Consider the following 42,018-nt stretch of genomic DNA (forward strand, 5'->3'; position numbering starts at 1 on the left):
GTGCCACGGGCGGGGATCGTCACCTTGACGGCTTGCCGGGGGGCGGACGGGCTCGCGCGGTAGACGACCCTTTCGGCGTGTACGGCATTGACGCCGTCGAGTTCCTGAGGTTCGTCGCTGTTGTTGACCAGGGTGAGGTAAAGGCCCAGGTCGTCACCGGCCTTCTGCTGATCCATCGGCGGGGCCAGGATGTGGACGTGCAACAGCTGCATCGCACCAACCCGCCCATCGACCAGGCCCTCCCGGTTCCGGGTGGATTGCGGTAGAGGGGACTCCCGTTGAGCAGGGTTACAGGCTTGGGAGTACTGACAGCAGCCAGATCGACAGCAGGAGGCGAAGCGATGCCCGCCATGCACCAGTCGCCGCGTCCCGATGTGTTGTGCTCATACCGCGCTTCCCTGTGATGTGCGGGGCTGCTCTGGTCAGGCCGTGGTGAGGTCAGTGCCGTGGTCCGGCGAACGCGGCACGCACGGAACGAACCGTGCGCCGCGAAGGCGGCTGCCGAGGGCCGTACCCGAGCCGCCGGTCGGCCCGGCTTCCATGCGTCGTCAATTTTGGTTGACGCCTGGACGATCGTCAACCTAGGATGACGGCGTGGAGCCGACCGCGTCGCAGTGCTCGCCCAGGCAGTGAACGCCGACGACCCGATCGGCTCGCTCGCCGCCGTCGCGAGCTCCGCCATGAGCTGGCGGCGGTGTCGGTCCGCCGGGCGCGGACCGACAGACACCACACCAGACGTCGGCGGTCACGGCTCGACGTTCCGATACGTGCTGCCCGGAAAAGATCCGGACGGCCGGCGAGGAGGACGCTAATGGCGCCGCCATCAGTGACACGAGAAGCTCTCGCAGTCGCGGTGACAGCCAATCTGCCGGTCATCGTCTGGGGTGCGCCGGGTACCGGCAAGACGTCCGCGGTGACCGCGCTCGGCGCGGCCGGCGGTCTGCCGGTCGAGGTGGTGGTCGGCTCGATCCGCGAGCCCAGCGACTTCTCCGGGCTGCCGGTGCTGCGTGAGGGCAGCACCTGGTTCGCGCCGCCGCGATGGGCCGAGCGACTCGCCGCCGAGGGCGGCGGTCTGCTGTTCCTCGACGAGCTGACCACCGCGCCGCCGGCCGTGCAGGCCGCCATGCTGCGGGTGGTGCTGGAGCGCACGGTCGGCGACCTGGTGCTGCCGGACGAGGTGCGGATCGTGGCCGCCGCCAACCCGCCGGAACAGGCCGCCGACGGCTGGGACCTGTCCGCGCCGCTGGCCAACCGGCTCATCCACCTGAACTGGACGGTCACGGCCGAGGATATCGCCGAGGGCTTCGCCGGCGGTTTCCCCGTGCCGGAGTACGACGTGAAGGACACAGCCGGGCCCGCCGCGGCGGCCGGCGCGCGGGCGCTGGTCGGGGCGTTCCTGCGGGTGCGGCCGGAACTCGTGCTGGCGGTGCCCGACAGTCCCGACCGGGCGGGCCGCGGCTGGCCCAGCCCGCGCAGCTGGGAGATCGCCGCACGGGCGATCGCCGCGTGCGAGCACCTGGGCGCCGACGAGCCGGTCCTGGCCGAGCTGGTGCTCGGCGCGGTCGGTGAGGCGGCCGGGTTCGAGCTGCTCTCCTGGCGCCGCAACCTCGACCTGCCCGACCCGGAAACGTTGCTGAACGACCCCCAGGCACGCCTGCCGGAGCGGCTCGACCGGCTGCACGCCCTGCTCGGCGCGGTAGTGGCGTACGTGCAGGCGGACGGCACGACCGACACGTGGGAGCGGGCGTGGGCGGTGGTGGCACGGGTCGCGCGCACGGCACCGGATGTGGCGGCGACCGCGGCCCGGTCGCTGGCCCGCTCCCGGCCCGAGGGCGCGACCCTGCCCGAGACGATGCTCGAACTAGCGCCGGTGCTGCGCTCAGCCGGGCTCATGCGATGAACGCCGACGGCCCCCGTACTCCCGCCTACGAAGAGGCGGTGCGCGTCAGGATCGCCACCGCGCGACTGCGGGCGGCGCACCAGGCGCCGTACCTCGCCTCGGCCGTCTTCGCCCTCAACCCGGTCATCCTGGAACCGGCCCTGGACGAGGACACCGGCGCGCCCGTCGCCGACCCCGGCTTTCGCGCCTTCCCCGCCGACACCCGGTGGAACCTGTACGTGGAGCCGGGGACCGCGCTGGCCGCCCCGGTCGAGGAGGTCGCCTGGTGGATGCTCCACCAGGTGGGTCACCTGGTGCGCGGTCACGCCGCCCGCTCACCGGTGCGGCCGGAGCCGGGCCACGAGGCGGGCCACGCCGCCGGCGACGTCCGCGACGAGGAGGCCCACCGCTGGAACCAGGCCGCCGACGCCGAGATCAACGACGACCTGGAGGCAGAGGACCTGCGCGGCCCGGCGGGCGTGGTGTCGCCCACCGACCTGGGCCTTCCCGCCCATCGCACCGCGGAGGAGTACGTGCCGATGCTCGACGTGCTGGCCGACGCGATGGGCCGCGGCGGGCAGGCGCTGGCCGAGGCGATCGACTGCGGCAGCGCGGTGGACGGGCAGGAGCGCACGTACGCGGACAGCGCCTCCGGAGAAGGGCTCACCCAGCTTGACCGGGAACTGCTCGAACGCTCCATCGCGGCGGGCATCCAGGACCGCATCAGCGCGCGCAGCGAGGTGCCGTCCGGGTGGCGCCGTTGGGCCGAGGAGCGCCTGCGTCCCTCGGTGAACTGGCGGGCCCGCCTGGGCGCGACGATCCGGCGTGGGCTGAGCACGGTGGGCGGGCAGGTCGATTTCAGCTATCACCGCCCGTCGCGCCGCGCCGGCGCGTACGCCGACATCGTGCCGCCGTCGATGGTGCGCGCGGTCCCGGACACGGTGCTGGTGATGGACACCTCCGGCAGCGTCGGGAACGACGTGCTGAACCGGCTGCTTGCCGAGGTGACCGGGATCATCGACGGCGTGGCCGGTCCCAACCGGCGACTGCGGGCGTTCTGCTGCGACGTCCACCCGCACCCCGTCCAGGTGGTGCGCCGGCCGAGCGACGTCGAACTGGTCGGTGGCGGCGGCACCGACATGCGGGCCGGCATCGCCGCGGCGATGGCCCTGCGGCCCCGCCCCGACCTGGTCATCGTGCTGACCGACGGCGAGACGCCGTGGCCCGAGCAGCGCCCTGCGGCGCAGGTGGTGGTCTGCCTGATCGGCGATGGCGGGCATGCGCCCGGCTGGGCGTCCGTGGCCCGCGTCCCGGCGGACGTGCCGTGGCGGGTGCCGGCGAAAGGAGAGTCATGACGACGGGCTACGCCGACGAGCCGAGCCCCGAGCCGCTGCACGAGTGGCGGCGACGCGGTTTCACCATCGCCGAGGCCCGGCGGTGGATCGACGACGGCTTCTCGATCAACGACGCGGAGCGGTGGCGCAAGTCCGGCGTCTACACGCCCGCCGACGCGCGGCCGTGGCGCACCGCCGGAGCCACCCCGTACACCGTGGATCTGTGGCTGCGGGCCGGCATGACGCCGAGGGACGCGGTGCAGTGGCGCGAGCTGGGCTATCCGCCCGAGGAGGCGGCCGACCGGCATCTCGCCGGGGAACGTCCCCACCCGCGGGGCCGGCTGTGGCGGCTGCTGCACCGGGGCGAGAGGCGGGATGGCGCGTTCGCCGACGAGGAACGCTCCGGCGACATGCGGGAGCTGCTGCGGATGGGTGTCCCGCCGGGCCGGGCGCGCGCCTATGTGGAGGCGGGCTGGACGGGCGCCGACGCGGTGGAGTGGGCGAAACGCGGCATCGACGCGGGGCAGGCACGGGTCTTCGCAGCGCTCGGCCTGTCCGCCCGCGAGGCCGAACGAGTGCTCGCGTCGGGGCAGGACGCCATTTCCCTGATGACCGAGTTCTGGCGCGCCGGGGTGCCGATCGACGAGACGGCGGCCTGGCGTGCGGCAGGTTTCACCGGCGAGGAGGCGGCCCGGATGCGGGCCGGGGGCACCGACGTCGAGCAGGCCAAGGTGTTGCGGGCATTGATCGAGGGCGACGGGTCCGGACCGGCAAGGGGAGAAGCATGAGCCGATCCGGAGGCTGGAGGCATCCCCTCACCGGGTAACCCCGGTGTGTCGCTCACCGGGGCCATCTCAGAAGGTCTTCAAGCCGTCACGGCCGGCTCCGACGCGGCGGGTGGGAGGGCAGGCACTACGTGCACCTGTGCGGAGGCGATGTCGAAGTAGAGACCGACCAGCTTCAGCCGTCCGGCTTTGACCTGCTCATCCACCCTGCGGTAGGTCCTCAGGTTCTCCAGTTGTTGCTGGACGTTCAGCCTGCAGAGCGCGTCCAGCGGGTCGTCGAGGTGGCCGTCGGCGAGCCTCGTCAGGCTGGAGTCGCCGTGCTGGAGCCAGCGGTGCAGCTGGGGCAGGTCGGCCGTGGCCGCGGGGGCCCCGAGCAGCGCGGCCATCGCGCCGCAGCCGGAGTGGCCGCAGACCGTGATGGTGTGGACGTTCAGCACGCGCGTGGCGAATTCGATGGCGGCGGCCACCGAGTCGTCGGCCGGGTCGGAGCCGGCGCACGGCACCAGGTTGCCGATGTTGCGCACGGTGAACAGATCGCCGGGGCCGCTGGAGGTGATCAGGCTCGGCATGATCCGGGAGTCGGCGCAGGTGATGAACAGGTGGGTCGGCTGCTGCCTGGTGGCCAGTTCCATGAAGATGGGCCGCACCAGCGGCGCGGTACGCCGGTGGAACTCCTCGGCCCCCCGGGTGAGCTGGCATTCGATGGCGGTCATGGCCGCATCACCGCGGCGGTGGGCCCAGGGCAGCCACCAGCGTCCGGCCGGCTTGGGCGGGCTCTTGGCCGGGGACATGCGGGTGCCGCTGGCGGCCAGGGCGTACCACTCGTCGTGCAGCTCGTCGATGGTGACCGTGCCGCCCAGGCGTTCGTGGTCCAGCCGCCAGGAGTGCAGGGCCTCGAAGGCGGCGTTGTCCATGAAGTCGATGTTCAGGTCGAGGTCCACGGCGGCGCCCGCCGGAATGGCGCGCAACTCCTGGGTGAGGCGGGGCACGCCGAGGAAGGTGAGCGAGCCGGACACGGTGGCGTTCAGGCGGCCGTCCGGCTCCTCGCGCTTGTCGACGGTCACCCGGGTCAGCCGGCGCAGGGCCAGCAGCGCGGCCAGGGCCAGCCCGGCCAGCACGCCCTCGGCCAGGCCGATCAGGATCACGCCGGTCATGGTGACCAGATAGACGGGGACCTCGTTGTGGCCGTGCACCTTCCTGATGTGGCCGAGGCTGATCGTTTTGATGCCGGTGAAGACCAGCAGGGCCGCCAGCGCCTCCATCGGGATGAGCTGGATCGTTCCACCGAGGCAGAGGGCGAACAGCAGGACCCAGACGCCGTGCAGGACGGCCGACCAGCGGCTGCGCGCGCCCGCCCGGACGTTGGTGGTGCTGCGTATGATCACGCCGGCCACCGGAAGCCCGCCGAGGAAGCCGCTCACCACGTTCGCCGCGCCCTGCCCGGACAGTTCGCGGTCGAGGTCGGCGCGGCGGCCGGTGTGCATGCTGTCGGTGGCCACGCAGCACAGCAGCGACTCCGCGCCGGCCAGGAGCGCGATCAGCAGGACGGCCCCGGCGATGTGCTGCCAGTCGCCGTGCGGCAGCTCCGGCGGCGCCCACCCGTCGATCGCGCCGGACAGGTCGATGCGGGTGACGTTCCAGCCGAACACTCCCGCCGTGCCGGCGGCCACGAGCAGCGCCGCCAGCGGGGCCGGGATCGCCCGGACGTGCTTGGGCAGCCGGCCCCAGACCAGCAGGACCGTGACGGTGAGCACGCCGACCATGACCTTGTGGCCGTGCATGGCGATGATCTGGCCGGGGAGCTGGGTCAGGTTCGCCAGCCCGGAGTGCTGCGGACTGCCGCCCAGCACCACGTGCAGCTGGGCGAGCGCGATGATGATGCCGACGCCGGCCAGCATGCCGTGGACGACCGCGGGCGAGATGGCCAGCGCGGCGCGCGCCGCCTTGAACGCGCCCAGCAACAGCTGGACCCCGCCGGCCAGGATGGTGATGAGGCAGGTGGCCCGCCAGCCGTAGGTGTGCACCAGGCCGGCGATCACCACGGTCAGGCTCGCCGTCGGCCCGCTCACCTGGACGGGTGAGCCGCCCAGCAAGCCGGCGACGATGCCGCCTGCTACGGCGGCGATCAGCCCGGACGCGAGCGGCGCTCCGGCGGCCATGGCGATGCCCAGCGACAGGGGGACCGCGACGAGGAAGACCACCAGCGAAGCTGGAAGATCATGGCGTAGCGTGCTAAAGACGCTACTCTCCGTAGTCAGTTTCATGCGGCATACTTTAGTGACGCAAGCCCTGCACCCTCTGGCGCTGCAGGAGTGCCGGACGCTGCCGGCTGGGCCACGGGATCGCTGACGAGGGGCCGCGCCAGCCGCCCCCTCCTGACACCTGCCGGAGCGGAGCCCTGGCTCAAGGTTCGGGCGGCGCCGGGGTGTTGACGAACACGGCGATGTCGCGGTCGAAACAGACGATGACGTGCCCGTCCGCGCTGATTGCCACCCCTCTTACGGGTTTGGGGAAGTGCAGGTCGGATCCGACTTGCCGGCGGGTGGTGAGCTTCCACACGCGTACCGTCTGATGGCTGGTGGTCGCAGCGATGGGTTGACCGTCCACTGTGGCGGCGGCAACCGCTCCTGTGGCCTTGCTGGGAAGGTCGCCGAGGGCGTTGCCCGTGGACAGGTCCCAGATCGTCACGGGGTCCGAGCTGTTGCGGCTGGCGATGACCGCGGCCGGCCGATCGCCGATGGTGGTGACGGCGAGGTCGTGCACGGATTCGGCGTGCTGGTCGGCGGGAGAGGTCGTGGTCGGCGGGTCGGTGGTGAGGTCGAGCACCCTGAGGCCGCCGTCGTGGGCGAGGGTCAGGGCGACCGGTCGGCCGTGGAGGGTGGTGGCGCCGACTGCGCCCGTCCAGCGCCGCCCGTCGGCACGGGATGCATCGATCTCTTCGCCTGTGTTCAGGTTCCACATGCGGATGGTTTCGTCGTAGCTGGCGCGCCGCCGTGACGACAGGCCCACATCCGTACCGTGCGATCGTCGCCGGCGGAGAGGCCACCGGTCGCCCGTCCACCACGGTCGTCGCGATCGCGCGCGGGAGGGAGAGGTGGTCGCAGCCATCGACACCGGTGCGTGACGCTCGGCCGTAACATCGGCAACGAACTCGTCATCGGACGTGCCACGCCGCCATCGGGCAGTCCCTCAACGCCCTGGGCCGGCGAGAAGAAGGGTACGCACACCTGAGAGATGGCCTGGCGATTCTTGAACGGTTGGGTGCGCCAGAAGCAGAGGATGTTCTCACGCTCCTCGCCACGGTGGAATGAAGAGACCCGTCCGCTATCCGGCGGCGGTCAAGTGTCCACTCACTGCCCTGCACTTCCCGCTGTCCACCTTGTCGGCGGGTGTAGTACCGTGACCCGCGTGACTGCCGGGTCGGCCTTGGGCCACGCACCAGAGAGCAGCCCGGCTGACGTTTGATCGCCGGACGGGCCCGCGGCCCGCCGTCTTCTTCTCCATTCAGTACGACACGGCAGACAGCACCAATGGAGAAGAATGGATTTCAACAAGCAGGTCATCGACGAGTTCCGCGCCAACAACGGCCAGGTCGGTGGCTATTTCGAGGGAGCGCGACTGCTCCTGCTCACCACCACGGGCGCCCGCTCGGGCAAGCCGCACACGACCCCGCTCGGCTACCTGCCCGACGGCGGTGAGCGCATGCTGGTCATCGCCTCCGCCGGGGGAGCGCCGAACAACCCGGCCTGGTATCACAACGTGAAGGCCAACCCGCGCGCCACCGTGGAGACTGGCGTTCTCATCTTCGATGTCGAGGCGGAGGTCCTGGAGGGTGCCGAGCGTGACGTGGCGTTCGCCCGCGCGGTGGAAGGCGACCCCGGCTGGGCCGACTACCAGGCCAAGACGACGCGTACCATCCCGGTCGTCGCACTTCGCGTGGTCGGTCCGCCCCGGGGCAGCGCACCGTCGGGCGGTGCGTACCTCACGTTGGTGCACGACGGCTTCCGCCGCGAACTCGCGCTGATCCGCAAGGAGCTGTCCGATGCGGAACGGCCAGGCCTGGGCGTGCAACTTCGCATCAACTGCCTGACCGTCTGCCAGGGGCTGCACCATCACCACACGGGCGAGGACACCATGATGTTCCCCGGCCTGGCCGAGCGGCACCCCTCGCTCGCTCCGGCCCTGGAGCGGCTGGCCGAGGAGCACGAGCGCATCGCTGCGCTCCTGGAAGAGCTGAAGCAGGCCCTTGCTCGAGAGGATCCGCTGAAGGTACGGGCCGAGATCGAGCGGCTCGTCGATGAGCTCGAAGCGCACCTGACGTATGAGGAGGAGCAGCTGATCCCGATTCTCGACCTCGCCTGAAGCTTGAGGGGGAAACGATCCCGAACCTGCCGGGATGCGATCGTCGCCGCCTGACTGAACACCCGGCTCAGCGGCACTCGTGAACACCCCACCGGGAAGATGCGGGTGAGAAGGGTCTTCGGAGCGATCCGAGGGCTCTTTCTCATGTCTGGAAGTCGACGAACACCCTCATCGGCCGTAGCCGGTGCCGGTGGACGGCTTCCGTGACGCCGGCGCCCGGGTGCCCGACGTGATCGGCGATGTGCTCAGGTCAACGACGTTGCACAGCGAGCAACTCCGAGACCGTGACGAATCGGTATCCCTGGTCACGGAGGCCAGTGATCAGGTCTTTGATGGCTTCGCGAGTGTTCTGCCCGCTGCCGTACCAGGGGTGGAGCAGGATGATCGATCCTGGTCTGGTCTGCTCGCGCACGGCCGCGACGATCTCGACGGCGGTCGGGCTCCTGCCCGAGTCCGGCTCCACGTCCCACATCACTGTGCGCCTCCGGTTGCCGGCCAGACACAGCGGTAGCACCAGCAGTTCCTTGCCCGTCGGCGGACGGAACAGGATCTCGCCGCGCTGCCCCGCCTTCCGGATGGCCGCATCGGTGCGTTCGATCTCGCTCGCCACGGTGGCGGGGGAGACGAAGACCATGCGCCGGTGGGTGTAGGTGTGGTTGGCGAGCTGATGGCCTGCGGCGACCGGCGCCTGCGCGTCCTGTGCCCGGGCCTCGACCTGGGCGCCGACGACGAGGAACGTCGCGCGAACGCGCTGCTCGGCGAGGACGTCGATGATCTCGTGGGTGTGCTCGTCAGGGCCGTCGTCGAAGGTCAGGGCCACGACCTTCTCGTCGGTCGTCACGCGGTGGGTCAGTTCTCCCGCCAGCTGGAACGTCCGGGCGTTCATCAGCTGGTACAGGCCCATCGCTCCGACGAGGAGGATGGCGAGAAGGGGCAGGAGGAGCTTGAGCCATCTTCCTCGTACGGTCGTTGCGGCTGCGTCCGTGGGCGATCATGGAATCACGAGCCAGGGCACCCGGACGCCGCGCTCACACAACCGTGGGCGGGAGCCGTCCACGCGACGGAGGCCGGCTGGCATGCTCCTGGCCCCGGAACTGGTCGGGCCCCTCAAGGTGCCGTGCCCGCCCGCTCAATACCCGCGGCGGCGAGGGGCGGCGGTCGGGCGGCGGGAGAGGATGGTCCGGCCCGTGGGCTTGAGGTCGCGCGCCGGGTGTTCGTGCCGGTGCGGCGATCGGGGCCGGTGGTCGGCCCTGGCCTGGTCGATCGAGGCTGGGAGTTTGATATGCATGCCTTCTCCTTGCGGTTCTAGGCCCTGCTGAGCCAGGTGACCTGGGCGCCGTTGTCGAAGGACTCGCGCCGGGCGGGAGTGAACAGGGTGGGGCGGAACGGTCCGGAGAACATGGGGATGCCCGTGCCCGCCACCACGGGATAGCTCTTGAGGATGATCTCGTCGATCTCCGGGAGCAGGGAGGCGGCGAGCTTGCCGCCGCCGCAGAGGTAGATGTCCATGCCGGTGTCCTCGGCCTTCAGCCGCCGGACGAGCTCGATCGGGTCGCCCGTCTCGACCTGCACCATCGGGTCGTCGATCGTCAGCGTGCTGGAGACGACGTACTGGCGCAGGTGGGAGTACGGGCTGGTGGTGGGGACGTCCAGGGCTGGCTCGTAGGTGCCGCGGCCCATCACCAGCGTGTCGAAGACCTTGTTGGGGGCGTCCTCGAGGCCGACAAGCCTGCGGATGTGGGTGGGGAGCGTCTCGGGATAGCGGAGGTTGATCCAAGCGGCCATCTGGTCCGACACGGGGTAGAAGTCGAACTCGGCGTTGGGGCCCGCGATGTAGCCGTCAAGCGAGACGCCGATGTAGTAGACAAGCTTCCGCATACGGTTTGGCTCCTGATGTAGTACTCTGCTTGAAGTGCTTTGAAAGTAGTACTACAACTGGAGTGGTGTCAAGTGCGGAGAAATCCGGAGCGGCGGCAGGCGCTGATCGACGCGGCCATCGAGGTGCTGGCCAGGGAGGGAGCGCGGGGGCTGACCTTCCGGGCCGTCGATGCGGAGGCGGCCGTGCCCACGGGCACGGCGTCCAACTACTTCGCCAACCGCGACGACCTGTTCACGCAGGTCGGCGGACGCATCTATGAGCGGTTGCTGCCCGACGAGGCCGCGATCGCCCGCAGCAGGGAAGGCGTGCAGGACGAAACCCGCTACGCCGAGCTCATGCACGAACTGGTGGATCGGGTCTCCGCCTTCAACTCCGGCTACCTGGCCCTGCTCGAGCTCCGGCTGGAGTCCACGCGGCGTCCCGAGCTGCGCGCCGTGCTGACCAAGCGCATCCGCGAGGACATCGACGCCAACATCGGCTACCACGCCGCTTCTGGCCTGCCCGGCGACTCGACCTCGGTGGTGCTCCTCTACCTCACTCTCAACTGGCTCATCGTGGAGCGGCTGACACTGCCCGACATCTTCAGCGAGCAGGAGATCCACGATCTGGTGGACGCCGCCGTGCGCAGATCGCTGAATGCCTGACGCGTGAGGCCACCGGGCAGATCCGGGAAACGATCACGCCTCTGGCGGGAAGCGATCTTCGGACTGGTCCTGTCCCGCCAGGTCATCCACTCTCGTGAAACCCCCGTCGGGCCGTGTTCACACCGCTCGAGGTGCGCCAGGCCCGGTCGCGGCGTGTAGACGGAGCCGACGACCGGCTGGCCACCGACGGCCGGGACCGCCTCCCGATCCCCGGCCAACGGCCGCGAGGAGCATCGCACGCTGAAGGCGCTGACCGTCGAAGCCGGGCTGCTCACTCCTACGCGACCTCGCCGTCGGCACCCTGCGCCTGCCCGGCGCGACCAACCTCGCCCAGGCCATCCGGCACCTCTCCCGAGCCGCCACCTGCCCGCCGGCTGTCCTCGGGCTCTCGTGATCAGCGGAATTCTCCGGCGTCCTGGGGTCATCGTCAAATGTCCGGTCGATGGCCTGGTTATGGCAGCTCGTATTGACCTAGAGTCCCGGAGAAAGGCGTTCGGCGACAACGGCAAGTAAACGCAAGCGGCCGAATCGCCCGACTCGGTTACCTGACCTGCATGCTGTTCCCGGTCCGAGATGTAGAAAGGGGCCCGATCTGTCATGAGCGTTCTGAAGACTATCGCCGTTGCCGGAAGCCTCGCGGTGCTCACATTGGGCATGTCCGCTCTGCCGGCCGCAGCCACCGCGGAAGCCGTGGGATCGGCGCCGCAGTCGGCACAGGAATGTCTGGCCTACCTCAACAGCCAAGGTTATGCGACGACGCCGGCCAGGACCGACGCCTGTAACTCACTCGTCCATGCCTTCTGTATCGAGATTCTCGAGGACAGCCAGGTGGCCTCGGCCCACGCCGCGATCGCCTGCGATCTCGCCCGAGGCCGCGACTCGCTCGCGAACCGCTCGCGCACTCCGGCGAGCTGAAGCAGTCACCGCGCACAGTGAGACAGAAAGAAGGAGGCAATCGATGATTCGACGGGCCATCGCACTGGCCATGGCCGCCCTGACGGCGTCCATCCTGCTCTTGACCCTGTCCGGCACCGCCCATGCAGCCGAGAAGCTGGAGCGGTTCACAACGAAGTCCGCCTGCATGGACGCCCTGTACGATCTCAAACCCAGCGTGCCCGGTGTGCCGTTGAGCTGCGAGTACGAGCCCTGCTGCGAAGCGGGCTCGGGCGTCTTCCCCTGGGTGTTGTACGCCGGTTACTGATCGGCGCTCCAGACGAACCGCCGGCCGCCCGCTCTCGACATGGTGACGAGAGCGGGAAAGGCCCGGGTGACCTTTCGTTTTCCGGTATTCGGCGTCCGCCGTCGTGCCGTGCGAGCCGGGCCCGGCAAGCTGCCGATCCTTTCTTGAGACGTGGTTTCTTACCGCTCCCCGAGGGTTTGCCTATGTTGAGAATGGCCCTTGTCAATATGCCCTTCGCCGACTGGAATCGGCCTTCGTTCGCGTTGAGCCAGCTTGCCGAGTCGCTCCGGTGTGAATTCGGCTCCGCGATCGAAGTCAGTGTGCACTACCTCAACCAGGATTTCGCCGAGTACTTCGGCGCCAAGCTGTACGAGCAGATCTCGTTGAACCACGACCACGTCGACACCGGCCTGGGCGACTGGTTGTTCCGCGACCTGGCCTTCCCAGGACAGCAGGACAACGCCGACGACTATTTCTCCAGGTTTTATCGGGGCGAAGGCTGGCGGGAATTCCGCGAGAACATCCTGGCGCGCCGCGACGGCCTCGGAACGTTGTGCGCGACGCTGGTCGACGAACACGGCCTGGCTGAGGCGGACGTTGTCGGGTTCAGTTCGATGTTCACCCAGAACGTCCCGAGCATGGCCGCGGCCCGGCTGGTCAAGGATCGTAACCCGGCCGCTCTGACGCTGCTGGGCGGCGCCAACTGCGAATCCCCCATGGGCGCCGTCATCGCCGAGCAGGTCCCCGTCATCGATTACGTCTTCTCCGGGCCGGCCCTCCAGACCCTGCCGAAACTGGTCGAGAACGTCCTGGCGGGGCGTCCGGAGGCGAACTCGCAGATACCGGGGATCCTCACCCGGGCCAACTGCAAGGAACCGAGATTCCGGCGGGCCATCGGCGGCAACAGGGACATCAACGACGTCATCGTGCCTGACTTCAGCGCGTTCTTCGACGCGCTGGACACCCATCCAGAGGTGCGGGAAAACGGTGAGGCGAGCCCCATGCTCTTCTTCGAGACCTCCCGGGGCTGCTGGTGGGGAGAGCGCTCGCACTGTACCTTCTGCGGGCTCAACGGCCAGAGCATGGCCTACCGGTCCATGGACGCCGGCCTCGCGATCGAACAGTTCCAGAGGCTCTTCACCTTCGCCCCCCGGTTCCCCCTGCTCTTCTGTACCGACAACGTCATGCCCCGGCACTACCCGCGCGAGGTCTTCGACCACCTGGAGACGCCGCCCGGTGTCTCGATCTACTACGAGGTCAAGCTGCCGCTGAGTCGCGATGATCTGCGGCGGATGGCCAGGGCCGGCGTCAACATGGTGCAACCGGGGATCGAGGCGCTCTCCAGTTCGACGCTGAAGCTCATGGGCAAGGGAACCACGTCGTTCCACAACCTGCAGTTCCTGAAGCACTGCCGCGAGTTCGACATCTTCCCCGACTGGAATCTGCTGATCGGGTTCCCGGGCGAGGACCCGGAGGTCTTCCCGCACTATGCGAAGCACATGCCGAACCTCTCCCACCTGCCTCCGCCGCACGGCGTGTACATGGTCAGGTTCGACCGATTCAGCCCCTATTTCAACCGGCGTGACGAGTTCGGGCTCGATCTGTGGCCGGTCGACTACTACCCCTTGATCTATCCGTTCGACCAGGAATCGCTGTTCGACCTCGCCTACTTCTTCTCCGATCAGAGCCTCGGGAAATACGCGATCGAGGCCGTCTCGTGGCACGACCGGCTGCGGGAACTCGTCGCCGGGTGGCAGCGGGAGTGGTCGGGGACGGCCGGGCCGGTGGGGGAGCTCCGTCTGGACGGAGATCCCGCCGGAGGCTGGTGGATCGAGGATTCACGGCGGCGGGAGTCGCCCGCCCGGCATCAGGTCGACGAGGACATGGTCCGGCTGCTCCGCCGGCTGGCGTCACCGACCAAGCCCGGGCGGCTGGCGTCGGAGTGGCCCACGGGCCCCGCGGACCTGACCCGCCGGCTGCGCTGGCTGGAGAGCCATCGTATGGTCTTCGAAGAGGGCGGCAAGACGCTCAGCCTGGTGATCGGGGCCCTGGACGACCAGCCCGAGGCCACGCCGGGAGACCCCGGCGGACCGGAGACGGGCGGGCGGACCCTGCTGCCCGTCATCGCCGAGCGGGCCGCCACGTCCAGAGAAGCCGTTCAGCCATGACCGGGCCGGAACTGCCGCTGGTGGTGCAGGCCGACGACGGCGCACCGGCACATGTCACCGAGATCCTCGCCGACCGCGGGCAGGAGCTGCGCGCGGCCCTGCACCGGCACGGTGCGGTGCTGCTACGCGGGTTCGCCGTCCGGGGCGTCGACGGCCTGGACGCCGCCGTCAGGACGTTCTCCGGAGCCCCGCTGACCTATACCGAGCGGTCCTCGCCGCGCAGGGTGATCAAGGGCAACATCTACACCTCGACCGAATATCCCCCCGACGCGGAGATCTTCCTGCACAACGAGAACTCCTACCAGGCCCACTGGCCGGGAGTCCTCTACTTCCTCTGCCTGACCCCGCCCGACTCGGGCGGGGCGACCCCGCTCGCCGACACCAGGCGGGTGTACTCCGAGATCGATGAGTCGGTACGCGAGGAGTTCGAGCGTCGCCGGTGGATGGTCGTCCGCAACTATCACGAGGACGTCGGTCTGCCTTGGCAGGAAGCCTTCGGTACGTCCGATCGAGCAGAGGTGGAGCACCACTGCGCCAGAAACGGGCTCGGCGCCCACTGGATCGGAACCACCGGGCTCCGTACCGAGGCCGTCCGTGATGCGGTGCACAAGCATCCGGCGACGGGCGTGCCGGTGTGGTTCAACCACATCACCGTGTTCCACGTGTCCACCCTGCCGGCAGCCGTCCGGGCCGGCCTCCTCGACATGTACGGAGCGGACCGGCTGCCGAGCAACACCTATTACGGCGACGGCGCGGACATCCCCGTCGAAGTACTGGATCACCTGCGCGCCTGCTACCGGTCGGCCAGCACGCGTTTCGACTATCACCGCGACGACCTGATGATCATCGACAACATGCTGGCCGCGCACGGCCGCGAGCCGTTCACCGGTCCGCGCAAGATCGCGGTCGCGATGGCGGAGCCGGCCGGCCGGCTGTGACCCGAATCGATCCGCGTATGGAAGGGATGGCACGTGGCGGACCACGAGGACGACCGCACGTATGTGGTCGTGATGAACCACGAGGAGCAGTACTCGATCTGGTCGGCGGACATGGACGTCCCGGCCGGCTGGACGCCGGTCGGACACCGCGGTAGCCGCGAGGAGTGCCTGGAGTACATCGAACAGGTGTGGACGGACCTGCGGCCGCTGAGCCTCCGCAGGCAGATGGCGGGAGAAGCCCACTGATGTTCGTCTACTGCCGGGCTTACCGTCTGGGAGAACTGCGGGCCTTCGAGGGCTGGGCGGACAGCGCGGCGTCCGCCCAGCTCTCCGACGACGAGATCGTGTATCTCACCGACGAGTTCACCGTGCTGCGGAGCCCGGTGGTCGCCGATGAGGCGCCCATCCGGGCCGACGACACCCCGGAGTGGCGCGAGTTCTGCGCCTCCGTCGTGAATTTCCAGCCTGACGACCACGACCCCGCCGACGACTTCCACCCTGCCGGGGCGAACGGCGGCTCAGCACGAGCCGATCGGTAGGGACGGGGAGGAGAATGGTGTACGCGGACCAGACGATCACCACATCCGTGGACGGGCTCTTCCGGCACTGGGCGGCGCGGACTCCCGACGCGATCGCGATGCGCTTTCACGACCGGGTCTGGACCTACGCGCGGCTGGACGCCGAATCCGACCGGCTCGCGGCCGCGCTGGCCGAGGTCGGGGTCGGCCGCGACGCGGTGGTGGGCCTGCACGGACGCCGAGGGGCGTCGCTGGTCATCGCCATGCTGGCGGTGCTCAAGGCGGGGGGCGCCTACCTCGTGCTCGATCCCGCCTATCCGGACGAACGGCTGCGCCTGATGGTCACCGACACCCGCGTGGCGGCCGTCGTGTCCGACCGGGTCGATCCGGGGTGGGCGGCCGGGATGCCGGTCGTCCCCTACGCCGCACGCGGCGCGGAGGCAGTCCCGACGCACGGGTCGCATCCCGAAGGCCTGGCCGCGGTGATGTTCACCTCCGGCTCCACCGGGCGCCCCAAGGCGGTCGGCGTTCCGCACGGCGCGATCCTGCGGCTGATCGTCGCCCCCGACTTCGTCGACATCACCCCGGCCGACGTCCAGCTGCACCTCGGTGACCCCTCGTTCGACATCACCACGCTGGAGGTGTGGGGGGCGCTGTGCAACGGCGCCCAGGTCGTGGTGCTGCCCGCGGATCCGCCTGCCGGGCCGGAGGAGGTCATCGCCGCGCTGCGCGAGCACCGGCCCTCGCTGGTGTCGTTGACCGCCAGCCTGTTCAACAGGACGTTCGACAGGGACGCGGGCGTTTTCGCAGAGCTGCGCTACTTGTTCGTGGTCGGCGAACCCATGGATCCGGTCAGGACCCGTGCCCTGCTGCGGGGACGCCCGCCGGCGCACCTGGTGAACGGTTACGGCCCGACGGAGAACACCACGTTCTCGACCTGCCATGACGTCACGGCCCTCGCTGACGACGCGGTCAGGGTGCCGGTCGGCGTCGCCGTCAACGGAACGTCCCTGGTCGTGCTGGATCCTGACATGTCGCCGGTGCCCGTGGGCGAGGTCGGTGAGCTGTGGGTCGGCGGAACGGGACTCGCGCGAGGCTATCTCGGCGACCCCGCGCTCACCGCCGACCGGTTCGTGCCGGACCCCTTCGGCACGCACGGGGGGCGGCTCTACCGCACCGGGGATCTGGTGCGTGAACTTCCCGACGGCGCGCTCGACGTGCTCGGCAGGATCGACCAGCAGGTGAAGATCCGCGGCTACCGGGTCGAGCCCGGTGAGATCGAGGGCGCCGTCCGCACCACGCCCGACGTCGCCGACTGCGTGGTCCTGGCCACCCCGGTGGGCGAGGATCTCCGGCTCGTCGCCTACGTGGAGCCCAGGTCCGGCCACACCGTGGACGTTGCCGGCCTGCTGGCCGGGTTGCGAGCCCGGTTGCCCCGCCACCTGATCCCGAACCACATCGTCGTGCTGGAGTCCTTCCCGCTGACCGGCAGCGGGAAGATCGACAGGAACGCGTTCCCCGGGATCGAGGCCGGCTCCCGCGCCACAGCGGGCGAACGAGTCCCGCCCCGCACGACGATCGAGGCCGACCTGTGGCGGATCTGGTCGGAAGCCCTGCTGATCGGTGACTTCGGCGTGCATGACGACTTCTTCTCACTCGGCGGCCATTCGCTGCTCGCGACCGGGATCGCTCTGGAGATCAGAGAGCGCTTCGGGATCGAGTTGCCCGTGCGAACGGTGTTCGAGCGCCCCACCGTCGCGCGCCTGGCAGAGCGCGTCGCCGAGGCGCGGCGGGCCACGACGGACCGGCTCGACGACATCGTCGACGCGGTCGAAGCCCTGGCCCGCCGGCAGGATTCGGAGATCACGGGCCACGGCGGGAGCGGGTCAGCATGAGCGAACTCACCGCATCGATCCGCGCGCTCAGCCCCGGCGACCGGGCCGAACTGCGGCAGCGGATGTGGACCCGCGGGCTGGGCACCGGGATGCTCGACGACGGAGGAGCCGAGGCCCCGGCATCGCTCTCCCAACGGCGGATCGCCTTCCTGCAGGAGCTCTTCCCGGACAACGCCGCGTACAACAGCCCGATGAGCTGCCGGCTTTCCGGGCCGCTGGACGAGCCGGCGCTCGGCCGCGCGCTCAACAGGCTGCTCGACCGGCATCCGGCCCTGCGGACAGCGCTCCGCAACGATGCGGGAACCGTGATCCAGCTCGTCGCACCGGCAACGGACCGGCCGCTCCCGCTGATCGACCTTTCCTGCCTCGGCCCCGACGCCAGGACGGCCGAGGCCGACCGGCTCGCGAGGACGGCCCAGGAATTCGGTTTCGACCTGGGGAGCGGGCCGCTGGTGAGGTTCTGGCTCGTCCGGCTCGAACCGGAAGAATCGATCTTGTTGCTCACGTTCCACCACGCCGTCTTCGACGGATGGTCGGTCCCCCTCCTTGCCCGCGATCTCACCGAGCTGTACGACGCCGAGATCGAGGGCAGGAAGAACCGGCTGCCCTCCCTGGACGTCGATTACGGCGAGTACGCCCGCTGGCAGGCGGACTGGCTGCGCAGCGCGGAGGCCGAGCGCCAACAGGCCTACTGGACCCGCCAACTGTCCGGCGCGCCCGAGGCCGTCACGCTGCCGTTCGACCGTCCGCGCGCGGAGCGGCCGAGCAACCGCGGCGCCTCACTCCGGTTCGTCGTGCCGGCCGCCGTCCGGGAGCGCCTGGCGCGGCTGGCCGCGTCCGGTGACGCGACGCTCTTCATGGTCCTGCTCGCCGGCTTCTCCGCCGTGCTCAGCCGCTACAGCGGCCAGAACGAGGTGGTCGTCGGGACCCCGGTGGCGAACCGCCCGCATACCGCGCTGCGGGAGCTGATCGGCTTCTTCGCCAACTCCGTGGCCCTCCGCTGCCGGATCCGTCCGGACCGCACGTTCGCCGAGCTCGTCGCCGCCATGCGGGAGACGTGCCTCGACGCGTACGACAACCAGGACCTGCCGCTCGACGTGCTGGCGCAACAGTTGAGTCCCGAGACCGACATCAGCCGCAACCCGATCTACCAGGTCAACCTCACCCTTCACAACACGCCGGAACCGGTGCTGGCCGCGCGCGGGCTGACCATCACCCCCATCGTCCTCGATCTCGACTGGTCACGCTTCGACCTGGACCTGAACATCTGGGAGACCCGCGCCGGCGAGCTCGACTGCCAGCTCGTCTACGCGACGGACCTCTTCGACGCGGCGACGGTGCGGCGGATCGCGGACTCCCTGCTCGCCCTGCTGGCCGGCGCGGCGCCCGGCACGACGGTACGCGCGCTGACGCGCCCGGCGAGTCCTCCGGTCCTTCGCGGACCGGTCGTGGAACGGCCGCGTGACATGCGCGTCCACAAGCTGTTCGAGGCGCGGGCGGCCGAATGCCCGGACTCCGTCGCCCTCTCCGTCTGGCCCGCCCAGTTCGTCACCTACCGCGAGCTCGACGCGCGCGCGAACGCCGTGGCGGCGGCGCTGCGCGAGCGCGGCGTGAGGCGGGGCGACGTGGTGGCCGTCTCGCTGCCGCGCTCGATCGATCTCGTCGTCGTGCTGCTGGGGATCCTCAAGGCCGACGCCGCCTACCTCCCCATCGATCCCGGCGATCCCGCCGCCCGCGTCGCGCATGTCCTGACCGACAGCGGTGCCAGGCTGCTGATCGCCGAACCGGGACGGCGGGCACAGGCCGGCCTGCCCGTGGTGGCCCCGGACGAGCTGCGTTCCTCCGCCACGGCGCCGCCCGCCGGCGCAGGCGACGCCGGCGACGATGGCGACGTCGTCTACGTGATCTACACCTCCGGCACGACCGGACGGCCGAAAGGCGTGGTGGTTCCCCACCGAAGCGTGGCCAATTACCTGCTGTGGGCCGCGGAGCGGTACGAGCTGGCCGGCGGCGATGGCGTGCCGCTGCACTCGTCGGTCGGTTACGACCTGACGGTCACCAGCGTCTTCGCCCCGCTGCTGGCCGGGCAGCGGGTCGTGGTGCTGGAGGAGACCGAGACGCCCGCCGAGGCGCTGCGCACCTCGGCCGAGTTCGACACCGGCCTCAGCATGGTCAAACTGACGCCGTCCCATCTTCGGCTGCTCGACGAACCGCGCGCGGGCGGTGACCTCCCGCCCTGGGCCCGGTATCTCGTGATCGGCGGCGAGGACCTCCTCGACGCCCGGATCGCCTCCTGGCGTGCCGCGGGGCTGCGGTGCGTGAACGAGTACGGTCCCACCGAGGCCGCGGTCGCCTGCGCGTTCCACGTCGACGACGGCACCGTGACCTCGGCGGGCAGGATCCCCATCGGCGGGCCCGTCGACAATGCCACGCTCGTCGTCGTCGACGACGACCTGGCCCCCGTACCGCTCGGGGCGCCGGGCGAGCTCTGCGTCGGCGGTGAAGGACTCGCCTACGGGTACTGGAACCGGCCGGGGTTGACTGCCGCGAACTTCGTCCCGGACGCGTTCGGAGGACGGGCGGGGGCCCGGTTGTACCGGACCGGCGATCGCGTTCGGTTTCGTCCCGACGGGACGTTGGAGTATCTGGGCCGGATCGACGATCAGGTGAAGATCAGAGGACACCGCGTCGAGCCCGGCGAGGCGGCCGCGACGCTCGAACGTCATCCCGACGTGCGCCAGGCCGCAGTGCTGCTGGACGACGCCACGGCGGATGCCCGGCTGGTCGGCTTCGTCTCGCTCCATCACTCCCCGGACGCGGAAGCCGGGGAGGTGCTGGAGCCCGCCCACGTGGAGCAGTGGCGCAGCCTGTACCGGTCCACCTACGCCGATCTCGACCCCGCCGGAAGGCCGGCGGCCAACCTCGCCGGATGGACGAGCGGCTTCGACGGCCGGCCCATCGAGCGCGACCAGATGGCGTCCTGGCTGGCGGGCACGACTGAGCGGATCAAAGGGCTGCGACCGCGCCGGGTGCTCGAGATCGGCTGCGGCACAGGCATGGTGCTCGCCGAAATCGCGCCCGCCTGCACCCGGTATGTCGGGAGCGACGTCTCGTCCGAGGCGGTCGGGTACGTGCGCGACCACCTGATCGGCGTCGACCAGGTGCCGGGGGCCGACGTGATCGAGCTCCGGTGCGCTCCGGCGGATCAGAGCATCCGGCCGGGCGACGACGTCGACACGGTGATCCTCAACTCGGTCGTGCAGTATTTCCCGTCCGCGGACTACCTCGGCAGGGTGCTGGAACGCGCCGTCGCCGCCATCCCGGACACCGGCGGTCACGTGTTCGTCGGCGATGTGCGCCATCTCGGGCTGTTGAGGACGTTCCACACCGCCGTCGCGGCGCACACGGCCCAGCCCGCCGCCAGGGCCCGCGACGTCGTCGCCGAGGCGTTCCGGCGGTCTCAGCGAGAGGGCGAGCTGTGCCTCGCGCCTGCCTTCTTCACTGACCTCATGGCGGCGCTGCCCCGCGTCACCGGAGTCCGGGTGCTGCTCAAGCGCGGGCCCTACCGCAACGAGCTGACCGCCTACCGCTACGACGTGATCATCTCGGTCGGCCGTCCCGCGCCGCCGTACCCGGACCCGCGCGACTGGACCGCCGGCGGGATGACCGTGTCCCGGCTGGAGGAGGAGCTGCGGGCCGGACGGGGTGCAGCCGCTTTCGCCGCCGTTCCCAACGCCCGGCTCGAACGCGACAACAGGCTGCTGGGCCTGCTCGGCCGGACTCCGCCGGAGGCGCCGTTCGCCCGGCTCCGGAGCGAACTCGACCGGGCAGAGGACATCGGCGTCGACCCCGACCACCTTCTCGAACTGGGTGACACCTACGGTTGCGACGTCGAGCTGAGCTGGGCGCACGACTACGGGGACGGCTCGTACGACGTCACCATCACCGACCGGTACGCATCCGTCCAGGATGCGGCACCGCCGGCTCGCACACCGGGCCGGATGCCACCGAGGAACGTCCGCGGCCGGGCGAGGGCCAACGTCCCCACCCGGTACGCCTCGGCGGTCCGCCGGGTGCCGCTGATCGAACAATGGCTCGCCGAGCAGCTTCCCGCCTGGCTGCGGCCTTCCCAGCTCATCGTGGTGGACGAGATGCCGCTCGCGCCGAGCGGGAAAGTCGACACGGCCACGCTCCGCCACCTCGTGCGCGTGCCCGGCGAAGAGTCCGCCGTGATCAGCGAGCCGATGTCCCCGGTCCAGGAGCGCATCGCCCGGATCTGGAGCGAGCTGCTGGCCAGGGAGGTCGTGCGCACCGACGCCGACTTCTTCGAACTCGGCGGACACTCGCTGCTGACCTTCCAGCTGGTCGCAAGACTCCGCGAGGAGTTCCAGGTCGACGTGCCGGTACGGGCGCCGTTCAACGCCTCGACGGTGCGCGAGCAGGCCGACCTGATCGGCGCGCTGGCCGGGCTCCCGGCCACGGCTTCCGGGCCGCCGCCCCTGGTGCCGGTGGCCCGTTCCGAGCGCATGCCGACCTCGTTCGCGCAGGAGCGGTTGTGGTTCCTCAGCAGGCTCGAGCCGGAGAGCATCCAGTACAACTTCCCGAACCCGGTGATTCTCAGCGGTGATCTCGATCCGCGCGCGCTGGAGAACGCGCTGGACACCGTGCTCCGGCGGCACGAGGTGCTGCGGACGGTCATCCGGTCGGACGAGGGAGTGCCCTACCAGACCGTGCTGCCGCACCGTTCGTTCCGGCTCCCGGTCGCCGATCTGTCCGGTCTGCCGCCGGAGGAGCGGGACGAACTGGCTCGCAGGCTGGCCCGGCAACAGTACGAGCTGCCCTTCGAGCTGGCGAAGCCTCCGATCGTGCGCCTGCTCCTGCTGCGCATGTCCGCCCGCGAGCACATCCTGCTCCTGACGACACACCACATAGCGATGGACGGATGGTCCGTCGGTGTGCTGATGGACGAACTGACGGCGATCTACGCGGCCCGCCGGGCAGGGGAGGAACCGGATCTGCCGGACCTGCCCGTCCAGTACGCGGACTACGCCGCCTGGCAGCGCCGCCTGGCCGAGTCGGGACACTTCGACGCCATGGCGGGCTACTGGACCGGCCAGCTGGAAGGCGTGACGGAGCTGCCGGGCATCCCGACGGATCGGCCCCGTCGTCCGAGCGGCGCGCCCGACCGCCCCGGCCGGCGCCTGCCGGTCGAAATCCCGGACATGACCGTCCAGAAGTTGCGGCTGCTGTGCAAAGACGAGGAGTGCACTCTCTACATGGCTCTGCTCGCCGCGGTCAAGGTCGCGATAGCGCGCAGGTCGCAGCATCCGTCCGTCGCGGTCGGCTCGGACGTCGCCGGCCGGTCCGAGCGAGGGCTGGAGGCGATGATCGGGTTCTTCGTCAACCAGATCGTGGTGCGGACCGACCTGAGCGGGCGGCCGACCTGGCGGGAACTGCTCGGCCGGATCAGGAAGGTGACCATGGACGCGTACGCGTACCAGGACTTCCCGTTCGAGGAGACGGTGAAGGCGCTCAACCCGCGCCGCAGCCGCAATCCGAGCCCGCTGTTCCAGGTCAAGTTCGGGCTGGACAACACCGCGGAGAGCTCGAGAGAGCTGCCGGGGATCCGGATGGCGCCGCTGCCGTTGCAGCTCATCGACAGCAGCCGCTTCGACCTGGCGCTGATGCTGCGCGACGACGGCGACAGGGTGCGGGGCTTCCTGGAATATGACCTCGGCCTGTTCTCGGCCGACACCGCGGAGCGCCTACGGCAGGACTACCTCGGTCTGCTGGATGAACTGGCCTACCGTCCCGACAAGCAGATATGAACCGGCCAGGCGCACCGACCGCAGCCGAGGTCGAACTCGCCGAGGTCTTCTTCGCCGACGACCGGGACGCGATGTTCGACCGGCTCGTGGGCGGATCCCCGGTGCGGCCGGCCCGGTACCTCGACGGCACGCCGATCTACCTGGTGACCGGCTATGACGAGGTCCGTCAGGTTCTCGCCGACCCGCGCTTCAGCAACGACGGCCGGAACCAGTCGGTGCTGGATCCCGCGTCCGCGGCGGGATTCCCGGCCGAGATCCAGCCGTTCCTGCTCAACGGTCCCGGCTGCACCGACCCGCCGGCCCACAGCCGGATCCGCAGGCTGACCTCCAAGACTTTCAGCTCCCGGCGAGTCCAGTGGCTCCGTCCGCGGATCGAGCAGATCACGGACGGCCTGCTGAGAGGCATCGACGGCGTGGAGGGCGAGATCGACCTGGTGGGTGCGCTCGCCCTGCCGTTGCCGATCATGACCATCTGCGAACTCCTCGGCGTGCCCGCCGCCGACCAGAGCCGATGGCGGCGCTGGGTCGAGGGCATGAACGCCGCGGACCGCAGGACCATCGCGGCGAGCGCTCGCGCCCTGATCGGCTACGTCGGTGAGCTGATCGCCGAGAGACGGCGCGGCGGCGGAGCCGACGACCTGCTCTCCGCACTGATCACGGCACAGGACGACGGCGAGGACACCATCACCGACGAGGAGCTGCTGTCGCTGATCATCGCCGTGCTGATCGCCGGCCACCAGACGACGGTCAGCCTGATCTCCGGGGGATTGCTGCTGTTGCTCACCGATTCCCGGCTCATGGGCCGCCTCCGCGCCGACCCGGAATGTCTGCCCGCCGCGATCGAGGAGTTCATCCGCTACCGCGGTCCGGCCGATCTGGCGATGTTCCGGTACACCCTGGAGCCGGTACGCGTCGGCGGCGTGGATATCCCGGCCGGGCAACCGGTGCTCTGCCTGTACAGGACGGCGAACCACGATCCCCGGGTGTTCCCGGATCCGCACCAGGTTAGCTTCGACCGCCTCGACAATCCCCATCTCGGCTTCGGCCACGGCCTGCATTACTGCCTCGGCGCCGCGTTGGCCCGGTTGGAGGGCGAGGTCGCCATCGGCGCAGTCCTCGACAGGTATCCGGAGCTGGCCCTCGCCCATCCGGAGCGCCCTCCGCGATGGCTGCCGGGACTCGCCAGGGCGCTGCCCGCCCTGCCTGTGATCCTCGGGCCGTCCCGGCCGGGCTCGTCCCGCGGACAACCCGCGGGGCCGGGCCGGTGAGGGTCGCCGTGGAGCGGTCGTCGCGCGACTTCAACGTGTTCTGGGCCGGCCAGACCCTGTCCGTCCTGGGCAGTTCCGTCTCCACGCTGGCCTTCCCGCTGCTGATCCTCGCCGTGACCGGATCCGTCGCGCAGATGGGACTGATCACCGCGGTGGCCACGGTGGTCAATATCGCCGCCGGCCTGGTCGCCGGGCCGCTCGTCGATCGTTGTGACCGGCGGATGGTCATGCTCTGGTGCGACTGGGGCCGAGCCGCCCTGCACCTCGCCGTCCCCCTCGTCTGGACGTTCACGCAACCGCTGTGGCTGCTCTACGCCGTCGCCGCCGCGGTGGCGGCACTGACCATGGTGTTCCAGGTCGCCTACATAGCCGCGATCCCCGGACTGGTGCCAGAATCCCGGCTGACGGACGCCAACGGCCGGCTCCAGACCACCTACGCGATCGCCTCGGTCGCCGGCCCGGTCCTGGCCGGGGCCCTTTCCGGTGCCGTCGGGCCGGCTTGGGCGGTGGGTCTGGACGGGCTGTCGTTCGCGCTGTCGGCGGTGAGCCTGTTGCTCATCCGGCTGGCCAGGCCAGGCACCGGCGGCGACGAGGGCGCCGGCGACGTCCGGAAGATGTTCACGGTCGGGTTCCGGTTCCTGTGGCGGCATCCGGTGCTGCGTTCGCTGACGATCCTGCTGACCGTGCTGACGTTCGTCACGCTCGCCGCGACCGACCTGCTGATCTTCCGTCTCCGCGACGAGCTCCACCACGGCGATTCCACCGTCGGAACGGTACTGGGGGTGGCGATGGCGGGATCGATCGCCGGGGCGATGCTCGCCTCCCCTCTGCGCCGCCGGTTCGGGTTCGGCGCTTGCTGGCTGGGCTCGGCCGCGCTGTTGGGAGCCGCCCTCGCCGCCCTGGCCGCGACGGGATCGGCGGTGGCGACGGCCATCGCGGCGGTGACGTTCATGTTCGGCCTCACCGTCGGGGGCGTGTGCTCGATGTCGCTCCGGCAGGAGCTGACGCCGGGTCCGCTGCTCGGCCGGGTCACGTCGGCGTTCTGGACGGTGCACAACGCGGCGGGCCCCGTCGGCGTCGTGGTGCTGACAGCGGCCGCCGACCGATACGGCGTCCCGCCGGTCGCTCTCGCCGCGTCGGCGACCTGCTTGGCCACCGTACTCGCGGGCCTCTTCACTCCGGCTGCCCTGAGCCGGCCGGAGCTCTCGGACCTCGGCAATCGGCAATCCGTATCACGAGGGGGTGATCCCGATCGTCCAGCTACCTGACGACCGTCCCGGCGACGTCGCCGGCCCGACGGCGAGGGAGATAGAAGCGTGGCTGGTGGAGCGGCTTTCCCGGCACCTACCGGCCGGTGAGGAGGTCCGCCTGAACGACGCGTTCGCCGACCTGGGCCTCTCCTCACGGGACGCCGTCGTCGTGGCGGGCGACCTCCAGGCGTGGCTGGGTCGCGACGTCACACCGAGCCTGCTGTTCGACCACCCCACGGTGGCCGCGCTGAGCCGGCACCTGGGCGGCCGGCCGGCGCCCCCCGCGCGGCGGCAGGCCCCGGGCCCCGAGGACACGCCGATCGCGGTGATCGGTATGGGCTGCCGGTTTCCCGGTGCGCGAGGGCCGGAGGCGTTCTGGTCCGTGCTCCAGTCCGGAGCGGACGCGGTCACGACGCGCCGGCATGACCCGATCCCCGGCGAGGCGGCCCCCGGTCCGCGCGGCCGCGTGCCCGACGTGGACCGGTTCGACGCGGACTTCTTCGGCATCTCGGCCGGGGAGGCGGCACACATGGATCCCCAGCAGAGGCTCCTGCTGGAGACCGCGTGGGAGACGCTCGAGAACGCCGCCATCGTCCCGTCTCGGGTGAGGGGAAGCACCACGGGCGTGTTCGTCGGCGTGAGCGACGTGGACTACCACCGGCTGGGGACGGCCACACCGGCCGGATCAGACGCCTATTCCGGCACCGGTCAGGCTGCCAGCATCGCGGCCAACCGGATCTCCTATGTCTTCGATCTCCGCGGCCCGAGCGTGACGGTCGACACTGCGTGCTCGTCCTCGCTCGTCGCCGTCCACCAGGCGTGCCAGGCCCTGCGCGCCGGCGAGGCCACCATGGCTCTGGCCGGGGGCGTCAACGTGATCCTGACCGGCCACGTGACCGAGATCCTCGACGGCGCCGGGATGCTGTCGCCCGGCGGCCGGTGCCGCACCTTCGACGCGAACGCCGACGGGTACGTCAGAGCGGAAGGGTGCGGGCTCGTGGCGCTGAAACCGCTGAGCGCCGCGCTGGCCGACGGTGATCGCGTGCTGGCCGTCCTGCTGGGCTCCGCGGTGAACCAGGACGGCCACAGCAACGGGCTCACCGCGCCGAACGGGCTGGCGCAGGAGGCCGTCCTGCGCGCGGCGTACGAGAGCGCGGGTGTCCGGCCCGGCATGGTGGGCTATGTCGAGGCGCACGGCACCGGCACGCCACTCGGCGACCCGATCGAGGTACGGGCGCTGAGCTCCGTCCTCGGTGAGGGCAGGGAAGCGGCCGACCCTTGCCGCATCGGCTCCGTGAAGACGAACATCGGGCACGCCGAGGCCGCGGCCGGCATAGCCGGGTTGATCAAAGTCGTGCTCATGCTCGAACACGACAGGATCGCCCCACACCTCAACCTGTCCACGCTGAATCCACGCCTCGCGCTCCCGGACTGGCTCCACGTCCCCACGACCGCGCAGGAGTGGCCCGCCTCCTCCCGCCCCCGGGTCGCCGGGGTGAGCTCCTTCGGCTTCGGTGGCACGAACGCCCACGTCGTCGTGGCCGACGCCGCAGCGACGCGGGACGGTCACGCCTCCCGGCCGGAACCGTCCCACGCGCACCACCTCATGGTGCTCAGCGCTCGCGACGAGGCAGATCTGGCGGCGCTGGCAGGGCGCTACGCCGACCACATCGACCGCCGTCCCGGCATCCGGGTCGACGACCTGTGCTTCACCGCGAACACCGGCCGCGAAGGCTTCCCGCGCCGAGCCGTCCTCCAGGCGGGCGACGCCTCGCACCTCGGCGCGCAGGCCCGGCGGCTGTCGGAAGGGGATGTGCCGCCAGGGACGACGCTCGCCACGACCGGCGAACCGGGGCCGCTCGCGTTCGCCTTCAGCGGCCAGGGAACCCAGTACTCCGGCATGGGGCACGCGCTGTACGCCCAGGAGCCGGTTTACCGCCGGGCACTCGACGAGTGCGCCGCGATCAGCGCGTCACGCCTGCCGCGCCCGCTCCTCGACGTCATGTTCGGCGACCCGGCCGAAGGAACCATCCACCAGACGCTGTACGCACAACCGGCGATCTTCGCCACCGGGTACGCGCTCGCACGGTTGTGGCAGTCCTGGGGGATCGAGCCCGACGTGGTGACCGGGCACAGCATCGGGCAGATCGTCGCGGCATGCGTGGCCGGCGTCCTCGACCTTCCCGACGCCCTCTCGCTGGTACTCCGCCGGGCCGAGCTCATGCAGGCCCGGCCTCCCGGCGCGATGCTCGTGGCCCTGGCGCCGGAGGACGCGGTCCGTGCCGCCGTCGACGGCAGCGAGGTGGACATCGCGGCAGTGAACTCCCCGACCAACACCGTCGTCTCCGGGAGCCGGCGCGCCGTCGACGTCGTGGCCGCCCGGCTGTCCGGGCTCGGCATCAGGACCAGGCCCCTGACGGTGTCCCACGCGTTCCACTCACGCTGGATGCGCGAGGTCGCCGGCCCGCTCGGCGAGACGTCCGCCGGGATCGTCCACCACCGGGGCCGCATCCCTTTGGTCGCCGATCTGGACGGCCGGGTGTTCGAGCACGACTCGTGGCCGGACGCACGGTACTGGCAGCGGCACGTGCACGCGCCCGTCCGGTTCTCGTCGGTGGCGGACCGCCTCGCGGCGATGGGAGTGCGGCACGTGCTGGAGATCGGCGCCCGGGCGGCGCTGGTGGCCGTCCTGGCGGAGCAACTGCCGGAAGCGGACGTCGTTCCGTCCTGGCGACGGGATCAGCCGGAGCAGGAGGGCCTGCTGGACGCGCTCACGGGGCTGGCGCTCGCGGGGCATCCGGTTGACTGGGCGGGCTTCCACCGCCATCGCTCCGGGGCGCCGATCAGCCTGCCCACCTATCCGTTCAGGAGGACGCGGCACTGGCTGCCTCTCCCGGCCGCAGCCCTCTCGCCGCAGGCCGCGCCGGAGCGGGTCAGCTCCGTCCCGGCGCCCGCCTCCTCCGTGCTGGACCAGGTCCGCGCGCTGGTGGCGGAGATGCTGGACACCACTAGCGGGGAGATCGACCCCGATCGCGCGTTCCTGGAACTGGGCGCCGATTCGATCCTGCTCATCCGGGCGCTGCAGGCGGTCCGCAGCCGGTTCGACGTCGAGCTGCCGATCAGCCAGCTCTACGAGAACACCAACACGCCACGCCTGCTGGCCGACCACATCGTCCGGACCGCCCCACCGGCGCCGCAACCGCCCGGCCCGGACGATCCAGCCGGGGCGGTGGCCGGGCCCGGCCCGGCAGCGGGGGCGAACGCCACGTTGACCGAACTGCTGCGGGTGCACCAGGGCGTCATGAACCGCGTCCTCGACCTGCTGGGATCCGATGCCGTGAGCGACGGCGGCGGCGAACCGCTCCACTATGCCGGCACGGGAAGCAGCGCGGCACCGGGGACGCCGGCGCCCCTCGCGGCAACGGCGTCCCCGACGCCCGACGCCGCGCCGGCGGAGCCGCCGACCAGGCTCACTCCGGAGCAGCGGCGGCACGTCGAGGACCTGGTCGCGCGCCACGCGAGACGCACCGCCCGGTCACGCGAGCACGCGGTGCGCGAACGCCGGACGCACGCCGACATCAGGCACGCGATGAGCGTCCCGGAGTCCCTCCGCCAGTCCCGCTACCCGCTCGTCGTCTCCCGCTCGGCCGGCTCGCGGGTCCAAGACGTGGACGGCAACGAGTACGTCGACCTCACCATGGGGTTCGGGGTCAACTTCTTCGGGCACGGCGAGGAGTTCATCGCCACCGCGATCAAGCAGCGCCTGGCCGAGGGCATGCAACTCGGCCCGCAACCCTCCGACGCCGCGGAGCTGACCGAACTGGTCTGCGACATGACCGGCAGCGAACGGGCGGTGCTCTGCAACACCGGCTCGGAGGCGGTGATGGTCGCGCTCCGCCTGGCCCGCGCGGTCACGGGGCGGAGCCGCATCGCCCTGTTCGCCGGGTCCTACCACGGATCCGCCGACCCGATCCTGGTGGAGGGAGGCGCCGGCGGCATCGGCGCGACCACCACGGTGACGCGGGGAGTGCTCGACGCCGTCAGCGACGCGACCCTGGTCCTGCCCTACGGGACGCCGGCCGCCCTGGACGAGCTCCGGCGGCACCGGCACGAGCTCGCCGCGGTTCTCGTCGAACCGGTGCAGAGCCGCCGCCCCGATCTCGTGCCGACGGGCTTCCTCTCCGAGGTACGCGAGCTGCTCACCGAGTCCGGCACGCCGTTGCTCCTCGACGAGGTGATCACGGGCTTCCGCATGCATCCCGGCGGGGCGCAGGCGCTCCTCGGGGTGCGGGCCGACATGGCGATCTACGGCAAGGTGGTGGGAGGCGGGCTCCCGATCGGCGTGGTGGCGGGCGACGCCAGGTATCTGGACGCGGTGGACGGGGGCCGCTGGAACTTCGACGGCCCCGGCCACCGTCCCGCCGAGCGTGCGTTCTTCAGCGGGACGTTCTGCAAGCATCCACTCTCGCTGGCCGCCGGTCTGGCCGTGCTGAAACGTATGCGTGCCGAGGGGCCGGCCCTTCAGCAGCGGCTGAACGACCGGACCGCGGCGTTGCTGGATCGGCTGAACGCCGTCTTCACGGCCGCACGGGTGCCGATCAAGGCGGTCGGGTTCGGATCGCTGTTCCGGTTCCGTGTCGAGGGCGAGCCGCCGTCGTGGTCGGAAACCACGGAGGTGTTCCACCTGCACCTGGTCGAGAACGGGATCTACGTCTGGGAGGGCCGCAACTGCTTCCTGTCCACCGCGCACAGCGACGCGGACCTGGACCGCATCGTCGAAGCGGCGGAGCGCGCCGTGCACGCCATGCGGAGCGGTGGCTTCTGGGCCGATTCCCCGGACCCGGAGGCGGCCGCGTACCCGCTGTCGGAGGTGCAGCGGGAGGTGTGGTTCCTCGACAGGCTGGGCGACGAGCACTCGCTCGCCTACACCGAGATCGTCACGGTGCGGCTGCGTGGCGAGCTCCAGCAGCCCGCGCTCGTCGAATCCCTCCGGGAGATCGTCGCCAGGCATGAGGGCCTGCGCAGCGTCCTGCGGCCGGACGGATCGGGACAGGTCCCGCTCCCCGCGGACAGATTCAGCGTCGACGTCGTCGATCTCGCCGAGCCGGACGGCGGCGCGGGCGACCGGGCCGGGCCGGACGGCAGTGCGGGCGGCCGGGCCGGGCCGGACGGCGCCAGTGGTGCGGATGCGCTCGCCGGGTGGCTGGAAGGCGAGGCCGAGCGGCCGTTCGACCTGACGCGGGGCCCGCTGCTGCGCCTCTCCCTCGTCCGGACGGCCGCCGAGGAACACCACCTGGTGCTCAGCGCGCACCACAGCGTCGTCGACGGGTGGTCGTTCGACATCGTCCTCTCCGAGCTCGCCCAGCTCTACTCGGCCAAGGTCGGCGGCCGGAGCGCCGTCCTGCCGCCGGCGCCCCGGTACCGCGACCACGTCAAGGCCCTCGCCGCCGCGGCCGGTGACCGCGCGCGCCGTGCCGGCGACGAGCAGTACTGGGCCGACCAGTTCGAGGACGGCATCCCGGTTGTGCGGCTGCCATGCGACAGGCCCGCGCCGGGCACGCCCACACACCGCGGTGCCAGCGTCGCCTTCACCCTGTCGGCCCATGAGGAGCGGATGGTCCGCGACGCGGCCGTCCGGTACGGCACCACGCCGTTCGTGCTCCTGCTCTCCGCCTTCGCGCTCTCCCTCCACCGGCTGGACAGGACCGCCGACATCGCCATCGGTGTCCCGGTCGCGCTGCGCAGCCATCCCGGTGGGGATCGAGTCGTCGGCAACTGCGTCAACGTGGTGCCGATCCGCTCCCGCACCACCTCCAGGTCCACCGTCGCCGACCTGCTCCAGGACGTGCACCGGACCCTGCTGCGGGCACACGACCACGCGTCGTTCCCGCTCTCGGCGCTGTCGGGACGTCCGGGATTCGAGGGCTACGCCGGACGGGGCCAGCTGCTGAACGTGCTGTTCAACCTGGACAGGGAGACCGAACCCCCCTCCATGCCCGGCCTCGGCATCGAGGTGATCGCGCCACCGCGCCGGTACGTCAAATGTGATCTCTTCATGGACGTGCGAGGGTCGCGGTCGGGACTGTCCGCCTCGCTCGAGTACAACTCCGACCTGTTCGACGAGCCCACCGTGCTCGGCTTCGTCGACGGATACCGGGCCGCCCTGTCCGCCGTGCTCGCTGATCCCGGCCGGCGCGTGGCCAGGACATCGCTGCTCACGGAGTCCGGAAGACCGGCCGTCCGTCGCGGCGAGCCCGCGCAGCCGGCCGGCGATCTCTGCTTCGCCCAGCTGTTCGAGCGACGGGCCGCCGGATCCCCGGAATCGACCGCGGTCGTCAGCGGCGACCGCGCGGTGACGTACGGCGAGTTGAACAGGCGGGCAAACCGGCTCGCGCACCATCTGATCGCCCTGGGCGTGGGGCCGGAGGACAGGGTCGGGGTGCTGCTCGGCCGGTCGATCGAGCAGGTCGTCGGCGTCCTCGCCGTGATGAAGGCCGGAGCCGCCTTCGTCCCGGCCGATCCGGACGGACCGGAGTCCCGGCTGGAGGAGATGCTGGCCGACGCGGGGGTCTCCGTCGTTCTCGCCGACCGTCCGGCAGCCGCCTCGGGCAGGACGGTCGTCCGGCCGTCCGACGCCGGCACGAACCACCCGTGCGAGGATCCGGCACCGAGATCGTCGCCGTCGAACCTCTGCTACGTGCTGTACACCTCGGGATCGACGGGGAAACCGCGCGGCGTCATGGTGACACACGCCAACCTGACCGCCGCCTACGCGGGCTGGGAGCGGGTGTACCGGTTGCGGGAGGACGTCCGGACCCATCTCCAGCTGGCCGACCCGACGTTCGACGTCTACGTGGGCGACCTCGCGCGCGCGTTGCTCTCGGGCGGCACGCTCGTGATCTGCCCCCGGGAAACCCTGCTACGGCCGGAGCGCTTGTACGCGTTGATGCGATCCCACCGGATCGACATCGCCGAGTTCGTCCCGGCCGTTCTCCGCGGCCTCGTCCGGCACGTCAGCGCAGCCGGAGCGCGGATGGACTTCATGAAGATCCTGGTCGTCGGCTCCGACGTGATGAAGAGCGGGGAACTGGCCGAGGTGGCCGGGTCGGTCGGCACGGACACCCTGATCGTCAACTCCTATGGGCTCACGGAGGCGACGATCGACTCCACCTGGCACCGCCACGGCCCGGCGGACAGCGCGCCCGGCTCCCTGGTCGGTGTGCCGTTGGACGGCGTCGACGTGTTCGTCCTCGACGAGGACGGACGTCCCGTGCCGGTCGGGGCCGTCGGCACGCTGCACATCGGGGGCACCGGCGTCGCCCGTGGTTACCTGGGCGATCCGGCGGCCACCGCGGTCCGGTACAAGCCGAATCCGTGGTCGGCGGCTCCCGGCGGCCGGATGTACGACACCGGGGACCTGGCCAGGTTGCGGCGGCACGGGACAGGCTTGACCGTTGAGCTGCTCGGGCGCGCCGACGACCAGGTGAAGATCCGCGGTAACCGGCTCGACACAGCCGAGGTCGAGGCCCGGTTGCGGGGCCTGAGCGGCGTACGCGACGCGGCGGTCACCGTCGCATCCGGCTCCTCCCGGTTGACCGCTCACGTCGTCCTGGCCGAGGACGGCGGCGAGGAGCAACGCCGCGACTGGTACCGGCGGCTCCGCGCGGCACTGCCGCTCTACATGCTGCCCGAGCGGTTCGTCGCGCTGCCGGCCCTGCCGCAGCTCGCCAGCGGCAAGGTCGACCGCAGGGCCCTGGCCTCGGCGCGCGGCACGGAGTTCACGCTCCGCGGACGGGAGGTGGCCGCCCGCAACGAGGTCGAGCGGGTCCTGAGCGAAACCTGGTCGGAGGTCCTGGGAACCGCGGTCGCCAGCGTCCACGACGAGTTCTTCGCGCTGGGCGGCCATTCGTTGTCCGCGGTGCAGTTCCTGGCCACGGTGCACGAGACCTTCGGGGTCGAGATCGGGCTCGCGCGCTTCTTCGCCTGCCCGACGATCGCCGCCACCGCCGAAGAGATCGAACGACTGCGCGGCGAGAGCGTCGCGTCGGTCCCGCTGCGCGCGGTCGCGCGGTCGCCGGGAGCGGAACTGCCCCTTCTGGCCGCCCAGCGACAGTTCTGGGCCTCGGAGAACATGTGGCCGGGCACGCCGCTGTACTCGATCTGCTCCGTGGCCACCCTGCGTGGCCCGCTGGACCGCCGGGCACTCCGCGGCGCCCTGCAGGACCTGATCGACCGCCACGACGTGTTGCGCGGGGTCGTCGGCGTCCGCGCGGGCCGGCCGGCGATGCGCGTCCGCGAGCACGCGGAGCTGACCGTGCCCGAGATCGACCTCACGGGCCTGCCGGACGTGGCTCGCCCGCGAAAGGCCGCCGAACTGGCCCGGCAGCACGCGCACCGCGGGTTCGACCTGGGAAGCGGACCGCTTGTTCACGTCTCGCTCATCCGCCTGGCGCCCGCCGAGCACCAGTTGCTGATCAACGTCCACCACGTCGCCGCCGACTACTGGTCGCTGGACGTCCTGCTGCGGGAGTTCCGGCGGGCCTACGCCGCCAGGCTGCTCGGCCGCCGCGCCGAGCTGGAACCGGTACGCGCGCAGGCGGCGGACGCGGCGGAATGGCACGAGCGGTACCTGGCCGCCGGGCTCTCCGACACCCAGCTGACCTTCTGGAAGTCGACGCTGGAGGACATGCCGAAGGGTGGCGGGCTCCCGGCGGACTTCACCGTGACCGACGAATGGTCGGTCGACGCCGGCCACGAGCGGTTCACCATCGACCCGCAGCTGACCGGCCGCATCGACGAACTCGCCAAGGAGCTGGGCGTCACCCGGTTCGTGGTCCTGCTGGCCGCCCTGTACGTGGTGCTGCTCGAAGCCGGGGGAGAACCCGACCTGGTGGTCGGCTCGCCGGTGACCTACCGGCCCAGACCCGAGATGCAGAGCATGGTCGGGCCGCTGATCAACACGTTGGCACTGCGTACGGACCTCGGCGGCGATCCTTCGCTCCAAGAGGTGGTCGACCGCGTCCAGACCACGTGCCTGGCGGCATACGCGAACCAGGACGTCCCCTTCGACCAGGTCGCCGCGGTGGTCGACGGGAGCAGAACCGGTGACCGGCGACCGCTGTTCTCCGTGATGTTCCAGTACCTGGCCGACCCGGTGAGCGAGTTCGACATGGCCGGCGTCGAGGTCTCCTTCAAGGAGGTCAAGACGGACTACGTCCAGTTCGACCTGCTGTTCGAGATGGCGGGCGGCGCGGGCGGGATCGAGTGCGGCACACGGTACCGCGCCGCGATGTATCGGCCCTCGACCATCAGGCGGGCGCATCTGGCGTGGCGAACGGTGCTGACCGAGCTCACCCAGAACCGCGACGCGCGGATGTCCGCGGTCGTCGCGCGGCTTGCCGGCCTCACCGAGGCCCCGCAAGCGCGACCGAGTACGCGAACCGACCACGCGCAAGGAGCGTCGAGATGACGGCGGACGAGCCCTACGAGGATCTGACCCGACTGATCCAACACCGAGCGGAGAGCATCCCGGACCGGGTCGTCTTCCGCTTCCTGGACCGTGCCGGGACCGAGAACGACGTGATGACCTACGCCCGGCTCGCGACGCGCAGCAGCGAGGTGGCCGCCGCCCTGACCGAGGTGGCCGAGCCGGGTGACCGGGTGATGATCGTGCATGACAACGGTCCGGAGTTCTTCGCCGCGCTCTTCGGGTGCCTCTGGGCAGGGATGACAGGGGTCCCGGCACCGTACAGGTCCATGGCCGGCCGAGGCGGCGGCCGGCAGTTCGAGCGGCTCGCCACGATCCTGCGGAGCGCCGAGCCGGCGGCCACCCTCACGGACGCGAGCGTGGCCGCGGACCTGACCGAAGCCGGGCACCTCCCGTTCGGCAGGTGTCTCCAGACCTCCGCGCTCACGGGCGGGACGGTCCCGCCGGTGGCCGCCGATCCGGAGCGGGTGGCGATCCTTCAGTACACATCGGGTTCGACCAGCGCGCCGAAGGGCGCCATGATCAGCAACCGGAACTTCGTGCACAACCTCGGCGAGTCCTCGCGGCTGCTGGGTCGCGCCGATCCCGGCCACCGGGAGCCCACCATCGCCAGCTGGTTGCCGCTGTTCCACGACATGGGGCTCGCGATGGGCCTGCTGGCGCTGTACAACGCCGGCAGCTGTGTCCTGATGTCCCCGATGGCCTTCCTCATGCGACCGGTCGCCTGGCTGGAGGCGATCAGCCGGTACGGCGCGGTGATGACCGCCGCGCCGAACTTCGCCTACGACCTCTGCACCGAGCGGGTCACGCCGGACCAGCGCGCTGATCTGGATCTGAGCAGCATGCGCGTCGCACTCAACGGTGCGGAACCGGTCAGGGCGACAACGCTGCGACGGTTCAACGATGCCTTCGGCCCCAGCGGATTCCTCCCGTCGGCGATGACGCCGTGTTACGGCCTGGCGGAGGCGACCGTGTTCGTCAGCGGGCTGCGGGAGCGGCTGCGGCAGCCGATCGTGCTGAGGGTGGATCGCAAGGCGTTGTCCGAGGGCGCCGTCCGCATGGCGGCCGCGGGGCCCACGACCGGGGAGATCGTCGGGTGCGGAGCCCCCGCGGAAGACCTCGACGTCCGCATCGTCGACCCGGACACCGGGATCCAGCAGGGCGAGGACGCGGTCGGCGAGATCTGGGTGTCGGGCGGCAGCGTGTCGTCGGGCTACTGGGGACTGCCCGAGGAGAGCGCGGAGACCTTCGGCAACGTCACGGTCGGCTCCGGTGCGCGGTATCTGCGCACCGGCGATCTGGGTTTCCTGCGCGACGGGATGTTGTTCGTCTCGGGACGGATCAAGGACATCATCGTCGTCGACGGCCGCAACCATTACCCGCAGGACATCGAGCTGACGGTGTCCCGCTGCCATCCCGCGGTCGCGGCCCACCGGTGCGTGGCCTTCGGCCACGTCGACGCCGATGACGTCGAACGGCTGGTCGTGGTCATCGAGATCGCCGGAGGCGTCGCCCGGGGCGCGAACGCCGACGTGTCCGAGATCGTCAAGGCCGTGCGGCGCGAGGTCTCCGCCGGACACGACCTCGCCGTTTCCGACGTCCTGCTGGTCAAGCCCGGCCGCCTGCCCAAGACGACCAGCGGCAAGATAAGGCGCGCGCGGTGCCGCGAGCTCTTCTCGACAGGCGCGTTCACAGAGGCGCCGACGATCCACGAGTGACCGCAGGGAGATGCGACATGAAGAACGACGAGCACCGGCCCGGTGACACGGTGTCGACGGTCCTCGGCCTCGGCGACACCACGGTGGCGGTCCTGAACGCCCCGGAGCCCGGCCATGACCTCGCGGCCTGGGCACGGGCGAACCAGCCGGCGGTGATGGACAAGCTCGAACGTCATGGCGGGGTCCTCTTCCGGGGCTTCGAGATGGCGGGTCCCGAGCAGTTCGAGCAGGCGGCACTCGTCTTCGCGGACGACCTGTCCGGCGAGGAGGGCGAGCATCCGCGGGCGTCCGCCGGCGGGAAGGTGTACTCGCCCGTCTTCTACCCACCCACCGAGCGCCTGCTGTGGCACAACGAGCAGGCTTTCGACCAGCACGGGCCGTCCCTGATCTGGTTCGGCTGCCTGCGCCCCGCCGACACCGGTGGCGAGTCGCTCGTCGCGGACAGCAGGGCCGTCTATCGCAGGCTGGACCCGCACCTGCGCAAACCGTTCGAGGAGCACGGGATCAGGTACGTCCGGAACTACGGGAACGGACTGGGCAGGCACTGGCGTGACGTGTTCCGCTCCACCGACAGGGACGTCGTCGGCACGCATTGCCGGGCCGCCGGCTACGACTTCGAGTGGCACGGCGAGCGGCTTCGCACCACGTGCGTGCGCCCGGCCGTGATCCCGCTGAAGTCGGGTGAATTCTCGTGGTTCAACCAGGCCCAGCACTTCCACACGGCGTGTCTCGACCCGGAGATCCGGTCGGCCCTCCTGGCGATTTTCGACGAGGACGAGCTGCCCCGTTCCTGCACCTACGGCGACGGCAGCCGCATCCCTGACGACGTGATGATGGAGATCCTCGCGGTCTATGAAGAGCTGGAGCTCAGCGTGCCGCTCCAGACCGCCGAGGTGCTGATGCTGAACAACCTCACGATGGCGCACGGACGCGGTCGGTTCGCCGGGGAGCGGCGGCTGCTCGTGGCCATGGGGGGCATGGCCGACTTCCGCAACGGCCCTTTCTGACCGGGGTGCTCGACTACTGAGGGGACACGACATTGTCCATGGACAACGCAACCGGCTCCCGCGTAGCGGCGGCACAGGCAACGGCTTCGTGGCCGCCCTGCCCGGACGGGCCGGCGGGCACCGGACGGATGCCCGTGGAGCTCGGCGGAGAGACCGCTGATGCGCTGCTGGCCTGCGCACAGCGCCTTCACGTATCACCGTACTCCGTCGTCGCGGCCGCGTACCTGCTGATGGTGGGCAGGTCCACCGGGACCCGCACACCGGAGATCGGCCTGCGGCTGGCCGGCGGCAACCGTAGGGTGGCCGTCCGCGTCGAGCTCGCCGGGAGCCTGTCGTTCGATCAGGTCGCCGGCGAGGCCGAGGGCTCGATCAAGGAGCTCACCGAGGGAGGCGTTGCGGCGGTGCCCGCGATGGAGCTGACGGACACGCCCGCCGGTTCGGTCGCGCTGACCCTCACCGTCGCCGTCCCTCTGACGGAGGAGTGGGACGAGGACGGTGGCCGCGTCGACGCCACGCTGGAGTACGACACGGCCCGCCTGCACGCAGGCTATGCCCGGCTGCTGGCGGAGCGGCTCGTGACCATCCTCCGGCAGGCCCCACGGGCCGACACCCTCGACGACATCGACCTGCTCGGTGATCGCGAACGCGCCGCACTGGTGGACACGTTCAACCGGACCGCCGTCCCCTTCACCGGCCTCGCCGACCCCGTCCACGTGATCATCGCGGCGCGGGCGCGGCGGTACGCGGAACGGGTCGCGGTCGCGGACGGGAGCCGTACGCTGACGTACCGGGAGCTCGACGAGCTGGCGGGCCGGCTGGCGGCGCGGCTGGCCGCTGCGGGCGCGGGCCCGGAGAGCAGAATCGGCGTCCGGATGGAGCACGGTGTCGCTCTCGTGGTGGCCCTGCTGGCCGTGCTGAAGGCCGGCGCGGCATATGTGCCCCTCGATCCGCGCTGGCCGGAGCTGAGGGCCTCGCAGCTGGTCACCGAGGCGGGCTGTGACCTCGTTCTCGGCCCGGCCGGAGGCGCCGGATCAGGCCTTCCCCATGTCGGCGTGGATCTCGACGGCCTGGCGGCGGGCCCGTCCCGCAGCGTGGAGCGCGCGGTCTCGCCGGCGCATCTGGCGTATGTGATGTACACGTCCGGTTCCACAGGCCGGCCGAAGGGCGTGATGATCTCGCATGGGGCGCTGGCCAACTACGTGCTGTGGAGCGCCAGCAGGTACATGCGCCATCCTGCGGACGAGCCGGCCGCGCCGGGTGGGTCGGTCGTGCACTCGTCGATCGCGTTCGACCTGACCGTCACCAGCCTGCTGACCCCGCTCGTCGCGGGACACGCGGTCCGCCTGGTCGACCACGCGGACCCCCGTGCCCTGCCGCGCGCGCTGAACGCGCATCCCGATCTTGAACTGATCAAGCTCACCCCGTCGCACTTGCGCATCCTCAACCGGGAGCCGCTGGCGGTGCCGGCGGGCCCACGGACCTTCGTGGTCGGGGGAGAGGCCCTGACCTCGGACCTGATCGCACCGTTGAGCACGGCCAGGGTGTTCAACGAGTACGGCCCGACGGAGACGGTGGTCGGGTGCTGCGTGCACGAAGCCTCCGCGCGGGAGCCGGGCGCGGTGCCGATCGGGCGTCCGATCGCCAACACCCGTGTCTACGTGCTGGACGGGAGGATGCGTCCCTGCGGCGTCGGGATCCCGGGCGAGCTCCATGTCGCCGGTGCGGGTCTCGCGCGCGGATACGCCGCCGCCCCTGCCGAGACCGCCGTCCGGTTCGTTCCCGATCCCTTCTCGCCGGAGCCGGGCGCCCGGATGTACCGCACCGGGGATCTGGCCTGCCACGTGCCCGGCGGCGGGCTGAGGTTCCTCGGCAGGATCGATGACCAAGTGAAGGTACGCGGTACCCGGGTCGATCCCGAGGAGATCCGGCATGTCGTGCTCGACCATCCGTCCGTGCGGGATGCGGTCGTCGTTCCGCTGCCCTCGGAGGAGGACGTCCGTGTCGTCGTCTTCGCCATTCCCGGCTCCGGCGCGGCGGCCGAGCCCTCGGCGGCCGACGTCCTGTCGTTCGTGGCGCGCCGTCTCCCGGAAGCCATGGTTCCTGAGGCCGTGACCTGGGTCGCGGAATTCCCGTTGACGGCCAACGGCAAGATCGACACGCGGGCGCTGGGGGAGCCGGCACCCGAGACGGTCCTGAGCAACCGCCCGGCCGATGGCGAACCGGCGGATCGCGCCGAAAGCCGGATGATGGAGATCTTCGAGCAGTTGCTCCAACGGACCGGTTTCGGAACTCACGCCGACTTCTTCGACCTCGGCGGCCATTCGATGCTGGCGGTGCGGCTGATGGCGAGGATCCACAAGGAATTCGGGGTGTCACTGCCGCTGGGAATCCTGTTCGACGACGACGCCCGCGCGTCCACCGTCGCGCGGCTGGCCGCCGCAGTCCGAGGTGGCGCGGAGCGGCGCGAGGACGACCTCGTCCGCCTGCGTTCAGGCTCGGGAAGGACCCCTCTGTATCTCGTTCACCCAGCCGGGGGTGAGGTGTCGCACTACCGGGCGCTGGCGGCGGAGCTCGCCGAAGGCCGTGCCGTCCACGCCTTCCAAGCACCGGCGCTGGACCTCCTGCCCGAGCAGACCGTGCCCGCCCTGGCCGAGGAGTACTACCGGCACCTGCCCGAGGGGAGCCCCAGCATCGTCGGCGGGTGGTCGTTCGGCGGCGCGGTCGCGTACGAACTCGCAGGTCTGCTGCTCGAGCACGGCCGTCACGTGGATCGCGTGGTCGTGCTGGACGGACACCTGCGCGTCCCCGAAGTTCCGGAGAACGACTCCCTGGGCCAGTTCGCGGACGAGATCCGCCGGATGTTCGACATTCCCGACCGGCTCGACCTCGCGGATCTGGCCGGGGTGACGATGGAGCAGGGCGTCGAACGGGTCTTCGCCGCGGCACGTGCCTCAGGCCGGCTCCCCGAGACCGTGTCCCACGCCTACCTGCGCGCTCTCTTCGCACGCTACCGCGCGCATGTCAGGGCGCTCGCCGCCTACCGCCCGGCGCCCAGGGAGCTCGCCGTCGAGCTCGTCCAGCCGCGCGACGCGGACCACGCCGCCCGGAAGCGGGCGCTCCGTGATTGGCAGGAGCTCACCGGTGGCAGGGTGCGGGCGCATCTCGTGGACGGCGATCATTATTCGATGCTGGCCGGACCGCAGGTGGCCAGGGTCGCCGCGACGCTGGACGCGGTGCTGCCCTGACCGGCTCCCAGCCGAATCCTGCGGCTCGGCCGGCCGCTCGTGGTCCCGGTCGGCCCGGATCCGAGCCGGTCCGGTCATCCGCGCACCGCCGACCCCGACGCCGTTCGGGGAGCATACGACTCCGGCGACGGCTACGACGCCATCGCCCGATCCATCGACCTCGGCACCTGTGACACCTCAGCTCGTCGGCCCCGCATTCCGGCTCCCGGGCACAGGCGTCGGTGACCGGGAAGCCCGGCGCGCGCATCTGCTCGACGGCGGCATCCAGGTACAGGTGCCGGAGGTCAGCTCGGACACACGCCTGCGCTCGCCGCCTCCCTGGTCGTGATGGGGGAGTGCCGGAAAGGCATACCCGCGTGCCGCCGGGAGATCGGCGAGCGTACGAGCCGGACCGTGGATCAGTAGCAGTGCATGGACGGCGGCTGGGACGTGGGCAGCTCAAGCCCTGTCCTGCCGAACCACTTCCGCAGCAGCCGGGCGGCCGTGCCGTCCCGCCACATCTGGGCGATCACCCGGTCGACGGCCTGGCAGCTGGCGATCTCGCCCTCCTTGAGGCCGACGCCCCACCGTTCCTCGCTGATCGGGTCGTTGAGCAGCCTGAAGCTGCCTGGGGCCTGTTCGGCGTACCCGGCC

General features: G+C 70.8%; 25 protein-coding genes and 1 pseudogene. 19 read left to right on the forward strand and 7 right to left on the reverse strand.

The features are described from left to right. The coding region (locus E1292_RS25730) for a hypothetical protein (protein ID WP_132597778.1) at window positions 1-212 on the reverse strand (212 nt) is incomplete at its 3' end. Between the two features lie 599 nt (window positions 213-811). Between E1292_RS25730 and E1292_RS25735 the strand changes: the two genes are divergently transcribed. From E1292_RS25735 to E1292_RS25745, 3 genes are read left to right on the forward strand one after another with little or no spacing between them, the layout of a single operon-like run. Further along, window positions 812-1,900, forward strand: a complete 1,089-nt coding sequence (locus E1292_RS25735; RefSeq protein ID WP_132597779.1) for an AAA family ATPase — start codon at window positions 812-814, stop codon at window positions 1,898-1,900. Next, complete coding sequence (locus tag E1292_RS25740) at window positions 1,897-3,234, forward strand: vWA domain-containing protein (protein WP_132597780.1); 1,338 nt, start codon at window positions 1,897-1,899, stop codon at window positions 3,232-3,234. Before E1292_RS25735 ends, E1292_RS25740 begins: the two co-directional genes overlap by 4 nt. Then, on the forward strand, window positions 3,231-4,001 hold the full coding sequence (locus tag E1292_RS25745; RefSeq protein ID WP_132597781.1) for a hypothetical protein: 771 nt from the start codon (window positions 3,231-3,233) through the stop codon (window positions 3,999-4,001). Before E1292_RS25740 ends, E1292_RS25745 begins: the two co-directional genes overlap by 4 nt. A gap of 77 nt (window positions 4,002-4,078) precedes the next feature. On the opposite strand, the gene E1292_RS25750 is transcribed toward E1292_RS25745, so the two are convergent. Both E1292_RS25750 and E1292_RS25755 read right to left on the reverse strand, forming a co-directional pair. Then, window positions 4,079-6,262 (reverse strand): bifunctional SulP family inorganic anion transporter/carbonic anhydrase, encoded by a 2,184-nt coding sequence (locus E1292_RS25750; protein WP_132597782.1) that lies wholly within the window; start codon window positions 6,260-6,262, stop codon window positions 4,079-4,081. A gap of 139 nt (window positions 6,263-6,401) precedes the next feature. Next, window positions 6,402-7,007, reverse strand: a complete 606-nt coding sequence (locus E1292_RS25755) for a WD40 repeat domain-containing protein (RefSeq protein WP_132597783.1) — start codon at window positions 7,005-7,007, stop codon at window positions 6,402-6,404. 531 nt (window positions 7,008-7,538) lie between these two features. Between E1292_RS25755 and E1292_RS25760 the strand changes: the two genes are divergently transcribed. Beyond that, window positions 7,539-8,360, forward strand: a complete 822-nt coding sequence (locus E1292_RS25760) for a nitroreductase/quinone reductase family protein (RefSeq protein WP_132597784.1) — start codon at window positions 7,539-7,541, stop codon at window positions 8,358-8,360. A 250-nt stretch (window positions 8,361-8,610) separates the two neighbouring features. Here E1292_RS25760 and E1292_RS25765 read toward each other — a convergent pair whose 3' ends face one another. The 3 genes from E1292_RS25765 to E1292_RS25770 form a co-directional block, all read right to left on the reverse strand. Continuing rightward, window positions 8,611-9,264, reverse strand: coding sequence for a polysaccharide deacetylase family protein (locus E1292_RS25765; protein WP_132597785.1), 654 nt, complete (start codon window positions 9,262-9,264; stop codon window positions 8,611-8,613). 225 nt (window positions 9,265-9,489) lie between these two features. Then, a complete protein-coding gene (locus E1292_RS51345; protein WP_165974738.1) occupies window positions 9,490-9,648 on the reverse strand; it encodes a hypothetical protein in 159 nt (52 codons plus the stop codon). A gap of 17 nt (window positions 9,649-9,665) precedes the next feature. After that, on the reverse strand, window positions 9,666-10,238 hold the full coding sequence (locus E1292_RS25770) for a dihydrofolate reductase family protein (RefSeq protein WP_132597786.1): 573 nt from the start codon (window positions 10,236-10,238) through the stop codon (window positions 9,666-9,668). A 72-nt stretch (window positions 10,239-10,310) separates the two neighbouring features. Between E1292_RS25770 and E1292_RS25775 the strand changes: the two genes are divergently transcribed. The 15 genes from E1292_RS25775 to E1292_RS25845 all read left to right on the forward strand — a co-directional run bounded on the left by E1292_RS25775 (window position 10,311) and on the right by E1292_RS25845 (window position 41,385). Next, the gene (locus E1292_RS25775) at window positions 10,311-10,883 is read left to right on the forward strand and encodes a TetR/AcrR family transcriptional regulator (RefSeq protein ID WP_132597787.1); all 573 of its coding nucleotides are present in this window, start codon (window positions 10,311-10,313) and stop codon (window positions 10,881-10,883) included. 597 nt (window positions 10,884-11,480) lie between these two features. Next, the gene (locus E1292_RS25780) at window positions 11,481-11,798 is read left to right on the forward strand and encodes a hypothetical protein (protein WP_132597788.1); all 318 of its coding nucleotides are present in this window, start codon (window positions 11,481-11,483) and stop codon (window positions 11,796-11,798) included. 43 nt (window positions 11,799-11,841) lie between these two features. After that, window positions 11,842-12,084: a hypothetical protein gene (locus tag E1292_RS25785; RefSeq protein WP_132597789.1), complete on the forward strand. Its 243-nt coding sequence runs from the start codon at window positions 11,842-11,844 to the stop codon at window positions 12,082-12,084. Window positions 12,085-12,290: 206 nt separating this feature from the next. Beyond that, window positions 12,291-14,231, forward strand: a complete 1,941-nt coding sequence (locus tag E1292_RS25790; protein ID WP_246090333.1) for a RiPP maturation radical SAM C-methyltransferase — start codon at window positions 12,291-12,293, stop codon at window positions 14,229-14,231. Next, window positions 14,228-15,169: a TauD/TfdA family dioxygenase gene (locus E1292_RS25795; protein WP_132597791.1), complete on the forward strand. Its 942-nt coding sequence runs from the start codon at window positions 14,228-14,230 to the stop codon at window positions 15,167-15,169. Before E1292_RS25790 ends, E1292_RS25795 begins: the two co-directional genes overlap by 4 nt. Window positions 15,170-15,202: 33 nt before the next feature. Next, window positions 15,203-15,415 carry an MbtH family protein gene (locus tag E1292_RS25800; protein ID WP_132597792.1) on the forward strand — a complete coding sequence of 71 codons (213 nt, stop codon included), beginning with the start codon at window positions 15,203-15,205 and terminating at the stop codon, window positions 15,413-15,415. Then, complete coding sequence (locus E1292_RS25805; protein WP_132597793.1) at window positions 15,415-15,708, forward strand: hypothetical protein; 294 nt, start codon at window positions 15,415-15,417, stop codon at window positions 15,706-15,708. Before E1292_RS25800 ends, E1292_RS25805 begins: the two co-directional genes overlap by 1 nt. Window positions 15,709-15,722: 14 nt before the next feature. Next, window positions 15,723-17,582, forward strand: a complete 1,860-nt coding sequence (locus tag E1292_RS25810; RefSeq protein WP_132597794.1) for a non-ribosomal peptide synthetase — start codon at window positions 15,723-15,725, stop codon at window positions 17,580-17,582. Further along, the gene (locus tag E1292_RS25815) at window positions 17,579-23,410 is read left to right on the forward strand and encodes a non-ribosomal peptide synthetase (protein ID WP_132597795.1); all 5,832 of its coding nucleotides are present in this window, start codon (window positions 17,579-17,581) and stop codon (window positions 23,408-23,410) included. The genes E1292_RS25810 and E1292_RS25815 overlap by 4 nt, the downstream gene beginning before the upstream one ends. Further along, window positions 23,407-24,678, forward strand: a complete 1,272-nt coding sequence (locus E1292_RS25820; RefSeq protein WP_132597796.1) for a cytochrome P450 family protein — start codon at window positions 23,407-23,409, stop codon at window positions 24,676-24,678. The genes E1292_RS25815 and E1292_RS25820 overlap by 4 nt, the downstream gene beginning before the upstream one ends. After that, a complete protein-coding gene (locus tag E1292_RS25825; protein WP_220447062.1) occupies window positions 24,675-25,946 on the forward strand; it encodes an MFS transporter in 1,272 nt (423 codons plus the stop codon). The genes E1292_RS25820 and E1292_RS25825 overlap by 4 nt, the downstream gene beginning before the upstream one ends. Then, window positions 25,921-35,397, forward strand: a complete 9,477-nt coding sequence (locus tag E1292_RS25830; protein WP_132597798.1) for a non-ribosomal peptide synthetase/type I polyketide synthase — start codon at window positions 25,921-25,923, stop codon at window positions 35,395-35,397. Before E1292_RS25825 ends, E1292_RS25830 begins: the two co-directional genes overlap by 26 nt. After that, on the forward strand, window positions 35,394-37,133 hold the full coding sequence (locus E1292_RS25835) for a fatty acyl-AMP ligase (RefSeq protein ID WP_132597799.1): 1,740 nt from the start codon (window positions 35,394-35,396) through the stop codon (window positions 37,131-37,133). Before E1292_RS25830 ends, E1292_RS25835 begins: the two co-directional genes overlap by 4 nt. A gap of 17 nt (window positions 37,134-37,150) precedes the next feature. Continuing rightward, entirely contained in the window at window positions 37,151-38,140 is a 990-nt protein-coding gene (locus E1292_RS25840) for a TauD/TfdA family dioxygenase (protein ID WP_132597800.1), read from the forward strand. Window positions 38,141-38,178: 38 nt separating this feature from the next. Further along, a complete protein-coding gene (locus E1292_RS25845) occupies window positions 38,179-41,385 on the forward strand; it encodes an amino acid adenylation domain-containing protein (RefSeq protein ID WP_132597801.1) in 3,207 nt (1,068 codons plus the stop codon). A 398-nt stretch (window positions 41,386-41,783) separates the two neighbouring features. On the opposite strand, the pseudogene E1292_RS25850 reads toward E1292_RS25845, so the two are convergent. Then, a pseudogene (locus tag E1292_RS25850) lies at window positions 41,784-42,018 on the reverse strand (ABC transporter substrate-binding protein); the annotation flags it as partial.

It is taken from the genome of Nonomuraea deserti (genome assembly GCF_004348685.1).
GTDB lineage: Bacteria > Actinomycetota > Actinomycetes > Streptosporangiales > Streptosporangiaceae > Nonomuraea > Nonomuraea deserti.

Coding starts and splice junctions, on each gene's coding strand:
- E1292_RS25810 (WP_132597794.1), top strand. CDS start 15,723: ATGGTGTACGCGGACCAGACGATCACCACATCCGTGGACGGGCTCTTC.
- E1292_RS25820 (WP_132597796.1), top strand. CDS start 23,407: ATGAACCGGCCAGGCGCACCGACCGCAGCCGAGGTCGAACTCGCCGAG.
- E1292_RS25750 (WP_132597782.1), bottom strand. CDS start 6,262: ATGAAACTGACTACGGAGAGTAGCGTCTTTAGCACGCTACGCCATGAT.
- E1292_RS25840 (WP_132597800.1), top strand. CDS start 37,151: ATGAAGAACGACGAGCACCGGCCCGGTGACACGGTGTCGACGGTCCTC.
- E1292_RS25735 (WP_132597779.1), top strand. CDS start 812: ATGGCGCCGCCATCAGTGACACGAGAAGCTCTCGCAGTCGCGGTGACA.
- E1292_RS25745 (WP_132597781.1), top strand. CDS start 3,231: ATGACGACGGGCTACGCCGACGAGCCGAGCCCCGAGCCGCTGCACGAG.
- E1292_RS25785 (WP_132597789.1), top strand. CDS start 11,842: ATGATTCGACGGGCCATCGCACTGGCCATGGCCGCCCTGACGGCGTCC.
- E1292_RS25780 (WP_132597788.1), top strand. CDS start 11,481: ATGAGCGTTCTGAAGACTATCGCCGTTGCCGGAAGCCTCGCGGTGCTC.
- E1292_RS25835 (WP_132597799.1), top strand. CDS start 35,394: ATGACGGCGGACGAGCCCTACGAGGATCTGACCCGACTGATCCAACAC.
- E1292_RS25815 (WP_132597795.1), top strand. CDS start 17,579: ATGAGCGAACTCACCGCATCGATCCGCGCGCTCAGCCCCGGCGACCGG.
- E1292_RS25805 (WP_132597793.1), top strand. CDS start 15,415: ATGTTCGTCTACTGCCGGGCTTACCGTCTGGGAGAACTGCGGGCCTTC.
- E1292_RS25770 (WP_132597786.1), bottom strand. CDS start 10,238: ATGCGGAAGCTTGTCTACTACATCGGCGTCTCGCTTGACGGCTACATC.
- E1292_RS25845 (WP_132597801.1), top strand. CDS start 38,179: ATGGACAACGCAACCGGCTCCCGCGTAGCGGCGGCACAGGCAACGGCT.
- E1292_RS25765 (WP_132597785.1), bottom strand. CDS start 9,264: ATGGGCCTGTACCAGCTGATGAACGCCCGGACGTTCCAGCTGGCGGGA.
- E1292_RS25790 (WP_246090333.1), top strand. CDS start 12,291: ATGCCCTTCGCCGACTGGAATCGGCCTTCGTTCGCGTTGAGCCAGCTT.
- E1292_RS25740 (WP_132597780.1), top strand. CDS start 1,897: ATGAACGCCGACGGCCCCCGTACTCCCGCCTACGAAGAGGCGGTGCGC.
- E1292_RS25795 (WP_132597791.1), top strand. CDS start 14,228: ATGACCGGGCCGGAACTGCCGCTGGTGGTGCAGGCCGACGACGGCGCA.
- E1292_RS25760 (WP_132597784.1), top strand. CDS start 7,539: ATGGATTTCAACAAGCAGGTCATCGACGAGTTCCGCGCCAACAACGGC.
- E1292_RS51345 (WP_165974738.1), bottom strand. CDS start 9,648: ATGCATATCAAACTCCCAGCCTCGATCGACCAGGCCAGGGCCGACCAC.